The 57,671-nt window shown below is 72.1% G+C and carries 51 protein-coding genes (1 of these 51 running past the window's edge); 12 read left to right on the top strand and 39 right to left on the bottom strand.

What is annotated here, in order from left to right; translation table 11 throughout:
• Positions 1-1,512 carry the 3' portion of a helix-turn-helix domain-containing protein gene (locus NR111_RS14560; RefSeq protein WP_256821221.1) on the top strand. It extends 240 nt beyond the left edge of the window, so the window shows 1,512 of its 1,752 coding nt (coding positions 241-1,752); the start codon falls outside the window, past its left edge; the stop codon is at positions 1,510-1,512.
• Positions 1,513-1,625: 113 nt separating this feature from the next.
• Here the strand turns inward: NR111_RS14560 and NR111_RS14555 are convergent, their stop codons facing one another.
• From NR111_RS14555 to NR111_RS14495, 12 genes are all read right to left on the bottom strand, one after another.
• Entirely contained in the window at positions 1,626-2,330 is a 705-nt protein-coding gene (locus NR111_RS14555; protein WP_256821220.1) for an EcsC family protein, read from the bottom strand.
• Between the two features lie 294 nt (positions 2,331-2,624).
• Positions 2,625-3,326, bottom strand: a complete 702-nt coding sequence (gene urtE, locus NR111_RS14550; protein ID WP_083249765.1) for an urea ABC transporter ATP-binding subunit UrtE — start codon at positions 3,324-3,326, stop codon at positions 2,625-2,627.
• Entirely contained in the window at positions 3,323-4,225 is a 903-nt protein-coding gene (gene urtD, locus NR111_RS14545) for an urea ABC transporter ATP-binding protein UrtD (protein WP_256821219.1), read from the bottom strand. The genes urtE and urtD overlap by 4 nt, the downstream gene beginning before the upstream one ends.
• Positions 4,222-5,376, bottom strand: coding sequence for an urea ABC transporter permease subunit UrtC (gene urtC, locus NR111_RS14540; protein WP_256821261.1), 1,155 nt, complete (start codon positions 5,374-5,376; stop codon positions 4,222-4,224). Before urtC ends, urtD begins: the two co-directional genes overlap by 4 nt.
• Before the next feature lie 146 nt (positions 5,377-5,522).
• Positions 5,523-6,407: an urea ABC transporter permease subunit UrtB gene (gene urtB, locus NR111_RS14535; RefSeq protein ID WP_061228856.1), complete on the bottom strand. Its 885-nt coding sequence runs from the start codon at positions 6,405-6,407 to the stop codon at positions 5,523-5,525.
• A 118-nt stretch (positions 6,408-6,525) separates the two neighbouring features.
• Positions 6,526-7,773, bottom strand: a complete 1,248-nt coding sequence (gene urtA, locus NR111_RS14530) for an urea ABC transporter substrate-binding protein (RefSeq protein ID WP_096907488.1) — start codon at positions 7,771-7,773, stop codon at positions 6,526-6,528.
• 426 nt (positions 7,774-8,199) lie between these two features.
• On the bottom strand, positions 8,200-9,168 hold the full coding sequence (locus NR111_RS14525) for an urease accessory protein UreD (RefSeq protein ID WP_256821218.1): 969 nt from the start codon (positions 9,166-9,168) through the stop codon (positions 8,200-8,202).
• The gene (gene ureG / locus NR111_RS14520) at positions 9,165-9,800 is read right to left on the bottom strand and encodes an urease accessory protein UreG (protein ID WP_256821217.1); all 636 of its coding nucleotides are present in this window, start codon (positions 9,798-9,800) and stop codon (positions 9,165-9,167) included. The genes NR111_RS14525 and ureG overlap by 4 nt, the downstream gene beginning before the upstream one ends.
• A gap of 353 nt (positions 9,801-10,153) precedes the next feature.
• A complete protein-coding gene (locus NR111_RS14515) occupies positions 10,154-11,008 on the bottom strand; it encodes an urease accessory protein UreF (protein WP_256821260.1) in 855 nt (284 codons plus the stop codon).
• Complete coding sequence (gene ureC, locus NR111_RS14510) at positions 11,008-13,206, bottom strand: urease subunit alpha (RefSeq protein WP_306228599.1); 2,199 nt, start codon at positions 13,204-13,206, stop codon at positions 11,008-11,010. The genes NR111_RS14515 and ureC overlap by 1 nt, the downstream gene beginning before the upstream one ends.
• A 57-nt stretch (positions 13,207-13,263) precedes the next feature.
• Complete coding sequence (locus NR111_RS14500; RefSeq protein WP_256821216.1) at positions 13,264-14,106, bottom strand: hypothetical protein; 843 nt, start codon at positions 14,104-14,106, stop codon at positions 13,264-13,266.
• A complete protein-coding gene (locus NR111_RS14495; protein ID WP_154829876.1) occupies positions 14,103-14,423 on the bottom strand; it encodes an urease subunit gamma in 321 nt (106 codons plus the stop codon). The genes NR111_RS14500 and NR111_RS14495 overlap by 4 nt, the downstream gene beginning before the upstream one ends.
• A 309-nt stretch (positions 14,424-14,732) precedes the next feature.
• Here NR111_RS14495 and NR111_RS14490 point away from each other — a divergent pair, with 309 nt between their 5' ends.
• On the top strand, positions 14,733-15,320 hold the full coding sequence (locus NR111_RS14490; protein WP_256821215.1) for a 2-oxo-4-hydroxy-4-carboxy-5-ureidoimidazoline decarboxylase: 588 nt from the start codon (positions 14,733-14,735) through the stop codon (positions 15,318-15,320).
• Positions 15,320-15,643, top strand: coding sequence for a hydroxyisourate hydrolase (gene uraH, locus NR111_RS14485; protein ID WP_067713539.1), 324 nt, complete (start codon positions 15,320-15,322; stop codon positions 15,641-15,643). The genes NR111_RS14490 and uraH overlap by 1 nt, the downstream gene beginning before the upstream one ends.
• A 74-nt stretch (positions 15,644-15,717) precedes the next feature.
• On the opposite strand, the gene NR111_RS14480 is transcribed toward uraH, so the two are convergent.
• The 12 genes from NR111_RS14480 to NR111_RS14425 all read right to left on the bottom strand — a co-directional run bounded on the left by NR111_RS14480 (position 15,718) and on the right by NR111_RS14425 (position 30,604).
• Positions 15,718-17,064 carry an amidohydrolase family protein gene (locus NR111_RS14480; RefSeq protein ID WP_256821214.1) on the bottom strand — a complete coding sequence of 449 codons (1,347 nt, stop codon included), beginning with the start codon at positions 17,062-17,064 and terminating at the stop codon, positions 15,718-15,720.
• The gene (locus tag NR111_RS14475; RefSeq protein WP_256821213.1) at positions 17,061-19,703 is read right to left on the bottom strand and encodes a molybdopterin cofactor-binding domain-containing protein; all 2,643 of its coding nucleotides are present in this window, start codon (positions 19,701-19,703) and stop codon (positions 17,061-17,063) included. The genes NR111_RS14480 and NR111_RS14475 overlap by 4 nt, the downstream gene beginning before the upstream one ends.
• Positions 19,697-20,566, bottom strand: a complete 870-nt coding sequence (locus NR111_RS14470; protein ID WP_256821212.1) for an FAD binding domain-containing protein — start codon at positions 20,564-20,566, stop codon at positions 19,697-19,699. Before NR111_RS14470 ends, NR111_RS14475 begins: the two co-directional genes overlap by 7 nt.
• Before the next feature lie 5 nt (positions 20,567-20,571).
• The gene (locus tag NR111_RS14465; protein ID WP_374210736.1) at positions 20,572-21,966 is read right to left on the bottom strand and encodes an 8-oxoguanine deaminase; all 1,395 of its coding nucleotides are present in this window, start codon (positions 21,964-21,966) and stop codon (positions 20,572-20,574) included.
• On the bottom strand, positions 21,963-23,360 hold the full coding sequence (locus tag NR111_RS14460; RefSeq protein ID WP_154829870.1) for an amidohydrolase family protein: 1,398 nt from the start codon (positions 23,358-23,360) through the stop codon (positions 21,963-21,965). The genes NR111_RS14465 and NR111_RS14460 overlap by 4 nt, the downstream gene beginning before the upstream one ends.
• A gap of 23 nt (positions 23,361-23,383) precedes the next feature.
• Positions 23,384-23,989: a pyridoxamine 5'-phosphate oxidase family protein gene (locus NR111_RS14455; protein ID WP_256821211.1), complete on the bottom strand. Its 606-nt coding sequence runs from the start codon at positions 23,987-23,989 to the stop codon at positions 23,384-23,386.
• Positions 23,986-24,789, bottom strand: a complete 804-nt coding sequence (locus NR111_RS14450; protein ID WP_256821210.1) for a creatininase family protein — start codon at positions 24,787-24,789, stop codon at positions 23,986-23,988. Before NR111_RS14450 ends, NR111_RS14455 begins: the two co-directional genes overlap by 4 nt.
• A complete protein-coding gene (locus NR111_RS14445; RefSeq protein WP_256821209.1) occupies positions 24,786-26,126 on the bottom strand; it encodes an FAD-binding oxidoreductase in 1,341 nt (446 codons plus the stop codon). The genes NR111_RS14450 and NR111_RS14445 overlap by 4 nt, the downstream gene beginning before the upstream one ends.
• A 65-nt stretch (positions 26,127-26,191) precedes the next feature.
• The gene (locus NR111_RS14440) at positions 26,192-27,367 is read right to left on the bottom strand and encodes an ABC transporter substrate-binding protein (protein WP_154829866.1); all 1,176 of its coding nucleotides are present in this window, start codon (positions 27,365-27,367) and stop codon (positions 26,192-26,194) included.
• A gap of 161 nt (positions 27,368-27,528) precedes the next feature.
• Complete coding sequence (locus NR111_RS14435; RefSeq protein WP_256821208.1) at positions 27,529-28,476, bottom strand: ABC transporter permease; 948 nt, start codon at positions 28,474-28,476, stop codon at positions 27,529-27,531.
• Positions 28,476-29,252 (bottom strand): ABC transporter ATP-binding protein, encoded by a 777-nt coding sequence (locus NR111_RS14430; RefSeq protein WP_154829864.1) that lies wholly within the window; start codon positions 29,250-29,252, stop codon positions 28,476-28,478. Before NR111_RS14430 ends, NR111_RS14435 begins: the two co-directional genes overlap by 1 nt.
• Complete coding sequence (locus NR111_RS14425) at positions 29,249-30,604, bottom strand: amidohydrolase family protein (RefSeq protein WP_256821207.1); 1,356 nt, start codon at positions 30,602-30,604, stop codon at positions 29,249-29,251. The genes NR111_RS14430 and NR111_RS14425 overlap by 4 nt, the downstream gene beginning before the upstream one ends.
• Before the next feature lie 335 nt (positions 30,605-30,939).
• Between NR111_RS14425 and NR111_RS14420 the strand changes: the two genes are divergently transcribed.
• Together NR111_RS14420 and NR111_RS14415 are read left to right on the top strand one after the other, a co-directional pair.
• The gene (locus NR111_RS14420; protein WP_067713561.1) at positions 30,940-31,554 is read left to right on the top strand and encodes a helix-turn-helix domain-containing protein; all 615 of its coding nucleotides are present in this window, start codon (positions 30,940-30,942) and stop codon (positions 31,552-31,554) included.
• 432 nt (positions 31,555-31,986) lie between these two features.
• Positions 31,987-33,621 (top strand): HNH endonuclease signature motif containing protein, encoded by a 1,635-nt coding sequence (locus NR111_RS14415; RefSeq protein WP_256821206.1) that lies wholly within the window; start codon positions 31,987-31,989, stop codon positions 33,619-33,621.
• Positions 33,622-33,632: 11 nt separating this feature from the next.
• On the opposite strand, the gene NR111_RS14410 is transcribed toward NR111_RS14415, so the two are convergent.
• The 8 genes from NR111_RS14410 to NR111_RS14375 form a co-directional block, all read right to left on the bottom strand.
• Complete coding sequence (locus NR111_RS14410) at positions 33,633-35,183, bottom strand: SidA/IucD/PvdA family monooxygenase (RefSeq protein ID WP_256821205.1); 1,551 nt, start codon at positions 35,181-35,183, stop codon at positions 33,633-33,635.
• A 173-nt stretch (positions 35,184-35,356) separates the two neighbouring features.
• Positions 35,357-36,151 (bottom strand): alpha/beta fold hydrolase, encoded by a 795-nt coding sequence (locus tag NR111_RS14405; protein WP_061228881.1) that lies wholly within the window; start codon positions 36,149-36,151, stop codon positions 35,357-35,359.
• Complete coding sequence (locus tag NR111_RS14400; protein WP_256821204.1) at positions 36,151-37,215, bottom strand: isopenicillin N synthase family oxygenase; 1,065 nt, start codon at positions 37,213-37,215, stop codon at positions 36,151-36,153. Before NR111_RS14400 ends, NR111_RS14405 begins: the two co-directional genes overlap by 1 nt.
• 154 nt (positions 37,216-37,369) lie before the next feature.
• Entirely contained in the window at positions 37,370-38,425 is a 1,056-nt protein-coding gene (gene alc / locus NR111_RS14395; protein ID WP_256821203.1) for an allantoicase, read from the bottom strand.
• Positions 38,422-39,807, bottom strand: coding sequence for an allantoinase AllB (allB, locus tag NR111_RS14390; protein ID WP_256821202.1), 1,386 nt, complete (start codon positions 39,805-39,807; stop codon positions 38,422-38,424). Before allB ends, alc begins: the two co-directional genes overlap by 4 nt.
• Positions 39,804-41,177, bottom strand: coding sequence for an aldolase (locus NR111_RS14385; RefSeq protein WP_096906807.1), 1,374 nt, complete (start codon positions 41,175-41,177; stop codon positions 39,804-39,806). The genes allB and NR111_RS14385 overlap by 4 nt, the downstream gene beginning before the upstream one ends.
• Positions 41,178-41,305: 128 nt before the next feature.
• The gene (locus tag NR111_RS14380; protein ID WP_096906806.1) at positions 41,306-42,445 is read right to left on the bottom strand and encodes an XdhC family protein; all 1,140 of its coding nucleotides are present in this window, start codon (positions 42,443-42,445) and stop codon (positions 41,306-41,308) included.
• A gap of 47 nt (positions 42,446-42,492) precedes the next feature.
• Positions 42,493-42,780, bottom strand: coding sequence for a helix-turn-helix transcriptional regulator (locus NR111_RS14375; RefSeq protein WP_096906805.1), 288 nt, complete (start codon positions 42,778-42,780; stop codon positions 42,493-42,495).
• A 109-nt stretch (positions 42,781-42,889) separates the two neighbouring features.
• Between NR111_RS14375 and NR111_RS14370 the strand changes: the two genes are divergently transcribed.
• From NR111_RS14370 to NR111_RS14355, 4 genes are read left to right on the top strand one after another with little or no spacing between them, the layout of a single operon-like run.
• Positions 42,890-44,542, top strand: a complete 1,653-nt coding sequence (locus NR111_RS14370) for an ABC transporter substrate-binding protein (RefSeq protein ID WP_256821201.1) — start codon at positions 42,890-42,892, stop codon at positions 44,540-44,542.
• Positions 44,509-45,534, top strand: a complete 1,026-nt coding sequence (locus NR111_RS14365; protein ID WP_256821200.1) for an ABC transporter permease — start codon at positions 44,509-44,511, stop codon at positions 45,532-45,534. Before NR111_RS14370 ends, NR111_RS14365 begins: the two co-directional genes overlap by 34 nt.
• Complete coding sequence (locus NR111_RS14360; protein ID WP_256821199.1) at positions 45,527-47,107, top strand: ATP-binding cassette domain-containing protein; 1,581 nt, start codon at positions 45,527-45,529, stop codon at positions 47,105-47,107. Before NR111_RS14365 ends, NR111_RS14360 begins: the two co-directional genes overlap by 8 nt.
• Entirely contained in the window at positions 47,104-47,775 is a 672-nt protein-coding gene (locus NR111_RS14355; RefSeq protein ID WP_256821198.1) for an ABC transporter ATP-binding protein, read from the top strand. The genes NR111_RS14360 and NR111_RS14355 overlap by 4 nt, the downstream gene beginning before the upstream one ends.
• Here the strand turns inward: NR111_RS14355 and ccsB are convergent.
• The 6 genes from ccsB to NR111_RS14325 form a co-directional block, all read right to left on the bottom strand.
• Complete coding sequence (ccsB, locus tag NR111_RS14350; protein ID WP_256821196.1) at positions 47,772-48,770, bottom strand: c-type cytochrome biogenesis protein CcsB; 999 nt, start codon at positions 48,768-48,770, stop codon at positions 47,772-47,774. The two genes, NR111_RS14355 and ccsB, sit on opposite strands and share 4 nt — an antisense overlap.
• A complete protein-coding gene (locus tag NR111_RS14345) occupies positions 48,767-50,428 on the bottom strand; it encodes a cytochrome c biogenesis protein ResB (protein ID WP_256821195.1) in 1,662 nt (553 codons plus the stop codon). Before NR111_RS14345 ends, ccsB begins: the two co-directional genes overlap by 4 nt.
• 221 nt (positions 50,429-50,649) lie before the next feature.
• On the bottom strand, positions 50,650-51,099 hold the full coding sequence (gene cynS / locus NR111_RS14340) for a cyanase (protein ID WP_256821193.1): 450 nt from the start codon (positions 51,097-51,099) through the stop codon (positions 50,650-50,652).
• Positions 51,100-51,165: 66 nt separating this feature from the next.
• Complete coding sequence (locus tag NR111_RS14335) at positions 51,166-52,098, bottom strand: formate/nitrite transporter family protein (RefSeq protein WP_256821192.1); 933 nt, start codon at positions 52,096-52,098, stop codon at positions 51,166-51,168.
• Between the two features lie 220 nt (positions 52,099-52,318).
• Positions 52,319-54,202, bottom strand: a complete 1,884-nt coding sequence (locus tag NR111_RS14330) for a hypothetical protein (protein ID WP_256821191.1) — start codon at positions 54,200-54,202, stop codon at positions 52,319-52,321.
• Positions 54,199-54,777 (bottom strand): DUF3558 family protein, encoded by a 579-nt coding sequence (locus NR111_RS14325; protein WP_256821189.1) that lies wholly within the window; start codon positions 54,775-54,777, stop codon positions 54,199-54,201. The genes NR111_RS14330 and NR111_RS14325 overlap by 4 nt, the downstream gene beginning before the upstream one ends.
• Before the next feature lie 285 nt (positions 54,778-55,062).
• On the opposite strand from NR111_RS14325, the gene NR111_RS14320 reads away from it, so the two are divergent.
• A complete protein-coding gene (locus tag NR111_RS14320; RefSeq protein ID WP_256821186.1) occupies positions 55,063-56,025 on the top strand; it encodes a WXG100 family type VII secretion target in 963 nt (320 codons plus the stop codon).
• A gap of 14 nt (positions 56,026-56,039) precedes the next feature.
• Positions 56,040-56,225: a hypothetical protein gene (locus NR111_RS14315; protein ID WP_256821185.1), complete on the top strand. Its 186-nt coding sequence runs from the start codon at positions 56,040-56,042 to the stop codon at positions 56,223-56,225.
• A gap of 26 nt (positions 56,226-56,251) precedes the next feature.
• Here the strand turns inward: NR111_RS14315 and NR111_RS14310 are convergent, their stop codons facing one another.
• Entirely contained in the window at positions 56,252-56,869 is a 618-nt protein-coding gene (locus NR111_RS14310) for a hypothetical protein (protein ID WP_256821184.1), read from the bottom strand.
• 204 nt (positions 56,870-57,073) lie between these two features.
• On the opposite strand from NR111_RS14310, the gene NR111_RS14305 reads away from it, so the two are divergent.
• Positions 57,074-57,671 (top strand): DUF222 domain-containing protein (locus NR111_RS14305; RefSeq protein WP_256821182.1); only part of this gene is annotated, 598 nt, incomplete at its 3' end.

The following is a 57,671-nucleotide window of genomic DNA, read 5'->3' as shown; positions in this document are numbered from 1 at the left end:
CTGGGCGGGCAGGTCGCCGAGGCCATGGCACCCCGCTGGACCCGCAACTACCTGGCCGACGAGCAGTACACCCACGTCATCGACCCGATCATCCGCGACGAGGGCGTCAAGGCGATCCTCGGCGTCCCCGTGCGCACCCACGGCCGGCTCACCGGGACACTGTTCACCTCCGACCGGCGCGAACGCGCCTTCTCCCAGGACGAGATCACCCTCGTCGCCCTGCTGGCCGACCAGGTCTCCGCCGCCCTCACCGCCGCCGAGCGCGCCTCCCGCCGCCAACGCGATCTCGACTCCACCCGCGACGCCCTCGACATCGCCCACGCCGAGACCGCGCGCCTGTCCGCCACCGTCGACCTGCACGAACGGCTCACCCGGCTGGTCATCGCCGGCACCACCGTCCCCGAGATCGTCGACCTCGTGGTGGACCTCGAGGGCGGCACCGCCGTCGTGTTCGACCTCGCCCACCGCGAGATCGGCTCTGCCCGCTCCCCCGAGGGACCGCCCGCCGACCTGCTGCGGCAGGTGTTGGCCGAGGTCGGCACGGATTCCGAGCGATCGACCAGTGCGGTCACCCGGTCTGTGGACGGCCACCTCGTCGTCGTCACCCCTGTCGTCACCGGACCCGACCACCTCGGGTACATCACGTTCGCCAGCCGCGGCTCCGTGCCCGCCATCCGGCCCGTCCTGGCGCGCGTGAGCTCGGTGATCGCGCTGATCCTGCTGGGGCACCGCGCGCGCGACGAGGCCGACAACCGCGTCCGCGGCGAGCTACTGGCCGAGGTCCTGGCGCCCGGCGAGCACGACCTCGACGCCATCGCCCGGCGAGCCGCCCTGCTCGGGGTGGACGTGGACGCCGACCTCGTGGCGCTGGTGATCACGCCCGCCGAGGCCCGGATGACGCGGGCGCTGGAAACCGAGTGCCGCTCCCTCGCCCGCGCCGACGACGGGCTGGTCACCACCTACGGCGACCGCGGCGTGATGCTGCTCCCCGGCACCGACGCCGGTGCCACCGCCCGCGACGTCGCCGCCCGACTGGCCGCGCACCGGGCGACCGTCGGCGCGTCCGGGCCCATCGCCGGGTTGGCCGGGCTTGCCGTGGTGGCCGGGGCCGGTGGGCTGGGCGACCACGTCGAGCGGGCCGGACGCGCCGCGCGACTGCTCATCGCGCTCGACCGGGCCGGCGACGGCGCCGCCACCGACGAGCTGGGACTGTACGGGCTGCTGTTTAGCGAAGTCGACCGCGAGACCGTCACGCAGCTCATCGAGCGCAACCTCGGCCCGGTGCGCGACTTCGACCGCACCCGCGGCACCGCGCTACTCGAGACGCTCGAGGCGTGGTTCGGCGCCGACGGCAGCCCCTCCGCCACCGCCGAGCGGCTGTTCGTGCACGTCAACACGGTGTACCAGCGGCTCGACCGGCTGGACCAGGTGCTGGGCACCGGCTGGCGACGCGGCGACCGCGCGCTGGAGCTGCGGCTGGCGCTGCGGTTGGCGGAGTTGCGGGGGGCGTGAGGTGCGGGGGCCCGACCCAGACCTGGGGTGCCCTGAACGGGCCCTGCAGGGCACCGCAGGTCAGCGGTCGTTTCGACGCAACGCGGCAGGGGGCCGGCTGTCAGACGACACGCTCAGACGACGGTGCCCGGCACGACCACCGGCTCGACTGCCGGGAAGTTGCTCTTCGCGTAGCCGGCGATCGATCGGATGCCCGCGATGTTGATTGTCCCGCCCACGGCTGCGCCCGCCACGGGCACGACCTTGACCAGGTTGATGGAACCCGTGGTGCCGAACTTGGTGACCAGACGGAAGCCCACCGCCTTGTTGATCTTGGTCAGGACGGTGCCCGGCACCCTCTTCAGGGCCGCGACGGCCGTCTTGGTGCCGATCTCGACGCCGGCCTTGGACATCGCCTCCACACCGGCGGATCCGATCAGCGACACCGCGATGACACTGCGGACCTCCTCGCTGTGTACGTCATAGCCACGCAGATGCGCAACCGCCGCGATCATGCGGGTGGCTCGCGTGTAGAAGACGGTGACATCCGTGGGAATGGCCACCGCCATCGTGGCCAGACCACCGAGTCCGGACACGAACCCCGACGCGCCCACGACCCTGGTGTGCGTGGCGATGATCCGCTTGATCGCCTTCTCGGCGTCGCCACCGGAGTGCTTGAGCGCCTCGTCGGCGATGGTCTCCGCACCCTTGACTGGCCCGAAGCCGTTCACTCCCGAATCCAGGATGAAGTTGATGGTCGACGTGGCCGCCGATTCCATATCGCCTTCGGAGATCGACTTGGTGATCTCCTTGACACGCTTGGGTTGGGCAATCGCCATGAGGGGGCGCCTTTCGCACAGGCCTGAGGGAACGGTTCGCTCTCACCACGGCCGATCAGTGAGCCCGCGGCGCCGGGGAGAGAGTCTCGGCGCTGAGAAAAGAATAAACACTCTCTGCCCCGAGCTGTTAACGGTGTCGACAATTCGGTGCGGGACGCCCGCCCGCGGCGTGACCGGGCCGAACCCTCTGACCTGGGATGCCCTGAACGGGCTGAGCAGGGCACCCCAGGTCAGGGGCGGTATCGGCGGGCGACCTTCTGGGTGCCGGCGGTGGCGCGGCCGGCCGGCTCGGGCTCAGATCGCCAGCGCCGCCGACACCTCGTGGGCGGCGGTCGCATCAGAGGCGCCTGAGTGCGATATCCGCCCGGACTCGATGACGTAGTAGACGTCGGAGGCCCGCAGCGAGAAGCCCACGTGCTGTTCGACGAGCAGGACCGACAGGTCGCCGCGGGAGGCCAGGTCCACGATGATGCGCTCGATCTCGGCGACGACGTTGGGCTGGATGCCCTCGGTGGGCTCGTCCAGCACCAGCATCCGCGGTTCGGTGATGAGCGTCCGGGCGATCGCCAACTGCTGCCGCTGGCCGCCGGAGAGCAGGCCGGCCTTGCGGTCGAGCAGCTCCTTGAGCGCCGGGAAGAGGTCCAGCGACTCGTCGATCAGCGCCTTGCCGCGCTTGCGCCCATCGGCGACGAGCTGCAGGTTCTCGGCCGTGGTGAGCTGGGTGAACGACTGCTGCCCCTGCGGGACGTAGCCGATCCCGCGGGCCACCCGCGCGTGCGGACGCAGGGAGGTGATGTCCTCGCCGTCGAACTCGATCGTGCCGCCCTTGCACGGCAACAGTCCCACCGCGGTCCGCAGCAGCGTCGTCTTGCCGGCGCCGTTGTGACCGAGGATCGCGGCCACTCCCCCGGCCGGAACCTCGAGGTCGACACCGTGGACGACCTCCGAGCCGCCGTAGCCCGCGCGGACGCCGGTCATCTTGAGCAGTGCGGTCATCGTGGGGACTCCTCGGTCTCGTCTGCCAGCTCGGTGCCGGTCGCGGCGGCGGTGCCCAGGTAGACCTGCTGCACCTTGGGGTCGGCCTGGATCTCGGCGACGGTGCCCTCCGCGAGCACCTTGCCGGCGGCCAGGACGGTGACGGAGGTGGCGAACGCGCGCATGAAGTCCATGTCGTGTTCCACCACCACGACGGTGCGGTCGGCGGCGATGCGCTGCAGCAGCTCGCCGGTGGCCTGACGCTCCTCGGCGCCCATCCCGGCGACGGGCTCGTCGAGCAGCATGACGTCGGAGTCCTGCACCAGCAGCATGCCGATCTCCAGCCACTGTTTCTGCCCGTGCGCCAGCACCCCTGCCTTGGTGCCGGCGAGGTGCCCGAGCCCGATGGTCTCCAGCGCCTCGGTCACCTTGTCCTCCCGGCCGTGGCGGCGCCGCAGCAGGGTGAGCGGGCCGCGGCGGGCGCCGGCGGCGATGTCGAGGTTCTGCTCGACGGTGAGGTCCTCGAACACCGACGCCGTCTGGAACGTGCGGCCGATGCCCATCTTGGCGATCTTGTGCGTCTTGAGCCCCAGCACCGGCTGGCCGGACTTGTCGACGGTGCCGGTGGCGGGCACGAGCCCGGTGATCGCGTCGACGACGGTCGTCTTGCCAGCGCCGTTCGGGCCGATGAGGAAGCGCAGGTCGCCCTGGATCAGGGTGAGGTCGACACCGTCCACGGCCTTGAATCCGTCGAACGTCACCGTCAGGTCGCGGACCTCGAGGTAGGTGCCTGCGCCTCCTTCACCGGAGCGAGTGCGGGCGGACGCGCGGGCGGCGGAGCCGGGCAGGCCGATCTCGGCACCGGTCAGGGTGCCGGCGGACAGCGCGGCACCAATGCCGAAGGCGGTGGACGGGGTCATCGGGACTCCTCGGGGGAAGCGGCGCCGGGCGCCGACGCATCGGGATCAGGTTCGGCGATGCCGGTGGTGGCGGGCCGGTCGGAGGTGGCGAAACTCGTCGTCGTCGTGGTCGTCGTGGTCGGCTCCTGGCCCTTGGCGCGCCGACGTCGCATCACGAACAGCGACGCCAGGCCGCCGGGCAGGAACCCCACCACCACGATGAACAAGATGCCCTGCAGGTAGGTCCACTGCGACGGGTAGGCCTCGGAGAACGCGGTCTGCGCCCAGGCCACACCGATCGCGCCGAGCACCGGGCCGAGCAGGGTCGCGCGGCCGCCGATCGCGACGCCGATGAGGAACGCGATCGAGGGCGCGATGCCGATCGCCGACGGCGAGATGATCCCCACGATCGGCACGAACAGCGCCCCGGCGAGCCCCGCGGCGAACGCGGCCACGGCGTAGGCGAACGACTTGACCATCGCCGGGTCGTAGCCGAGGAACCGCACGCGCTCCTCCTGGTCGCGGACGGCCACGAGCAACTCGCCGAACCGGGAATTCATGAACTGGCGCACCAGCAGCACCACGAGAAGCAGCGCGCCGCCGGCGAGGAAGTACAGCATCCGCCGGTTGGCCGGGTCGGACAGCGCGAACCCGAAGAACCCGGTGAAGCGGTTGAGCCCGTTGGACCCGCCCAGCTCCGGCCGGCTCACGAGGAAGATCGCGGCGGCCGCCGCCAGGGCCTGCGAGAGGATCGCGAAGTAGGCGCCCTTGACCTTGCGGTTGAATACCAGGTAGCCGAACCCGAACGCCAGCAGCGGCGGGACCAGCAGGATCACCGCGAGCGTGAACCCGGGCGAGGCGAACGGCACCCAGTACCCGGGCATCTCGCGCATCCCGGCGATCTGCATGAAGTCGGGCAGCGCGTCGGCGCCTCCGCGGTCGCGGGCGTCGGAGATCTTGAGGAACATCGCCATCGCGTAGGCGCCCACGCCGAAGTACACGCCCTGGCCGAGGGTCAGCATGCCGCCGCGCCCCCACGCCAGACCGATGCCACTGGCGACGATCGCGTAGCAGAAGAATTTGGCCAGCAGGCTCAGCCGGAAGTCGCTCAGCAGCGCGGGCGCGAGAGCGAAGATGATCAGCGCGGCCACCGCGAGCGCGGCCCAGAACATCCACCGTGGCCGCTCGGCGTCGCCGGTGAGCAGGCGTCGGGCGCGGGTGCGCCGGGGCAGCGAGGCTGCGGGATCGGGGGCGGTGGTGGCAGCGGAGTCGGCGGAGTCGGCGCCGCCAGCCGCTCGGGTGACGGAGATGGTCTTGGTCATGCCAGGCTCCTGGTCTTGACGGCGAACAGGCCCTGCGGGCGCACCTGCAGGAAGATGATGATGGCGACAAAGACGAGCACCTTGGCCACCGACGCGGTGGTGGAGTACTCGAAGAACGAGTGCAGGACCCCGAGCGCGAACGCCGCGATCACGGCGCCCCGCAGCTGGCCGAGACCACCCACGACCACCACGAGGAACGCGTCGATGAGATACGACTGGCCGATCGTCGGGCTCGTTGAGCCTATGAGCGTGAGCGCCACCCCGGCGACGCCGGCCAGGCCGGAGCCGATGAAGAACGTGGTGATGTCGGTGCGGCGGGAGCTGATGCCCGACGACTCGGCGAGGTCACGGTTGAGCGTGACCGCCCGGATGCGGCGGCCCATGGGCGTGAACTTCATCGCGGCCATGACCGCGGCGACGCAGGTGATCGCCAGGACGAAGATGAACACGCGAGTCAGAGGCACCGACGCACCGAGCAGTTCGACGCTGCCGCGCAGGAACTCCGGCACCGCCACGTTGACGGCCGGCGCGCCCCAGATGTCTCGGGCGATCTGCTGCAGGACCAGGCCCACACCGAACGTGACGAGCAGGGTGTCCAGTGGACGGGCGTAGAGGCGCCGGATGAGCGTCACCTCGAGCAGCACGCCGAGCAGGCCGCCGACGACGAAACCCAGGGCCAGGGACAACAGCAGGCTCATCCCAGAGGCGGCGGTGATCTGCTGGACGACGTAGGCGGTGTAGCAGCCGGCCATGATGAACTCGCCGTGGGCCATGTTGATGACGCCCATCTGGCCGAACGTCAGGCTCAGGCCGAGGGCGGCGAGCAGGAGGATGGAGCCGATGCTCAATCCGGTCGCGAGTTGTCCGATGAGGATGTCCACATCGGCTCCTTTCTCCGGGTCCCGCCCTCCCCCTCCCCCGCTCCCGACTGACGGGCCGGGAGCGGGGTGGGTCGGGCGGGGTGGGCGGGGCTGGGTGATCCGGGCTGACGGTCGGGCGTCAGTTCCCGGACAGGTCGCCGGCCCAGTCGTAGGACTCGAGGAACGGGTCGGGCTCGATCGCCTCGCCGGAGCTCCACACCTCGTAGATCAGGCCGTCGGGGCGGATCTCGCCGACGATCGCGGTCTTGGAGATGTGGTTGTTCTCGCCGTTGATGGTGACGGTGCCCTCGGGGGCGTCGAAGCTGACGCCGTCGGCGGCGTCCTGGATGGCGTCGACGGCGAAGGAGTCCGCCTTCTCGACCGTGTTCTTCCACAGGTAGACCGAGGTGTACGCGGCTTCCATCGGATCGGAGGTGACGCGGTTCGCGCCGTACTTCGCCTTGAACGCGTCGACGAACGCGGTGTTCTCCGGCGAGTCGATCGTCTGGTAGTAGTTCCACGAGGTCAGCTGGCCGTCAATATTCGCGGCGCCGATGCCCTGGACCTCCTCCTCGGCGATCGACACGCTCACCACCGGGGTGTCCTCGGCGGACAGGCCGGCGTTGGAGTACTCGCGGAAGAACGCCACGTTGGAGTCGCCGTTGAGCGTGTTGAACACGGCGTCCGGGTTGGCGGTGCGCACCTTGTTGACGATGGTCGAGAAGTCGGTCGAGCCGAGCGGGGTGTAGTCCTCGCCGAGGATCTCGACCTCGTTGGCCTCGGCCCACGCCTTGATGACGCGATTGGCGGTCTGCGGGAAGACGTAGTCCGAGCCCACGAGGTACATGGACTCCACGCCCTGCTCCTTGAGGTACTCCAGGGCGGGGACGATCTGCTGGTTGGTGGTGGCGCCGGTGTAGAAGATGTTCTCCGACGCCTCGAGGCCCTCGTACTGCACCGGGTAGTAGAGCAACGCGTTGGCGTCCTCGACCACGGGCAGCATCGCCTTGCGGGAGGACGAGGTCCAGCCGCCGAAGATCGCGGCCACGCAGTCACTGGTGATGAGCTTCTGCGCCTTCTCCGCGAACACGGCCGGGTCGGAGGCGCCGTCCTCCACCACGGGTTCGATCTGCTTGCCCAGCACCCCGCCCTCGGCGTTGATCTGCTCGATCGCCAGCGCCACCGAGTCACGCACGGTCTTCTCGGAGATGGCCATGGTGCCCGACAGCGAATGCAACGAGCCCACCTTGATCGTGTCGCCGGAGGTGTCCACGCAGGACTCGGCGGCGGCCGCGGCGGTGTCGCCGGTCCGGCTTCCGCAGGCGGTGAGCGCACCCGCACCCAGGATCACGAGGCCGGCGGTGGCCAGTGCACGCCGGGTGCGGATCGAGCGCGGCGTCTGGCTCGCGCGAGCTGTCTTCCCAGAGGAGATGGAGGTGGAGTTCACGTGGTTGACCTGACCTTCACTGACCGGCTGTCGAGTGCTCCCGCGGGCTGCGGGGCTCGAAGCGCGATGTGGATAAAGGTAAGGACATGATGTGAGTCAGCTGAGTCGCCGGTGTTTCGCCACCGTTGCCTCTACCTGCGTTGTGTGAACGCTGTGTTTCTCGTCCACCCCGCGATACAAGTGCGCGGGCGCGGCCGGCTGAGCCCGCACGCCGCTCCTGCGCGGGGTTACGCGTCCCCTTCGGCTTGTGATGCCTCTATGTACGCGTACGCGCGGGATGTGCTGGCGGAACGGTCCATAGAGGGCGCATACCTGGGCGTCGGCGGGCTGGGCGGCGGCCGTCGTCTCTCGGGGCCGGCCCGGCTCTCAGCTCTTTCGCAGGTCCGGCGCCGGCGCACCGAGGAGATGGACTCGCGCGGCGGACCAGACCGCGCGCACCGCTGCCTCCACGTTCTCCTGCCCGCGGCCGAGCACCCGCAGCCAGGCGCCGCAGCCGTCGGGCAGGGTGCTCACCCCGCACCGCACCGCCGCATCAAGGCCATCCGAGTTCGGGGTCGCGGACCCGATCGCCTCGGCCGCGTCGCGCATGACCGCCGCGAGCTCCTCCGCCGGGCCGGGCGCCACGACGAACAGGGTCCCGATCGCGTCGGCGTCTCCTGTGACCAGCGGGTGGCCGGCCTCGTCGCGGGTGATGTGGGTGGTGTCCACGGCGAGCAGGGTGCCGTCGGGGCGGGAGATCTCCACGGCCGAGACGTAGGCGTCCACGTCCCAGCTCTCCCCGCGGGCCACGCGTCCGGCGGTGAGGACATCGCCGGCGATGAGCACGGCGTCCTCGGGCACCTCGGCCCGCAGCTGCTGCTGGAACCTGCTGCCGCCGTACGGAATGAGCGGGTCCGGCAGCCACTCGCACACCGCGCCCTCGCCCAGCGTCAGGGAGACGGTCTGCGTGGCGTAACCGACGTCCATCCGGTGCACCCGGTTCGCGGCCTGGGTGGTGACCAGTGCGTGCGCGCCGGCGGACACCCGGACGTCCATGTCGAGCCGGTCGCCGCCGACGATCCCGCCGCCGGTCGACATCACGTACACCGTCGGCATCTCGCGCAGCACCGGGTCGATGTACAGCGGCCGCATCACCTGCAGCGGGGATTTCTGGAACCGCTCGGCCAGTACCGTCCGCCCGTCGGGGTCACAGCCGTCGCGACGGAACGCCAGGTCCAGCACGCCGACCTTGCCGGGCGAGCCGACGGGCAGGGCCCCGGGCCCGGTCTGCGGTCCGTCCGCCACGGCGGGCCATACGAACCCCGGGTCGGCGGCGCGGGTCAGCCGGTCGCTCACCGTACGGGCAGCAGTTCCACCCGGCGGGACTCGAAGTAGTCGAGCACCTCGTCGATGCCGGTCCCGGAGAGGCAGTCGGTGAGCGCGACGGGCTTGCCCGAGCGGACGCGGTCGGCGTCCGAGGACATCACGCCCAGGTCGCAGCGCACGTACTGGGCGATGTCGATCTTGTTGATCACCAGCAGGTCGCATTCGGTGATGCCGGGCCCGCGCTTGCGGGGCATCTTCTCGCCCTCGGCGGTGTCCAGGACAAAGACGAACAGGTCGACCAGCGCCGGCGAGAACGTCAGGGTGAGATTGTCGCCGCCGGACTCGTAGATGAGGGTGTCGACGTCCGGGTGGTCCTCGAGCATCTCCGCCCCCACCGCGAGGTTCATGGTGGGGTCGTCGCGCACGGCGGTGTGCGGGCACGAGCCTGTCTCCACGCCCACCACCCGGGCGGGATCGAGGACTCCGGCCAGGGTGCGGCGGACGTGCTCGGCGTCCTCCTGCGTGTAGATGTCGTTGGTGATGACGGCCGGGGTGCGTCCCCGGGCGATCAACTCTGGGACCAGCGCCTCGATGAGAGCGGTCTTGCCTGAGCCCACCGGCCCACCGATCCCGATCCGCAACACCTGCTGTGCCTCTGCCATGCAACGAACGCTAGTGCAGCCGTGTTTCGGCAGTGTTGCGCGGCGTACGCAGCGCGGCCCTGCCCTCGGCGGGATCCGCCCTGACCTGGGGTGCCCTGCAGCGCACGTTCAGGGCACTCCAGGTCAGAGGGCGATTTCAGGACCGGGCCCATGAATCGGAGCATCACCAGCAGGACGCCCGTGCAGTGCTGCCGCGGCGGCGTCGGCGGCAGCGACGGCGACGGCGACGGCAACTGCCCCACCCCGGCCGGCACGGCCCTGACCTGCGATGCCCTGCACCCGTCCTTCAGGGCACCCCAGGTCAGAGCGCTACCGGGTACGCAGGTACTCCGGTCAGGAGGGTGGAGGCCGGGTCACGAGGCGAACAGCCGGGCGTCGGCGCGTTCGTGGTGGCAGGACGCCAGGTCCAGCACTGGCGCGAACCCGCCGAGTTCCTCCAGCGACCGGCCCACCGCGGCGTCGGCGACCTCGGCGATCACCGGAGCCGCCCCGCGCACCAGCGCCTGCGCGGTGCGGTGATCGGCCAGTCGCAGCCGCAGCGCGGCCCCCGACAGGCTGATGACCAGCGCGGTGAGGTCGGCGGCCACGGCCTCCCGCTGGCTCAGCCCGCCGCGGGCGTAGACCACGCCCATGACCACCGACTGCGATCCCGGCGACCGACGGGCCCGGACGTGGTCGTTCCACGCGGACACCACCGGGTCGTCGAGGAGTTCGGCGGCGAGGTCGAGGACCTGCTTTCCGGTGCGGGTGGCGCCGTCGCGGAACTCGCGGGTCAACCGGGTGGCGTGCAGCCGCCGGTCGATGCGGGTGAGCGCCGCGAGCAGGGCCTCGGTGCCGGAGAGAGCAGGGTCGCCGGCGTGCTCGCGGGTGGCCTCCCAGGCGAGGGCCAGCGCGGTCGCCTCGGCCGGGCCGGCCGAGTGGCGCAGGATCCCGTGCACGGCCTCGGCCACGGAGTGCGCGCCAGTGGCCGGAGGCCCTGCAGTACCCGCCCGGCCAGAGGCTGCAGCCTCCACAGCGCCCAACTGCCGGAGCCCCTCGAGCCCGTGCGAGAGCGTGTACATGCCCGACGGGAACGAGGAGTCGGTGAACTGAAGCGCCAGCAGCAACGTCGACAGTTCGGCACGACCCGCGCCCGGCACAGGGCCCGCAGGGCAGCCGCCGGCCGCGTTGTCGTCGTGGTCGTCGTCGTGGTCGTCGTGGTCGGACATCACGCGAGGTAGTGCAGCTGGGCCAGCGGCAACGTGGTGGCGGGGGCGATGGTGGCGGGCTCGCCGTCGACGGTCACCACGTAGGTCTCGGGATCCACCTCGATGACCGGGCAGCGGTCGTTGCGGACCATGTCCTTCTTGCCGATCCCCCGGCAGCCACGCACGGGCAGGCACGGCGAGGTCAGGCCCAGCTGTTCGGGCACGCTGGCCTCGATCGCGGCGGCGGACAGGAACGTCACCCGCGTGGACTGCAGCGCCCCGCCGTACGCGCCGAACATCGGGCGGTAGATCACCGGCTGCGGCGTGGGCAGCGACGCGTTGGGATCGCCCATCGGCGCCCACACGATCATCCCGCCCTTGATGATCAACGACGGCTTGGCGGCAAACGAGTCGACCGGCCACACCACGAGATCGGCGAGCTTGCCGGGTTCGATCGAGCCGAGGTGGTCGGCGATGCCCGCCGCGATGGCGGGGTTGATGGTCATCTTGGCGACGTAGCGCAGGACGCGCTCGTTGTCGTTGCGGTCACTGTCCTCGGGCAGCGGGCCCCGCTCGACGCGGCAGTGGTGGGCGGTCTGGAACGCGCGTTGCCACGACTCGCCGATCCGGCCCATGGCCTGCGAGTCCGAGGAGAAGATCGAGATGATCCCCTCGTCGTGCAGGACGGTCTCGGCGGCGATCGTCTCGGCGCGCACCCGGGAATCGGCGAAGCTCACGTCCTCCGGGATGTCGTGCGACAGGTGGTGGCACACCATCACCATGTCCAGCAGTTCGTCGACCGAGTTCACGGTGTACGGCAGCGTCGGGTTGGTGGAGGCGGGCAGGACGTTGGGCTCGCCGCACACCCGCAGGATGTCGGGGGCGTGGCCGCCGCCGGCGCCCTCCGAATGGAAGGTGTGGATGGTGGAGTCGCCGAACGCGGCGCGGGTGTCCTCGTAGAAGCCCGACTCGTTGAGGGTGTCGGTGTGGATCGCGACCTGCACGTCGTACTCGTCCGCCACCTCCTGCACGCAGCGGATCGCCGCGGGCGTGGTGCCCCAGTCCTCGTGGATCTTCAGCCCCGCCGCGCCGGCGACGATCTGCTCGACCGCCGACTCCGGCTGCGACGTGTTGCCCTTGCCCAGCACCCCGATGTTCACCGGCAGCCCGTCGGCGGCCTGCAGCATCCGCCCGATGTTCCACGCGCCGGGCGTGCAGGTGGTGCCCTTGGTTCCTTCGGCAGGGCCGGTGCCGCCGCCGAACAGGGTGGTCACACCGTTGGACAGGGCTTCCTCGACCTGCTGCGGCGCGATGTAGTGGATGTGGGTGTCCACGCCGCCGGCGGTGACGATCTTGTGCTCGCCCGCGACCACCTCGGTGCCGGGCCCGATCACCAGTTCCGGGTGCACCCCGTCCTGCAGGTGCGGGTTGCCGGCCTTGCCCACGGCCACGATCCGCCCGTCGCGCACCCCGATGTCGCCCTTGACCACACCCAGCACCGCGTCGACGATCGTCGCGCCCGTGATCACCAGGTCCAGCGCGCCCGAGGCGCGGGTGCCCGCCGGGTCCTGGGCCATGCCGTCGCGGATCGCCTTGCCGCCGCCGTAGACGGCCTCGTCGCCGTAGCCACTGCTGCCGTCGGTGGTGACCGCGTTGTGGTCGGTGGCGATCTCGATCACCAGGTCGGTGTCGGCCAGCTGCAGTCGGTCGCCGACCGTGGGTCCGTAGATGTCGGTGTAGGTGGCACGCGGGAGCACGGTCGGCGGGCCCTCGGCGGCGGGCACACGGTCCGGGACGGGCGCGACCTCGTCGTCGTCGTCGTTGTTGTCGGGGCTGTCGTCGTCACCGCCGCTGTGCAGGAACCCCCCGGCGACCATCCGCTCCAGCGCGCGCTCGCGGACGGCCGGGTCGTCGAGCGGGCCGTCGACCAGCCCGGAGAACCCGTGGCACACGCGCTCGCCCGCGAAGTCGACCAGCCGCACCGTCCGCGTCTGGCCGGGCTCGAAGCGCACCGCCAGGCCCGCGCCGATCGCCAGGTGCCGCCCGTACGCCGCGAGCCGGTTGAAGCGCAGCTCCCGGTTGGCCTCGAAGAAGTGATAGTGCGAACCCACCTGGACGGCGCGGTCGCCGGTGTTGGTCACGCGCACCTCGATGGTCGCGCGACCGGCGCCCAGCTCGATGTCCCCGTCGCCGTAGAGGTAGTGCACCGAACCGGACATGTGTGGCTCCTGGGGTCGTCGGGGTGGGGTGAGGTCGGGGTGTAGTGGCTGGGGTGGCTAGTGGGAGTGGGTGTAGACGGTGCCGTCGGCGGCGACGTGCGAGTGGGCGTAGCCGTGGCCGTCTTCGGCGTCGAGGGCGGCGTCGATGCCGTCGTCGCCGTGGTCGAGCCGGTGCACGGCCTCGCGGACGCGGGTGTCGATCACGCTGCGCAGCACGGCCGGGCCGAACAGGTACTCGCCCTCGCCGGGCAGGTCGAGTCCGGTGACCGGCGCGGGGGCGAGGGTCGCCGAGACCACCACCGGCCGTCGGCCACCGAGGGCGCGGACGCGCTCGAGCCCCTCGGGGAGGTCGGGGTCGGGTTCGTCGCCGCCGTGGAACGCCACCTCGACCAGCCCGGGCTGCCCGTACTGCCGCGCGAGCCGGGCGAGGCGGTACAGCTCGGCGTCGGCGAACGGGTCGATCGCGCGGCTCACCACGAGCGCCGAGCACACCGCGCCGTGCCGCCTGATCACCGCGCGCAGCCGGGTGATGAGCATCGTCGCGTCGCCCAGCGGTGCGGCCAACGCCACGCTGCCCGGGGCGAGCCGCACGCGGTCGGTGCTGCCCCGGACGTCGCGTAACGTCCGGGAGCAGTCGGCGACCATCGCGGGCGCGCGGCCGAACGTCATGGGGACGACGACGACGACACCGGCACCCTCCCCCGCCGCATCCGGTCCCCCGGGCCTTCGCGCCTGCGCTTCCACCAGGTCGGCGAGATCGCGGCCCGGCCGAGCAGCGGGGATGCCCAGGTCCGGCATCTGCTCGGACTCCGGGCCCAACGCGAGGACGACCCGGGCGGTCGCCGGGTCGGTGTGGGCGTGGCCGTGCGCGTGAGCGTGCCCGTTCGCGTGGCCGCTCACGCGCTCTGCTCCACCGGCCCGATGGGGTCGTGCACGGTGACGAGCTTGGTCCCGTCGCGGAACGTGGCCTCGACCTGGATCATCGCCAGCCGCTCGACCACCCCGTCCATCACCTCGCCGGCGTCGAGCACCTGCCGGCCCAGGTGCATGCACTCGGCGACGGTGCGGCCGTCGCGGGCGTGCTCGACGATCTCCCACGAGATGAGCGCGGTGGCCTCGGGGACGTTGAGCAGCACCCCGCGCTCGAGCCTGCGGCGCGCGACCTCGGCCGCGGTGAACAGGGTGAGCTTGTCCAACTCGCGGGGGGTGAGCTTCATCCTGGGGTCCTCTCGTGCTCGGGCAGCGGCGCATCCGGGGACCGGCATGCGCGTCTGCGCGCGTCGACGCTTCTGAACGCTAGCGACGTTGTGTGTCGGTAGTGTTACTTGCCTCCGGTCCGGCCCTTCCTCCCGCCGCACCCTCGCCGCGCCCTCGCCGCGCCCTCGCCGCGCGAGCCCCTGACCTGCGGTGCCCTGCGGGCGGCGTGCAGGGCACCGCAGGTCAGGGCGCCGGGGCCGATTGTTACGCCGTGTTACGACTGCCGCGTCGGCGGTGTTCCGGGCCCCTGCCGCTGCGATGATGAGCCCGTGCCCGAGACCACCACACCCCCCGTTTCCTCTGATTCTGCCGAGACCGTCGATCCCGCCGTGGGCGGATTCGATGCCGCGCGCGCAGGGGAACTGATGCCGGTCCTGACCGAACTCTCCGCGTCGCAGGCCTGGGCCCGCGCGGTGCTGGAGGGGCGGCCGTACCGTTCCCGCGACGCGCTGCACGCACGGGCCCGGCGAGTGCTCGCCGAGCAGAGCGACGCCGAGGTACTGGCCGCGGTCGACGCGCACCCGCCGATCGGCGCGGGCTCGGGCGGCGCGGGCGGCAGCGCAGCCACGGGCGCGCCCCGGGAGGTCGGGCAGGCCTCGGCTCGGGAGCAGAGCGCAGCCGCCACCGCGGACGCCGAACTCGCGCGCCGGCTCGCCGAGGGGCAACGTCGGCACGCCGAGCACTTCGGCCACGCGTTCCTCGTGTGCGCGACCGGGCTGTCGGCGCGGGACATCGTGGCCGAACTCGACCGGCGGATCGACCTCACCGCCGCGGAGGAACTCGCGACCACCCGTGACCACCTGGCCGCCATCAACGCCCTGCGGCTGGACCGACTGCTCGAGACCGGAACCCTCTGATGTCGCTGAGCACCCACGCCCTGGACACCGCCACCGGCACCCCGGCGGTCGGCCTGGGCTACCGGCTCACCGACTCCGCTGGCACTGACCTCGCCTCCGGGGTCACCGACGTCGACGGCCGGGGCCCCGATCTGGCGCAGGTCGAGGTCGGGGCCGGGGTGTACCGACTGGCCTTCGACACGGGCGGCTATCACCGGGCCGCCGGAGTGAGCGGCTTCTACCCGGAGGCGGTGGTGTGCTTCGAGGTGACGGACCCGGCCGCGCACCACCACGTGCCGCTGATCCTGTCGCCGTTCGGGTACAGCACCTACCGCGGATCCTGAGGCGCGGGGCTCTCCGACGCTCTGACCTGCGGCGCCCTGCACCGGGCCTGCAGGGCACCCCAGGTCAGCGCCGGTCAGCGTCCGATGCCCCGCCGGGCGCACTGCTCGCGCAGATCCGCGGCCAGGGCCCGCTCGTCGGCGGTGACGAGCTCGAAGTCCCGCACCACCACCTGGCCGCCCACCACCACGTGGCGGGGCCGGCGCCCGGGTGCGGCCCACAACAGTCCTCGGATCGGATCCGCGACGCCGGCGTCCGCGACCCCGCTGACGTCCCACACCACCAGATCCGCCGCCGACCCCGGGGTGAGCCGGCCCAATTCGGGGCGCCCCAGGCCGTCGGCGCCGCCGGCGGTGATCATCTCCAGCACCTCGAGCGCGTCCAGAGGCCTACCGGCGAGCGGGGCGACCTGTATCGCCAGGCGCGCGTCGGCCAGGAGGTGTCCGGCGTCGTTGCTGCCACCGCCCGAGGTCCCGAGTCCCACGGTCACCCCGGCGTCGCGCAGTCGGGCCACCGGCGCCACGCCCCACCCCATCGGAAGATCGCAGGCCGGGGCATGGGTCGCGGTGACCCCGCTCCCGGCGATCGACGCGATCTCGGGGTCGGTGATGTCGCAGAGGTGGGCGAGGGTGACGTCGGGGGCGAGCCAGCCCCACTCCTCCAGCAGGTCCAGGGGGCGACGGCCGTACAGTTCGGTGGCCCGGGCCACGTCGACCTGCTCGTTGGCCTGGGTGCGCCGCCGCAGACCGAGCCGGCGCGCGACCTCCCCCATGGCGGCGAAGGTCGCGGGCCCGTCCGCGTGCACTCCCGACGGCCCCACGGCCAACTGGCGCATACCGTCGCCGGTGACCCCGCCGGTCGCGCCGGGCAGGTGCGCAGCGTGGATCGCCTCGACCGACGCCACTGCGGCATCCGGGTCGTCCCCGGCGGTGCCGCGAACGAAGGCCAGTCGCGATCCCAGCGCCTGCGCACCGGCGTACGCAGCACCGGCGATCTGCACGGGTTCCGGGCCCGCCGGCCAGGTGAGGTGGTGATCGGCCACGGTCGTGACGCCGCACAGCAGTGACTCGGCCAGCGCCACGCGGGCGGACAGTTCGACCAGCTCATCGTCGACCCGCGCGGCGACGTAGGCCTCGCGCATCCGGGCCAGCCACACGGCCATCTCCACCCCGCGGGTCCCGGGCAGGGTGCGGAACGCGCTCTGCAGCAGGTGATGGTGGGCGTTGACCAGGCCCGGGGTGACGACGCCGCCGTCGGCGTCGAGGGTCTCGACCACGGCAGCGCCGTCGGGCGCGGCGGCAGCATCGTCCGGCGCGGCGGCGATCCGCCCGTCCACGCACTCCACCGTGGAGACGTCCGCCGACTCGAGCCCCGGCGACCAGACCGCCGAGGCACCGGTCACCCGCAACACCCGCGCGCTCACGCCTGGCCCGTCGCCGTGAGAGCCCGGCCGTCGCGACGCGCGAACGACCTCATCCACACCAGGTCCGGGGTCAGGGGGATGAGGTCCTGCCGGACTCCGGTGGCCCGCCGGACGGCGATCCCCACGGCCGCGGCGACCGGGCAGTACGGGGCCTCGGACATGGACTTGGCGCCCAGGACGCCCTCGGGCTCGACGGTGTCGGCGAAGAACACCTCGGTGCGCGGGACGTCGCCCATGCGGGGTGGGTGGTAGTGCCGCAGGGTCGCGTTGGTGACCGCGCCGGTCTCGTCGAGCATCACCTGCTCGTACAGCGCCGCCCCGAGGGCCTGGGCGACGCCGCCCTCCACCTGTCCCCGCAGTTGCTGCGGGTTGAGGACCCGCCCGGCGTCGACGGCGTGGACGCTGTGCAGGACCTTCACCGTCCCGGTGTCGGGGCACACGGCCACCCGCACGCCCTGCACGGTGAACGCGGCCTGCCGACCCAGCCCGTCGGCGCACCCCTCGGCGGACACAGGCAGGTGGGCTCCGGCGCGGAGCAGCTCGGCGACCCGGGTTGCCGCGCGGTGCAGGGCGCGCCCACCGACCACGGTGCCGGCGGAGCCGAACGCGCCCGTGTCGTGGGTGAGCAGGGCGGTGTCGGACGCGTGCAGGACCACCGAGTCGGACGGCACGCCCAGCGCCTCGGCGACGATCTGGGTGTGCACGGTCGCTGTGCCGTTGCCGAATTCGGCCGTGCCCACGTAGGCGTGCACGGTGCCGTCGGCGGTGATCTCGACGCGGGCCGAACCGTGGTGGCCCCCGGGCGGATTGGTGGCGATCATGCACAGCGCGATCCCGGTCCCCTCCGCCCACCCGGGCGGCGCGGTCTCCCCGCGACCGGAGGCCAGGGCCCCTGCCACCAGGTCCAGGCAGTGGTCGAGTCCGTAGGAGGACAGGGCCAGCTCGTCGTCGTCGCCCGCGGAGCTCACCAACGCGTCACCCGGGCGCACCACGTTGCGCCGCCGCAGCTCCACGGGGTCCAGCCCGGCGGCGTCGGCGAGTTCGTCCAGCGCGCTCTCCAGGGCGAACCCCACCTCCCCCAGCCCGTACCCGCGGAACGCCCCCGACGGCACGGTGGTCGTGTAGACGGCCTCGGCGGTCACCCGCTTGGCCGGGCAGCGGTACAGCTCCACGGACTCGGTGATGGAGTGGAACATCACGCCCGCGGAGTGGCCCCCGTAGGCGCCGGCGTCGGACAGCACGTCCAGCTCGAGAGCGGTGAGCCGGCCGTCGTCGTCGCAGGCCACGGTGACGGTGGTGCGGTACGGGTGGCGCACGGTGGCGGAGGTGAACTGCTCCGCGCGCGAGTACTCCCACACCACGTCGCGGCCGGTGCGCAGGGCCGCGAGCACGGCCAGGTCCTCGACGATCATCTCCTGCTTGGCGCCGAACCCGCCGCCCACCCGCGCGGCGTGGACGCGCAGCTCATCGCGGTCGAGGCCGAAGATCCACGCCAACTCGTCGCGCACGAGAAACGGCACCTGGGTAGAGGAGCGGATGTCGAGCGACCCACCGACCCGGGGCCCGCCGTCGACGTGCCGCACGATCACCGCGTGGGTCTCCAGGTGCGTGTGCTGGACCCGCGAGGTGCTCCACGTGCCGGTCACCGTGTGCGCCGCGCGGGCGATCCCGGCGTCGACGTCGCCCACCTCGCCGAACCAGTCGGCCACCACGTTGCGCGCGGGGTCGGCGATCCGGGACTCCGGACCCTTGTCGCCGTGGATCGCTGGCGCTCCGGGGGCACGCGCGGCCTCGGGATCGAGGACCGACGGCAACACCTCGTAGCGCACCTCGATCAGCTGGCAGGCCCGCCGGGCGAGTGCCTCCGACTCGGCCACCACCGCCGCCACGCGCTGACCGTGGTAGCGCACGACCGGGTCGAGCACGCGGGTGTCGTCGGGATCGTCGGTACGCCGCTGGTGGCGGGCGGTGGAGAACAGGACGTCGGGGTCGTCGTGGTGGGTGAGCACGGCGACCACGCCGTCCATCGCGAGGGCGCGGGAGGCGTCGATCGACACGATGCGGACGTGCGCGTGCGGGGAGCGGAGCACCGCGAGATGCGCGCAGCCCGTCAGGTCGGTGTCCAGGGTGAAGGGTTCGGCGCCGCGCACCACGCGCTCGGTGGCCGGGGCGGCGACCGGGCTCCCGATCCCCCCGGCGGCGCACGCATTCCGGGCGCCGTCGAGGGCGTCCTCGACCGCCCGGTAGCCCGTGCAACGGCACAGGTTGCCCTTCATGGCGGCGATCCTCGGCGCCGGCCCGCCGTCCCGGGCGCACGGCGCGTGCCCCAGCCCGGTGACCGTGGTGACCATCCCCGCCGTGCAGAACCCGCACTGGAACCCGGCGGCGCGGGCGAACGCGGCCGGCACCTCGTCGGGCACCCCGGCGGCGGTGCGGACGTCGGCGCCCTCGGCGCGGTGCGCGGGCAGCACACAGGAATGGGTGGGCACGCCGTCGACCAGCACGGAACACGCACCGCAGTCGCCGGTGTCGCAGCCCTTCTTCACCGCGTGCACCCCCGACTCGCGCAGCAGCGTCCGCAGGCACTGCCCGGGGCGCGGGTCCAGGTCGTGGGCGCGTCCGTCGACGGTGATCAGCATGGTGCCTCCCGGTAGATGGGGTGGGTGAGTTCGGCGACGACGGCGAGGGCCGCGATCCCCGCCACGTGACGCCGCCAGCTCGGATCGCCCTGGGGGTCGTCGTGCCAGCGGGGCAGGTCGCGCACGGCGGCCTCGGCCTCACCGGCCGTGGGGGGCCGGTCCCAGGTGAGCACCTCCGGGGCGGGCACTGCGGCGGTCACGACGAGCGTGCAGCGGCCGCCGGGGTCCAGTCGCCCGGTGACCAGGGATCCGGAGCGGCCGCTGGGCACCAGCGAGTGCCGCCGGACCGCGTAGCGCGCCCGGCTCGCCGACGCGGGGATGACGAGCGCGCGCAGGATCTCGCCCGGGGCCAGACAGGTGCGGCCCGGGCCCAGCACCACCTCGGCGGCGGGGACGGTGCGGGTGCCGCCGGCCGGGGTCCAGATCTCGGCGGTCGCGCCGAGCGTGCAGGCGGCGGCGGTCCCGGCGCCGGCGGGCAGGGCGGCGCAGAGGTTGCCTCCCCAGGTGCCGCGGCCCCAGATCTTCCACGAGGCGAGCAGGCAGGAGAAGGCGTCGTGGAGGAACGGGCGCAGGGGCGCGGTGAGCGGGTGGTCCAACACTGTGCGCAGCGAGGCGGTCGCTGCCACCCGCAGGCCACCGTCGGGCAGCGGTTCGACGTCGGGCCATCGCAGGTCGAGCAGGTCCACGAGCGCGGTGACCGGTGTGGTCTCCCCCGGCGGGGCCGCGGCGCCGGCCGGGTGCAGGTGCGCCTCCCCGTGCAGGGCGGTCCCGCCGGCCAGGGCCGTGGCGCCGGCGAGCAGGGCCGCGTGCGCCTCGTCCCGGCTGCGCGGTCGGTGCAGTGCGGTGACGCTGACCAGGTCCACCGCCCTCACCCTGCCCGGGCGAGCAGCCGCCGGCGGGCGGCCACCACGTCGCGAGCCACGGCGTCGGTGTCCACGGTGAGGACCTGCCCGTCGACCACTACCCGGCGCCCCTGCACCCACACCCCGGCCATCGGCGGGCGGGACCCCAGGACGAGCGCAGCCACCGGGTCGTCGATCCCCGCGTGGGCCGGGGTGTCCAGGCGCCACAGTGCGACATCGGCCTGGTATCCGACAGCCAGCCGCCCGATCTCGCCCTCCCGCCCGAGCGCACGGGCACCGTCCACGGTGGCCATCCGCAGCGCCGTGCGCACGTCCATCGCCCGGGGCCCGCGGGTGGCGCGGGCCAGCAGGAGCGCGGTGTGCATCTCCTCCCACAGCACGCCCGACTCGTTGCTCGCCGAACCGTCCACGCCCAGCCCGACCGGGATCCCCGCGGCGAGCATGTCGGGCACGCGGGCGATGCCGGCGCCCAGACGACCGTTGGAGACGGGGCAGTGGGCGGCCGCCATCCCGCCGGCGGCCATCGCGGCGATCGCCGGGTCGTCGAGGTGCACGGTGTGGGCGAACCACACGTCCGGGCCCACCCAGCCCACCGACTCCATGTACTCCATCGGCGTGCTGCCGAAGCGTTCGCGGCAGAACTCCTCTTCGTCGTCGGTCTCGGCCAGATGGGTGTGCAGGCGCACGCCCCGCTCGCGGGCGAGCTCGGCGCTGGTGCGCAGCAGGTCGCCGGTCACGGAGAACGGTGAGCACGGCGCCACGGCGATGCGGCACATCGAGTCGGGGCCCGCGTCGTGGAAGCGGTCGATCACGTCGGAGGTGCCGGCGAGGATCGCGTCGATGCCCTCGACCACGGAGTCCGGCGGCAGCCCGCCCGAGCTGCGGCCCAGGTCCATCGACCCGCGGCTGGGGTGGAAGCGCAGCCCCACCGTCGCGGCCGCGTCGATCTCGGCGGCGAACACGTCCCCGGCGTCGGCGGGCACCACGTAGTGGTGGTCCGTGGTGGTGGTGCAGCCGCCCAGGGCCAGGTGCGCGAGCCCACCGAGGGCGGCGGTGCGGACGTCGTCGGCGTCGATGCCCGCCCATACCGGGTACGAGGCGGTGAGCCACTCGAAGAGCGTCGCGTCGGCCGCGAGCCCCCGGGTGAGCCACTGGTACAGGTGGTGATGGGTGTTGACCAGGCCCGGGGTGGCCAGACAACCCGTACCGTCGACGCGGTCCGCGCCGTCCGGGACGAGCGCCGGTTCGCACGGCCCCTCCCCCACCGCGGTGATCCGGCCACCTTCGAGCAGTACGTGGCCGGCGGTGTACTCGGCGCCGTTCCCGTCCCCAACCCCGGCCCCGTCCATGGTCGCGACCGCGCAGTTCTCGACGAGCACCACCGCGGCTCCGGAGCTCACGACCGCACCAGGCCCGGTGCGAACGCCGGGGTGAACCCCCGCGCCCGGGCCGAGCGGATCATGCGCTCGGTGAGCTGGGCGTCGGCCTCGTCGGCGAGCGGGTGCAGGCTGCGCGCGCCCTCCGCGACCAACCGGCCGCCCACGTAGACGTGGGTGAGATTGCGCAGCGAGCACGCCAGGACGTACGTGGCGACGGGGTCCCAGATCGGCCCGGTCGCAGGCCTGGTGGGGTCGACGACGACGAGGTCCGCATGCTTCCCCACCTCCACGCTGCCCACCCTGCCGGACAGGCCGAGGGCCTCCGCGGCCCCCAGGGTGTGCATCCGCAGGACCTCGCGGGCGGCCAGCACCGCGGCGTCGGAGTGGACGGCGCGCTGGGTGTACAGGCCGATCCGCATGTTCTGGAACGGGTCGGACACGTCGGTGCAGGACTGGTCGTCCAGGCCCATCCCCACGCGGATGCCCGCGTCCCGGAACCGGGTGATGTCGGCGATGCCCGAGCCCAGCCGGCCGTTGGAGGTGGCCTGCCAGATGACGGCCGAGTCGGTCTCCGCGACCCGGCGGACCATGTGGTCGGTGGGGTGAACGAAGTGGCCGAAGGAGAAGTCGGGGCCCAGCACCCCGGCCCGGTCGTACCAGTCGAACTTGGCCCGCTGTACCTCGAGATGCTCGGCTGTCTCGACGAAGTGCGCCTGGTTGCCCACGCCGTGGGTGGCCATGGCGTGGCGCTCGCGCTCGGCGGTGACCGGCGACGACGACCACTGCACCGACCCGAACACCGACCCACCCAGGTCCAGTTCCCGGGGGACGGTGCGCAGCCGGTGCTCGGTGACGTGGGCGAACGCGTCGAAGCACTCGGCCTCGGGCAGCTGCTCGTCGTCGAGGCGGGTGGAGGTGACGCAACGGAGTCCGGAGTCGGCCTGGGCGTCGATCTGCCGGGTGAGGAAGTCGACGTCGTGGACCCGCTCGGCGACCAGGGTCGAGGTGGCGTGGTCGAACACCGCCACCACCCGGCTCTGGGTGAAGTTGTAGGCGCTGGTCACGCCGTTACGCAGGAAATCCAGGCAGCCGGCGAGGGTGAACCAGTACAGGTCCTCGGCCTCCGCGCCGACCATCATCTCGCCCATCGTCGACACCCAGCCGTAGAGCGTGTCGTCCGGGGCGGTACCGCGCATCCCGGCGGTGAACAGGTGACTGTGCGCGGAGACGAACCCGGGCGCGAGGATCGCGCCGCCCAGGTCGTGGACGGTGCCCGGCAGGCCCGGCGGCGGGTCGCCGGGTCCGAGCGCGGCGATGAGGCCGGCGTCGTCCACGTGGACCCAGCCGTGGAACCAGGCGGGCGCGGCCGGGTCCGCGGACACGGGCAGGACCAGCGCGTCGGTGAAGGTGATCATGGGATCTCTCGTTCTCTCGTGTGTCAGCCCGGAAGTTCCTCGGCCCGCCACCGCTGTCCGTCCGTCACGAACCGGCGGCGGTGGGACGGCTCGTCGCGTCCGGCGGCCCAGAAGGTCACGGACCCGGGCCGCAGTCGCATGCCCAGCCAGGTCTCGGGCGGCTGCGCCGGCGACGGGCCGAACCGCTCCACCGCGGCGGCCCACACCCGGCGTCTGCCCGGCGGCGCGAGTTCCGCCGTCGCGAGGTCGTTGGTCCAGGCCAGGAGCTTGAGGTACTCGCTGCGGGAGTGATAGCTCGCCAGGTGCTCGTCCCGATCGGTCGGCTCGGCCACCCCGGTGACCGTGAGTTGCCGCGTCCGGTCCGCGGAGACCACGACCAGCGTCGCGCGGGGGTCGGCGGCCAGGTCCAGTGCCTTCTGGGACCGCGAGTCGGTGTGGAACGTGGGGCCCTCGGTGGTGGCCCCGGAGACCAGCAGGTGCCGACAGTGCGGGGTGCCGTGCGGGCCGACCGTGGCCAGGACCCCCAGTGGCGGATCCGCCGGGTCGATCGCCAGCCACGCGACCATCGCCTCCAGCGGGTCATCGGCGGGGCCGGGCATGGTGACCACGGGGATCTCGATGGCGGTCACAGTGCACCTCCCGTTACGGTGGCCGCGGCGGACACCCCGCGCGCCGGGTCGAACTCGGCGATCTCGGCCAGCGCCCCGGCCACGGCGTCCACGTGATCGGCCACCAACCGCCGCCCGGTCTCGGGGTCGGCCCCGGTGGGGTCTCCGATCACCCCGGTGTCGGACAGGTCGTCGGCCAGCCAGCCGAACCTCACGGGGCCGGTGAACCCGATGTGCTGACACTCCGCGATCCCGGCCGGGACCCTCGCCTCGGCCGCCGACATGTCGACGAGCTCGGGGTGCAGGTGCAGCATCATTGACGTCTCCGCCCACCCGGCGTGGATTCCCATGCCCAGCTCGGTGGGACCCGGGACCGCACGCCCGGCGTAGAGGAAAGTGCGCAGCCCGAAGCGGCGGCGCAGTTCGCGCAGCGCCACCTCGAGCAGCGCCGAGTTGCCGCCGTGGCAGTTGACGAACAGCACCCGGGTGAACCCGCTGGCCCGCAGTGCCGAGCCGAGCTCGATCACCTCGCGCATCAGCGTCTCCCCGGAGATCCACAGCGCCCCGGTGAGGTTGGCGTGTTCGTCGCTCTTCGTATATCCCAGCGCCGGCATGAGCCAGGCGTCGACGCCCGCTTCCGCCGCGGCGGCCACCGCGTGGGCGGCCACGTGCTCGGCCACGAGGAGGTCGGTGGCCAGCGGCAGATGCGGACCGTGGGGTTCGATCGCCCCGGCCGGGATGACGGCGACGGGGTCACAGGATCCGACCCGGCCCGCCTCGACGGTCGTGAGTTCGGCGTAGCGCCGCTGCGGCCCGATCATGCCTCCCACCGCCCGGGGTTGAGCAGGCCGAACGGGTCGGTGCGGGCCGCCAGCGCGCGGACGGCCTCGGTGCCGTGGTCCACGCGGTACTGATGCGGCGAGTGCACGCGCACCCCCAGCTCCTCCAGCACCGGCACACCCGCGTACGCGGCCTCGGGCGAGGTGTAGTGACCGTTGAGCATCCCGAACATCCGCCCGTGTCCCGCCTCCAGGTGCAGGGTCCCGCCCGGGTAGACGGCCTCCACCTCGTCGAGGCGTTCCACCAGGGCGTCACCCTGGCACTCCATGTGGAACCAGGTGTCCGGCTCGGCCTTCTGCAGCCAGTGGGTGGGGTGGTTGTAGGACAGGGTCGAGACCTTGATCGTCTCGTTGACGCCCGTGCGGACCGCCTCGACCACTCCCCCTGCGGCGTCGATGATCGCCCGGACCTCGTCCACCGCGGCGGCGTCGACGATCGCCCGCAGGCTCGCCCGGCCGGCGGGGATGGCCTCGTCGGCGGGCAGGCACGAGGAGACGTGGGCGCCGTCCGCCGAGCACAGGCGCGGCGCGGGCTCGACGAGGTGGACCCGCCGTACCGCGGCGAACGCGTCGTGGTGGTCGTCGAAACTGGCGTACACGCACCGCCAGTCCTGCAGCGGTTCGATCCGCACCGTGGCGCGCACGATGATCCCGGCGACCCCGTAGGTGTGGACGAACGGCTGGGCGTCGGCACCCTCCAGGTGCACGATCTCGGCGTCCTCGTGGGCGAAGACCACGTCGAGCGCCTCGACGAACCCCTGGTGGTTGCGGCCGTGCACGATCGTGCCGGTGCCCGCCGACCCGCCGGCGAGGAACCCGCCGAGGGTCGACTGCACGGTGGACGGGTACATCCACAGCTGACTGCCGTGGTGGGAGGCCAGCCGCTTCTCGAGGGTCAGCATGCGGACCCCGGCCTCCGCGGTGACCACACCCGCCTCCGTGTCCACGTGGTCGACGCCTCGCAGCGCGGTCAGGTCCAGGACCAGCCCGCCGTGCAGCGGGACCACCTGGCCGTAGTTGCCGGTGCCCTTGCCCCGGGAGGTGATGGGCACCCGTCGGCGGACGGCCGCGCGGACCACGGCGGGCACCTGCTCCACGTCCGTCGGCCGGCACACCACCTCGGGCCGGCCGATCGGCCACTGCGCCCGCAGGATCGGGCTGAGGTAGGACCCGTCCACCGATGCCTTGTCCAGGGAGCGGTCGTCGGTGTGCACGGCATCGGGACCGAGCAGGTCGAGCAGGTCGTCGACCAGGCCGGCGACATCTGCGGTGGGTCCGGGCGATCCGGTGGGCGGGGTGGGTGTGGAGGTCGCGGTCACGAGGGGCTCCGATCGGGTGCGGGGGCGGCGGGAATTGAAGGGGTGAACCGGGCTGAGGAGCCGGATCAGTTCATCCCGATGGCCGGGTCGATGAACTGGTTGGTGGCGACGGTCTCGGGCGAGACGTCCTCGGCGATCGCGACGTCGGCGGCCTCGTAGACGCCCTTGACCTTGGCCACCATGTCGGCGAGTCGCGCGTCGTCGAAGTCACCGATCGTGGCGTTGGGTCCGTTGCCCACCAGTTCGCGCTCGAGCATGGCCTCGACGGCGAAGTCGGCCAGCTCAGCGCTGTAGACCCAGCCGGTGTTGAACTGCTCGACGGCGTCCACGATCACGGCGTTGGTGCGGGCCGGATCCTCGAAGTACTCGACCTCGGCCTGCTGCAGTACGGGCACCAGCTTCTCCAGGCACGCCGCGCTGTCCTCGAGCTCGGCGCTGCGCACGGCCATCATCGACTTGTAGATCGGGTAGCCCAGGTCGTGGAGCAGCTGGTACTTCACCGGCTTGCCCCATTCGGCGACCTCGTTCTCGTAGATGAACGGCTCGGCGCTGGCGAAGCCCTGCTGGGCGACCGCACCTCCGGAGGCGACGAAGTTCGAGGGCGAACCGTCGTAGCTGCCGTCGACCTGGGCGGGGTCGAGGATGCCCTCGCCGAGGAGGTAGTCCATGTAGGCGTTGCCCTCGAAGTACAGGACCCGCGTGTTCTCGTCCTTGAGGTCGCTGACGGTCTCGACGTCCGGGTAGGTCTCGGGGTCCCACATGATCATCTGCGGGTTGATGTCCAGCGGTGCGAAGACGCCGATGGTGGGGTTGTTCAGCGAGTTCTGGACCGCCTGGTCGGCGTCCACGTAGCCGAGCATGATGTCAGTGTCCTGGTACATCTGCGCGGTGACCTGCTGGAACCCGATCGCGGGGCCGCCGGCCCGGACCTCCACGTCCACTCCGGTGTACTCACCGGAGGCGAACAGCGGCCCGGAGACCGACTTGGCGCCGGCGTCGATGGTCGGATCCGGCCCGAGGAGTTCGTAGACGTGACCGTGCTCGGCCTCGGGGTTCCAGTCCGTCTGGACCACGACCTTCTCGGGGCAGACCTCGCTGAGGTCGACCGCGCCGATCTCCCCGCTGTACCCGGAGGAGGCCTCCGCGGACTCGGAGCCGCCGCAGGCGGTGAGCGTGACGGCGCCTAGCGTGCAGAGCGCGGCCACGGAGACGGCGGTACGGGGGGCGGTGGTGCGTCGCATGGGTACTCCTGGGTGTGGGTGACGGAAGGGAAGAGGTGAGGTGCGGTGAGACTGAATTGCCGTATTGATGTGATCAATAAAGAAGAGTGAACCGCTGCCGTGTTTCAGTGGTGTTGCGGGTTCGCTCGGGAGTCGTTACGGCTGGTCGCCGGGCGTTACGACTAGCGGTCGGCGTCCGGGTTGTACCAGCGCCCCACGACCCGGCGGGACAGCAGACCGAAGAACAGGAACACGGCCACACCGAGCAGGGAGGCCAGGATGATCGAGGCGAACAGTTCCGGCGACTGCAGGCGGGCGCGGAAGGTGTCGATGAGGATGCCGATGCCCGGGTCGCCCTGCTTGAAGAAGAAGTCGCCGACGATCGCACCGACCACCGACAGGCCGGCCGCCACGCGCAGGCCCTCGAACAGGGCGGGCAGTGCCGCCGGGGCCTCGAGCTTGCGCAGCACCGTCAGACGCCCGGCGTGGTGGAGCTTGAACAGCCGGCGCAGGCCCGGGTCCACGGATTTGAGACCGAACAGCGTGTTGGACACGATCGGGAACAGCGCGATCAACACGCACACGAACACCCGGGCGGTGAACCCGAACCCGAACCAGAAGCCGATCAGCGGCACCAGCGCGAGGATCGGGATGCACTGCAGCACCACCGCGTAGGGGAACAGCGAGCGCTCGGCCCACTTCTCCTGGCTCATGATGATCGCCCACGCGACGCCGATCACGAACGCGATCGCCAACCCCGTCAGCGCGACGGTCGCGGTGCGCCCGAGCGCCTCGAGCATGCCCGAGATACTGGGCCCGAACAGCCCGTCGGTGACCACCACGTGCGGCGCCGGCAGCAGGAACCGCCGCGACGGCTCGAGCACCCCGTAGCTCACGAAGTACCACAGGCCCAGCACCGCGGCCAGGACCGCCAACGGGCCGCCGTAGCGGACCACGGGCCCGTCGGCCGAGAGGCGAAACCGGGGGCGGGCGGGGCCGGCGGCGGGGGCTCCCCCGGCCGGTTCGGCCACCGGGCCGCGGCCCACGTCGGCGGCGGTGACCTTGTCGTCGTCGTCGTCGCTCTTCACGGTCGCGCGGGCGGTGATTCCGTTCATCAGTGTGCCTCTCATCAGTGCGCCTCCTCGAGTGCCTGGGAAACCTCGCCGACGAGGTTCATGTAGTCCGTCGTGTAGCGGATCTCGGGGTCGCGCTCCGGACCGAACGGCACGTCCACCGAATGTGTGATGCGCCCCGGCCGGCCGGACATCACCACCACGCGCGTGGACAGATACACCGCCTCGGCGACCGAGTGCGTGATGAACAGCCCGGCGAACCGCTTGGCCGCGAACAGCCCGAGCAGCTCGTCGCCGAGGCGCTGCCGGGTGATCTCGTCCAGCGCGCCGAACGGCTCGTCGAACAGGAACAACTCCGGGTCGAGGGTCAGCGAGCGGGCCAGCGAGACACGCATCTTCATGCCGCCCGACAGCTCCCGCGGCAGCGACTTCTCGAACCCGGCCAGGCCCACCAGTTCGATCGCCGCCGCCGCGCGGTCACGGCGTTCGGTGCGGCCGATGCCGTCGAGCTCGGCGAGCATCTCCACGTTCTGCTCGACCGTCCGCCACGGCAGCAGGGTGGCGTCCTGGAAGACGTAGCCGATGCGGTCGGTGCCGGTCTGCATGTAGCCGTCGGTGTGGGTGGCGAGCCCGGACGCGAGGCTGAGCAGCGTGGACTTGCCGCAGCCGGACGGGCCCACGACGCTGACGAACTCGCCGGCGCGGATCCGCAGGTCCACGCCGTCGAGAGCGCGGGTACCGTTGGGGTAGGTCACGCCGACGCCGTCGAATCCGAGGATCTCGCTGCCGGGCCGGGCGGCCTGCGCCGCCCGCATGTCGGTGGGTGTGGTCATCGGGTCTCCTCGTAGGTGGGTGTCCGTGGGTGGGTGGTGGCGGCTTGGTCGTCGAGCAGCGCGACACCGGGGTCGACGACGACGAGGACCTCCCTCGCCGCCACCACGCAGCCCGCGCGCAACACGATCCGGTCGGGTGGCGCGTCGGCGATCACGTCGTCGAGCCCGCCCGCCCGGACCAGCAGCAGGTCGGCCCGGAGGCCGGGCGAGGGGCCGGCGGGCGGCAGACCCATGACCTCGCGGGCGCCGCCCGTGACGAGCTGCCAGGCGGTGTCCATGTCGAGGTGGGCGGCCACGATCAGCAGCATCGCCGTCTCGGTGGCGTCGGAGCGGCCGACCGGGTTGAACGGGTCGCGCACGTTGTCGGCGCCGGCGGCGACGGTCACGTCGGTCTCGAGCAGGGCCCGCACCGGGGGCAGGCCGCGCGGGACCGAGGTGCAGCCGGTGCGGCCCTGCAGGTACAGGTTGGTGATCGGCAGCGTCACCACCCCGACGTCCGCCCTGCTCAGCGCGCCGGCCGCGCGGGATTGGCCCGCCGCGTCGAGCGAGCCGATCCGGCAGCAGTGCCCGGCCGTGCGGATCTGCCCCGCGGGCCAGGACGCGACGCGCTCGGTGAACACCTCGAGCATGGCGTGGTCGCCGTCGAGGAACTCGTCCACGTGCAGGTCGATGCCGGTGCCCAGCTCCTCGGCGAGGTCCACCAGCCGGTGCGTCTCGGAGACCGGGTCGGTGGAGATGTGCGGGGCCCCGCCGATGAGGTCGGCGCCGGCCGCGATCGCGGCGCGCGCCCGGTCCGCCGGGTCGACCTCGTTGACCATCACCGAGATCTGCAGGTCCATCACGCCGGCCAGCTCGTCGCGGACGCGGACGAGAGCGCGGACGCCGCGCAGCGGGTCGTGGTCGTCGTGCAGGTCCACGTGGCTGCGCACCGCGGTCGTCCCGTTGGCCACGAGCTTGCGCGCCGCGGCCAGGGCGCGGGCGTGGATCTCGTCCTCGTCGACCGTCGCGGCGTAGGCCCGCCACGCGTCGATCGCGGCGCCCAGATCGCAGCCCGGCGGCCGCGTGGCGCCCCAGCTCAGGGCCTTGTCGAGGTGGGCGTGCGGCTCCGCGGGCGCGGTGAGCACCATGTAGCCGCGGGCGTCGATCACCGATTCGCCCCCGGTAGGACCACCGCGCGTCGGGGTGGCCCCCGCGTCCGTCACGGCCACGACCACCCCGTCGACGATGTCCACGTCGACCACCCGACCGCCCTGCAGTCGCGCCCCCGCGATGCGGTCCACGTGGCGCGCCGCGGCTCGCTCGGCCCCGGCTCCGCGCTGTGCATCGCGCTGTGCCGCTCGTCGTGGTTCCATCGTTCCCCTCCTCTGCCGACTCGTGCGTTCCCCGCCGACCCTCCGACCCGGCCCCTCTCGGCAGCCCGGGCTTTCTGATCGGGTGCGGCACTTGTGCATCCGACCCCGGAGCGGGATAGTGACCCCGGGTATTGATCGGATCAATAATGATGAGTGTGGTGGCCCCGTGTTTCGGCGGCATTACCCCGCTGTTCCGGCGCGGTTCCGGTGTCCGCCGATTCCGCGCCAACGCGACTACCTGCACGAATACCGACCCCGGCAGACCGCGTCCCACCAGATCCCGCCCCGCCAGACCCCGACCCGCCCCAACCCGCCCCGACCGCAAGGGAGGCCCCATGACCACCGCACGAGGCGACTCGCTGGACCGTCTCGGCGCGCGCATCCGGCACCACCGCCGCCAACTCGGACTGACGCTCGTCGAGGTGGCCGACCAGGCCGGGATCTCGCAGCCCTTCCTCAGTCAGATCGAGCGCGGCAAGGCGGCGCCCAGCATGTCCACGCTCGAGGGTCTCGCCCACGCCCTGGGCACGACCCAGGCCCACCTCCTCGACGCGGTCACCGCCGGCGGGGCCTCCGACACCGGCGGACCCGGAGACTCCGGCCGGGACCCGGCCCATTCCGACCGGGTCGACGTCCAGCGCTCCACCGAGGGCGCCACCCTGACCCGGGCGGAGGGCACGGTCGGCGGTCACACCCGACTCCTGCCCGGAGGCCCGGGGGGCACGCAGTTCCTCGAGTTCGTGGAGACCAACCACGTCCCGGGCCGGTTCTTCGAACACCCCGGCCAGGAATGGCTCTACATCACCCGGGGCACCGTCCTGCTCGAGGTCGGCGATTCGCTCACCCGACTCGAGGCGGGCGACGTCGCGAGGTACAACGGCACCCTCCCCCACCGGTGGTACGTCCCCGACGGCGGCGAGGCGTGCCTCATCGTCGCCCGACCGGGTTGACCGCGACCGGGCCGCCCGACCTGCGCCTGACCAGCACGACCACCACGACCACCCACCTCACTGCCCTGGGACATCCCCGCCCCGGCGCCCTCCCTCGCGCGCCGACCTGGGGCGCCCTGCGGGGGCCGAGCAGGGCACCCCAGGTCAGAGCACCCAAGACCGTGCACCGCCCACGGCGCCACACCCTTCACCGAACCAGAAGCCGGACCCGGACCCGGACCCACCACCCCTCCGAGACCGCCCGCACCACGCATGCCCTCTACCTGCGGTGCCCTGCGGAGGGTGCGCAGGGCACCGCAGGTCAGCGGGCGCCGCGGTGATCAGCGACGACGACGAGGCCGGGCATCTCCTCCGTAATGAGATGACACTCGCTCGCGTGTTCGATCCAGTCTCCCTGCCCGCAATGTCAGACCTAGAACATATGGTCGAACCATGACGAGCACCTCCAAGTCCGACGCCCATGATTCCGCCTCCCATGCGGCGATCGTCCCCGATGCCCCCGGCCCGTTCGTGCCGCCTAAGGGGTTCACCACAGCGACGGGTCCCGCCGTCGACGTGATCGTCCCGGAGGCCTACGCCCGGTGGGATCCACATCAACAGCGCGGATATCTCGCCCAACGCCTGATCAACGCGGCCGAAGGACGCACCGTCGCCTTCGCCTACGATTGCGTCCGGGTCGCGGGACAGCGCGACCGCCACCGGGACCCGTGGGAGACCGCCGCCTCGATCGTCAGCGCCTCGATGGCGTTGTCCCGGCACGGCGCCTCGCGTCTGGTCACCACCGCGGTCGAGTTGACCGAGCGGCTCCCCCGTACCGCGGCCCTGCTCGCGACCGGATGGATCGGCATCCTCGCCGCCCACACGATCGCCGAGGAGACCGCGATGGTCTCCGATGAGCTCATGCCCGAACTCGACAGGCGGATCAGTGCGGCACTGGCTCCCACAAGGCGCCGCACACACCCGCCGAGACTCGGCCCGCTACGAAAGATGCTCACCAAGACCGTCTCGGCGTGCGACCCGGTCGGGGCCGACGCCAGGGCGAGGGAGGCGCGGCGGGACCAGGACGTCGAGATGGTGCCGCTGGCCGACGACAGGGCCCTCATCACAGCGCACCTCACCGCGGAGACCGCCGTGGAGATCGCCGACCGTATCGAGGCCCTCGCGCGCACCGCCTCCGAGGACGACCCGCGTTCTCTCGGTGAGTTGCGTGCCGCGGGCCTACTAGCGCTGAGTCGCGGGTGGGCCTGCCTGCCCGACGTCGACGGCGAACACCCCGGTGACCCGGACGGACAGGCGGCCGCTCGGCGGGTGACCATCTACGCCTACGACGACGGCAGTCCGGACAACCGTGGCCTCACGCTGGCCGGCTACGGGCCGATCACCGGTCACACCGCCGACCAGCTGGAGCGCAGCGCTCGTCGCCGGATCGACTCACTGGCAGATCTCGCGGACCCCGACTGCTACGCGGCCCGGCGGTACACGCCCTCCGAGGCGTTGGCACGCTTCTGCAAGGGCCGCGACGGCACCTGTGTCTTCCCCGGGTGCCACACGCCGGCCGAGAAGACCGACCTCGACCACATCATCCCGTTCGACCATGACAACCCGGAGTGCGGCGGGCACACCACGTCCGATGATCTCGGCTCCCTCTGCCGCTTCCACCACCGACTCAAGACCGAGGGAATCTGGGCTTACTACCGGGACATCGACGGAACCTACGTCTGGCTCCACGGCCCCAATCACCCGAAGGCCGATCCGGGAACGCGCATCACGACGGCCCCCGGTGGACCGCTGGCCGCGCTCGCCCCGCCGCGGCATCCGGAGTCCAGCCGACGGCAGCAGAACGCGGCCGAAGCCGGCAGGACCGGCAGCGGCTCACCGGCGTCGAGGAGGCGCCCCCACCTGCGTCACCGCCGCGCGGCGGAGCGCAGCAGACTGCGAGCCCAGGCGCACCATCGTCAACAGGAACCCCGGTCAGGGCGCCCGCCGCGCTCAGCTCCCCCGCAGGATGACCGGCCCCAGCAGGACCAGCCGCGGTCCTCGGCGTTCGACGATGAGCCGCCGTTCTGATGGCGGGGCCGTCAGTAGCGGGGTCTCGTCGGGTACCAGCCGTCGTCGGGGCGGTGCGGGCCGATCGACCGGACCTCGCGGAACTCGAAGCCCGCGAAGTCGTCCGCGAGGCGGTCCCAGTTCTCGCGAGTGATCGCGGTGGTGACCGCCCCCGCGATGCGACCGACACCTCCGTAGATGCCGGACAGCTGGTTTCCGGTGACGCCCATGGACGTGCGCGCGCCGGTCGAGAAGTGGTGCAGCCTGGTCACCCAGGGCGCGGAGCCCGGTCGGCGTTCGGTGAACTCGAAACCCGGTCCGAGGTAGGGGTTGCGTCCTGCCGGGTGGTCGGCGGCGAAGTCGTGCACGTCGGCCCACAGGGCGATGTCGTCGACGAACTCCGCGAGCTCCGGGCGCAGTCGCAGGTCGACCTCGTACCCGGTCGCTGCGATCACCACATCGGCGTGGAACCGGCCGGCGGGGGTGTCGATGGCGAGCTCGGTCCCGCCCGCGCCGTCGTCGACCACCGCGACCGAGTCCCAGGCACAGCCTGTGCGCAGTGCGAAGTCGGGATGGGCGAAGCACCGCCACACCGTGTGCTGGGTCGGCGGCTGCGGCAAGCCCCCGCTGAACAGGGTGAAGTCCCACTTCGCGCGATCGTCGAGGTCGTAGAAGCGTTCCTGCATGCCGGGGAACTCCATCCACCGCAGCGGGTTGGAGTCCGGGACGGTGTCCCGCCGCATGAACACCTCCGCTCGCGCGGCGCCGTGGTCGAGCGCGGTGGCGGCGTTGTCGAACCCGGAGGCTCCGCCGCCCAGGACGGCGACCCGCCGGCCGCGCAGGGCCTCGAAGTCGATCGGGTCCTCGGTGTGGAACCAGCGCTCGCGCGGCAGCGCACGGACCATCTCCGGCACCCGCTGTCCGCCGCCGCCGCTGAGGCCGAGGGCGAACACGATCCGCCGGGCGGTCACGGTCTGGGTGGCACCGCCGGCGGCGGCCACCTCCACGACGAACGGGCCATCCGCCGTGGAGGGTCGGTGCACGGCGGTCACCTGCGTCACGTGGCGGACCTCGATCCCCGCTGCTTCGCGATACCAGCGCAGGTAGTCGTTCCAGTCCAGGCGCGGAACGAGGTCGATCTCCTGCCACGCCTGCTCGCCGTAGACCGCCTCGAACCAGCGGCGTACGTGCAGCGACGGAACGTCGAACTCGATGCCGCGCATGTGTTTGGGGCTGCGCAGAGTGTGCATGCGTGCGTAGCGGTCCCAGCAGCCCGCCCGGTCGGCGGGCCCGTCGTCCACCACCAGGACCCGGTCGATCCGTTGACGTCCGAGGGCGAAGGCGGCGCCGAGTCCGGCCTGACCGCCTCCGACGACGAGCACATCGAGTTGCGCGCATCCGGGTTCGCGCGGGATCCAGTCGCGAGCATGGCTCGTGGTGGCGATGTCCTCGCGGACGCGCGCGGTCAGCGCGGCCAGCCTGGCGTCGGCGTCTGCGAGACGACGGGGGCTGCGGCCCGCGGTGGCGGGGCTGGTGTCGCCCGGAGTGGGCAGCGTGGGCGCGTCGGGCATCACGGAGGTCATGGACGTCTCCTGCGGCATCGGGACCCGGGTCCTGTGCCCGGGCGGACACCGCGCCGCTGCCTGACTGATGACTCGGCCGCCGGGGCGTCGGTCGCCCGGCGGCCGGGTCGGCTGGGCCGACCGCACCGCCGCGGTGTCGCCTCCGAGTCTGACACCAGCGCTTTTCCGCCGTGTTACGCCGACGTGAGGGCGATGTGGCGCGCCGGCCGATCCGCGTCGCCGGCGGCGACGTCCCGCGTGAAGCTCGCCAGCGCCGCGCACAGTGGGCCTGGTGCGGACAGCTGCGGGACGTGGCCCGTGTGGAGCGTGACCACCCGGGCACCAGGGGTGAGCTGCTGCATGCGTCGCTGCGCGATGATCGGCACGGTGCGATCCCCGGTGGCTTCGACGTACAACCGCGGCAGGGCGCCGAAGCGCGCAGGGGTCCAGGCGGCGGAGATCAGCCGGGCGCTCTCCCGCTGCGGACGCAACCGTCGCGCGGCAGCGATCGCCTCCCCCTCCAGGGCATCGTGGAAGAACACCGCCGCCGCGGCCTCGGGCGGGACCGAGGTCTCGCGCCCATCGGCGCTCGACTCGAGCCACCGGGAGATCCCCACATCCGTGGGCAGGCCGATCCCGGCGCAGAGCTGCGCGAAGTCCACCCCCGAAGGCAGCATCATCCCGGCGACGAAGGCGACCCCGGCGACCCGGTCCGGAATCAGTTCGGCGACCCGGGTCACCACGACCCCGCCGCCGGAGTGCCCCACGAGAACGGCGGGTCGTTCGAGAAGCCGCACGAGTGCTGAGACATGGTCGGCCAGGGTGTCGAGGTCGACCACCTCGTCGTCGTCGCCGCCAACGCCCGGTAGGTCGACCACATGGGGGCGGAGGCCGGCCGCACGGAGCGGACCGGTGACGGTGTCCCACACCCAGCCGCCGGCCCACGCGCCGTGGACCAACACCACGTCCGTCACGGTGTCGACCTCCATTACCGGGCCGACGCCGCCAGGACCCGGGCCGCCTCGCGAACCGCCGCGGTATTGGCCTTGCCGTGCCGGGACCCGGCGAGCTTGGCGGCGATGTGTTCGCGGACGGTGACGGACTCGTAGGCGTCGCCGTCGGTGCCCACGAACTCGGGCAGGGTGGCCACCACGGCGTCGACGTTGCCGTCGTGAAAGAACGCGGCAGAGCGGCGGCGGACGATGCGGCCGTCGACGATCGGTGGCGCCACGCGGTGCAGGGTCGACATCCACCGGTCGTTGGTCAGCCGCGCGGTGAGGTCGCCGAGGTTGACCAGCAGGCCGTCCTCCACGGGCTGGACGTCGTGCCAGCCTCCGTCGGTGCCGAGGACCTGGAGACCGGCAACCCGGTCGGCCCACAGGACCGTGACCAGACCGAAGTCGGTGTGCTCGCCCATTCCCTTGAGTTCGCCGTCGAGCGAGACGGGCCCCTCGTCGAGGGCGTAGTTGACCATGCGGAGAACGTCGATCGAGTGGTCGGTGAGCTGCTCGAAATACCCCGCGGGCTGGCCGAGGGCGTCGGCGAAGACGCGGGTGAGCGTGCGCGCGACACGGGAGGCCTCGGCGAAGTAGGCATCGACCCGCTCGCGGAAACCGGGCCGCCGGCCACCGGGGAGATCGGGCCACACGTTGATCCCGTAGTCGTCCTCCGACAGGTCCAGACCGATGAACGAGCGTGCCTCGACCCCCACGTTGAACGCCTCGAAGAAGTCGTTCATCCGCCCCGCGGACTCCACCCCGAGGCTCAAACTGAGCGACTCGCTCCTGGGCGGGCTGTACCCGCGGTTCGCATCGGCCACGCGGTAGGCCTTCTTGGCCTCGAGGGGCAGTGCGAAGAAGTCGTCGATCGCGCCGGCCAGACCGTCGATGACCGCGGGTGCCACGCCGTGTCCGACGATCTGCATGAACCCGACGGTCGAGCAGGCCTCGTCGATCTCGCGGGCGACCCGCGCGCGGTCGTCGGAGGACCCGCCGACGACGTAGGGAGACAGGTCCACCGTGGGGACGTGGAAACCGGGGTGATCAGTGGTCATGAGCTTCTCCTGTGGCGGAGTGGCCGGCCGAGGTGACGGGGGCCGGTGTGCCGGGCCGCGGCGCCCACCACGCGGGGTGGGGGCCGGTGCACGACCATGTCTACCGAGGGCGGGTTCCGTCGCCGTCACCCGCGTGTGACCACCGCATTAACGGTCAGCTCCGCGGGAGCCGGGCGGCCATCGCCTCGAGCGCGTCCGCCGTGAGCCGCCCGTGCACCCGGAGTCGCGCGATGCCGCCGTCGGGGAAGACGTCGATGCGGACGAACCGGACGGGGTCGGGGTCTGTGCCGGGAGTGTCGGGGCCGGCGGGGGCCCCGACGAGGAACCGGTGGCGGCAATCGGGCTGCAGCGGGGTGCGGGGCACCAACTCGACCCAGGTCTCGGGGCGGTCGAGGTCCTCGGCCCTGCGGATGCCGTGCAGGGACGCCGATCCGGGGGCGTTGCCGACGTAATAGGAGGTGTCGATCTCCACGTGATCGACCGTGCCCGGGCCGGCCAGGGCGATGGTGACGTGGTCGTTGCCGTCGTCGCGGCGGCGGGCGTTCTCCCAGCCCTCGCCCATGTGGCGGGAGCGGCCGGAGGCGATGATGTTGGCCGGTGACGAGTAGAACAGGTCGGAGCAGTCGACGATCCGCCCGCCGTTCTCCGCCGCCGCCAGGTCGACTGTGCCCGCCAGGAACCGGGGGTCCGGCGCGGGGTCGCCGTGCACCCGCAGCCTGGCGATGCCCCCGTCGGGGATCATCCGCAGCCGCACGTGGGTCACGGGCGTCTCGTCGGCCACATCGTAGGCGTTGCGGGTGTCGCCCTGCGCGGGGGACGGCGGGACCAGCGGCCGCCACGATGCCGCGGCGAGCTGCTCGGCGTCCGGGTAGCCCTCGACCCACGCACCGTCGAGGGCGACCTGCGGCGGGTAGTTGCCGCGGAAGAAGGCGGTGTCCACCACGACGCCGCGGACCACGCCCGGCACCCCGAGCCGGATGATCGCCTCGTCCTCGCCCGGGGTGCGGCGGCGGCGCGTCTCCCAGCCGTCGTAGACCTTGCCCTTGTGCCCGAACAGGGTCGGGTCGAAGGCCGGCTCACCGGGCAGGAGCAGGTTCTCCTTCTCGGCGAAGAACTCGTCGTCGGCGTGGACGACCGCGCCCGCGAGGGTGCGGGAGGCCAGATCCGGCAGTGTGAGGAAGTCAGGCGTGGTGGACGGGGTCGCGGTCATGCGGGGGTCTCCATTCTGGACGAGGCCAGGGAAGGGATGGGGCGGAGCACCGGGTGGCCCGCGGCCGGGCGGTCCAGGTCCACGCGGTGGCCGGCGAGGTAGACCTCGCGCACGACGCCGGCCAGGGCCCGTTCGGCGTAGGCGGTCACGGGGTTCTTGTGCTCCAGCCGCTCGGGCAGGACCACGAAGGCGTCGTCGGGGGCCAGGACCACCAGGTCCGCGCGGGCGCCGGGACGGATAGCCCCCCGGTCGGGAAGGCCGACGAACGCGGCGGGCCCGGAGGCCATCCACCGCACCACGTCGGGCAGCCCCATCCCCCGGCGCCGGGCCTCGGACCACATGATCGGCAGGCCCAGTTGGACGGAGGCGATCCCGCCCCACGCCTCACCGAAGTCGCCGGTGTCGAATCGCTTGAGCTCGGGCACGCACGGGGAGTGGTCGGAGACCACCAGATCGATGGTCCCGTCGCGCAGCCCCTCCCACAGTCCCTCGCGGTTGCCGGCCTCCCGGATCGGCGGGCAACACTTGTAGTGGGTGGCACCGGGTTGGATCTCCTCGGCGAAGAGCGACAGGTAGTGCGGGCACGTCTCCACGGTGATCGGCAGCCCCTCGGCCTTGGCGGCGCGGATCAGCGGCAGTGCGTCGGCGGCGGACAGGTGCAGGATGTGCGCGCGGCACCCGGTGCGCCGGACGCCGTCGATCACCTGCGCCACCGCGCGGACCTCCGCCGACACGGGCCGCGAGTCGAGGAACCCGGCGTATGCCGGCCCGTCGGGCGGGGTCTGGGCGTCGATGGTCCCGGCGTCCTCGGCGTGGACGATCAACAGGCCGTCGAACGACGCGATCTCCGCCATGGCCGCGAGCATCTGCGCCGGGTCCAGCGGCGGGAACTCGTCGATCCCGGAGTGCAGCAGGAAGCACTTGAACCCGAACACGCCGCGGTCCCACAGTTCACGCAGCCGGCCGAGGTTCTCCGGCACCGCGCCGCCCCAGAAGCCGGTGTCGACGTGCAGTTTGCCCACCGTGCTGCCGAGTTTGGCGTCGAGCGCAGCGGGGCCGGTGGTGACGGGGCTGGAGTTGAGGGGCATGTCGATCAGGGTCGTCACGCCGCCGCGGGCCGCGGCGCGCGTGGCGCTGGCGAAGCCCTCCCAGTCGGTGCGTCCGGGTTCGTTGACGTGCACGTGGGTGTCGACCAGGCCGGGCAGCAGGACCACGTCGCGGGCCAGGGTCACCGTGTGGGCGCCGGTGGGTGCCCGGTCGAGTGCGCCCGGGGCCACGTCGATGGTGGTGATGGTGCCGTCGGCGACGACGACGAGGGCCTCCCGCTCGGCACCGTCGACGATCGCCCGGTGGGCCCGGATCACCAGGTCGGGGTGGGTCATCTGCTCTCCTCATGGTCGGTTCCCGGGCGTGTCAGCGCGGCCAGGTCGGCGCGATCGACGCCGGCGCGGGTGGTGATCTCGTCCGCGGTGACGGCCCCGCAGTCCAGTGCGCGGACGCAGAAGTCGGCCAGGGCGCGGGCGGTGGCGGGTTCGTCGAGGTATCCGGCGTCCGGGCCCGTGCCGAGGTAGGCGGCGATCCTCGCGCACGCGGCCGGCACCGAACGCCGGTAGAAGGCGTAGGTGGCCACGTACCGGGACACCAGCTGCGCGGGATGCAGGTCCCAGCCCTGGTAGAAGCCGCGGCGCAGTGACCGGTCGATCAGCCGCGCGTGCAGACGCCACCCCGCGCGCACCGCCTCCGCGTCGCCGACGGGCAGCCGGTTGGTGGAGCCGTCGGACAGCGCCACCCCGGTGCCGGCGGCCGCGACCTGCATGACGGCTTTGGCGTGGTCGGCGGCCGGGTGGTCCATGGCCTGGTACTCGGCGGCGATCCCGCAGGCGGCCGAGTAGTCGTAGGTGCCGTAGTGCACACCGATGCAGCGCCCGTCGGCGGCGTGGATCAGCCGGGCGACCAGTGCCGAACCGTCGGGGGCGCAGATCGACTGCGGGGTCTCGATCTGGATCTCGAACCGCAAGGCGCGCTCCGGCAGGCTGCACGCCGCTTCGAGGTCGCGGCAGATCCCGACCATCGCGCGCACCTGGTCGACGGACGTCACCTTGGGCAGGGTGGGCCGGAACCCCGCCAACAGCGCGTCGCGATCCGGTGCGGCGGCCAGCCCGGCGACCACGCGGGTGAACGTGAGGACACCCCGGCGGCGGGTGGCCGGGTCGAGGGACCCGAACCGCACGCCCCAGAACGGCGGCGACGACGACCGCCCTGACCAGCGGGTGATCACCTCGGCCAGCACCCGGTCCACGTGCCCGTCCTCGTCGCGGTCCCGCCTCCCGGGGGGCACATCCCGCTGGGTGAAGCCGTCCTCGAAGTCGATGCGCAGGTCCTCGACCGGCTCGACCTCGAGCTTTGCCCGGACCAACGCGTGAATCGCGGGGGCGTCCGCCGGGGCCACCAGATCGCCGCCGCCGGAATCACCGCTGACCTGGGCTGCCCTGAACACCCTCTGCAGGGCAGCGGGGTCCGGCAGGTGTTCGTCGAACGCGGCGAGAGCGACCGCGCCCACTTCGCTGACAATCCCGGCGTGCACGCGATCCGCGGGCAGGTACAGGGTGTGGACGGGTTGGCGACCGGTGGGCGGCCCGGGGAACAGCTCGGCTTGCTCGGCGTCGTGGGCCGCGAGGCGGGCGTCGACGCCGGCGAGGACGACGTCCGTGTCCGGGCCGACGACCGGGTCCGGTGTGGGGAGTGGGTTCACGCGTACTCCTGGGAACGAGGGGGTGGGCGCGACCCGCCCGCTACACCTGTCTATCGACGCACGGTTCCGCCATGGTCACCCACGCGTGTCCCCCGTGTTACGCCGCGAATGGATGCGCCCGACGGCGCTCACCGGTGGATCGCGGCATCCATCCCCACCAGCGGTGCCCCGGTCCCGCCCCGGCGATGGGCGACGAGCTCGGCCGCGATCGACAGCGCGGTCTCCGCGGCAGTTCGCGCGCCCAGGTCCAGCCCGATCGGCGAGTGCACGCGCTGCAGCCCCGCCTCGGGGACCCCCTCCGCGCGCAGATCCGTCATCCGCTGGGTGTGGGTGCGTCGGCTGCCCATCGCGCCGATGTACCCGGCGCGGGTCCGCAGCGCCTCGACCAGCAGCGGGATGTCGAACCTGGGATCGTGGGTGAGGACGCAGATCGCGGTGGAGGCGTCGACGCGGGTCCCGGCGAGGTACTGGTGCGGCCACCGCCGCACCACCTCGGCGGCCGCCGGGAAGCGCTCGGCGGCCGCGAACACCGGTCGGGCATCGCACACCGTCACCCGGTACCCGAGCTGCGCACCCATCGGTACGAGGGCCTCGGCGAACGCGGTCGCGCCGAACACCAGCAACCGCGGCGGGTCGAGCCGGTGCAGGAAGACGCGGGCCGGCAGGGCGGCGCCGTCTGCAGCGCTGTCGGCGGCAGGGTCGGCGGCAGGGGCGGCGAAGACGACGCCGGTTCCGCGCCCCTCGGCGATCGCCGCGGCCACCGGCCCGCCGGCCCAGGGCGGGGCCTCGTCGTCGTCGACCCCTGTGCCGCCGTCTCCCCCCGCCACCATCCACTGCCCGGCGCACGGGCCGTCAAGGACGGTGGCCGCGACCACGGCGTGGCCCTCGCGCGCGGCGGCGAGCAGTCGGTCAACGGGGTGCGCGAGGCCCGGCGGTGGCGCGGGGGCGAGGGGTTCGACGAACACCTCGAGCGATCCGCCGCAGGTCGGGCCCACGTCGAGGAGTCGGTCGGGGAGTTCGTCGCCGTCGGGGCCGAAGCGCGCGAGGGCGGGGCCGCCGTCGACGATGACCTGCTCGCACAGCGTGTACACCGCCGCGTCCACGCAGCCGCCGGAGACGCCACCGACCACCTCGCCGGTCGCGGAGACCGCCATCGCGGTGCCCGGGGCCAGCGGCGCCGACCCGCCCGTCGCGACGACCCGGGCCAGCGCAGACGCGACGCCGGCAGCGCGCCAGCGGGCCAGGGTCTCGGCGACGGGGATGTCCATGCGCTCAGGATGGCGAGGTCACATTGCCGAGGTGTTACCGCCGGGCTTCAGTCGTGGCGCGCGCCCATGAGGTGCAGGATCCGGTGCACGGTGTCGTCGACGAGCGTGTAGCGCACGATGCGGCCGTCGGCGTCGTCGCGGGTCGCGCTGACCCAGCCCTCGTCGCGCAGGATCCGCAGCGCCTGGGACGCCGCGTTGCGGGTGATGCCCACGGATTCCGCCAGGTCGGAGACCGTCGCGACACCCGGCCCGGCGTGGTGCATGTGCGCCAAGAGACCGAGGCGGGTGGGGTCGGCGAGCAGGTCGAAGCGCGCGGCCCAGTCGTTCACGTCCATCGGTTCACGTCCATCGGTTCCTCCGTAACAGCCGCGACACATTCCGCCTCTACGCTCGAGCGCACTAGGTGTCCGACCGGACACGTATCTCCCGTGGGTAGGAGACGCCTTGAGACCGTTCTACGCCGTCACCGGTGTGGGCCTCGCAGTGGCCCTGGCAGCGTCGGGATGCGCGATGCCGTCCGCCGCTGGTGACGGCGGGGAGGGTGGTCACAGCGGCGGGACCGGCAGCCGAGTCGTGCTGGCCGACTCCACACCGTTGGACGAGTTCAACCCGGTCTCCGGCTACGGCTCCACCGGAGTCTCGCCGCTGTACGAGGGGCTGCTGCGCCCGTCGGCCACGGACGACGAGTCGCTACCCGACCTCGTGCCCGCGCTCGCCGCGGCCGACCCGGTGGTCAGCGACGACGGGCTCACGTGGACCGTTCGGCTGCGCGAGGGCGTGCGGTTCCACGACGGCACCGCGCTGGATTCGGGGGACGTCGCGGCCACCTACCGGGCGGTGGCCGATCCGGTGTCGGGCTCGCCGATCGCGTCGGACTACACGTCGATCGCCCGGATCGGGACGCCGGACCCGCTCACCGTGGAGTTCGGGCTCGACGCGGCGGACCCGGGGATGCCCGCGCGACTTCTGCTGGGCATCGCCCCGTCCGAGCTGCTCGCGCCGGGGCCGGCCGCGGAATCGACGCTCAACACCGCACCCGTCGGCACCGGCCCCTACCGGCTGGAGCGCCTCTCCCCCGGCGAGGCCGTGCTGGTGGGCGATCCCGACCACCGCGACGGCGCCCCCGATGTCGACACCCTTGTCCTGCGGTCGGTGCCCGATGAGAACGCCCGCGCCCAGATGATCGTCACCGGCGAGGTCGACGGCACCGTCCTGCCGCCCGCCCTGGCTGCCGGGCTGGCCGACCGCGACGGGCTGGAGCTGGTGTCGGTCAACACCGCGGACTGGCGGGCCGTGGCCCTGCCCACCGCGCACCCCTTCACCGGCGACCCCGCGGTCCGGCGCGCGCTGACGCTGGCCGTGGACCGCGAGTCGCTGGTCGAGCACGTCCTCGCCGGGCACGGCCGGCCCGCCACCTCCCCGATCACCGACGCCTACCCGGAGTTCGAACCGGTGGGCGTAGCCGGCGTGCAGCCCGACGCGGACCCGGCCGCGCGCCGGGCCGTCGCGCGGGGCCGGCTCGCCGAGGCCGGGTGGCGGCCGGGGCCTGACGGGGTGCTGGTCCGCGGAGGCTCCGCCGACAGGGCAGAGTTCGTGCTGGCCTATCCCGTCGCCGACTCGCTGCGCCGCGAACTCGCCTCGGCGGTGGCCGACCAACTGCGCGAGGTGGGCGTGGCCGTGGAACTGTGGGGCGGGACGTGGGACGAGATCGAGGCCCGCGCCGGCGAGGTGGCGGTCCTGCTCGGCGGCGGCGACAACCCGTACACCGTCGACACCCAGGCCTACCGCACCCTGCATTCGCGGACCCCGCTGTCCGGGCCGCTGGACAACCCCGGTGGCTACGGCAACGCGGACGTCGACCGCGCCCTCGACGCCGCCCGCCGCGCCGCCGACCCGGCCGAACGGACCCGCCTCTACCGGCGGGCCCCGCGGGCGTACCTCCAGAACCCCGGGCACCTGTTCCTCGTGACTCTCGACCACACCTATCTCGTCCGCGACACCGGCCACACCGGGCCCGCCCCGATCCTCGAACCGCACTCCCACGGCGCGACCTGGGGACCGTGGTGGGCGGTCGCGCACTGGACGGCCCGCCCGTGATCCGGCGACTGCGTGAACGACGAGCCGAACTCGCACGCGTCACGGTCCGCCGGGCGCTCGCCGCGCCGATCGTCGTGCTCGCCGTGACGCTGGCGGCGTTCATCATGGCCGACGCCTCACCGCTCGACCCGCTGGCCGCCCACCTCGGCGACGGCTACGAACGCCTGACCGCCGCCGAACGCTCGGCCTCCGCCACCGCCCTCGGCACCGATCGGCCCTGGTGGCAGGCCTGGACACAGTGGATCGCGGGACTGGCGACCGGCGATATCGGCTACTCCCCCACCTTCCGCCAACCGGTGCTCGACGTGCTCACCGAGCGGCTTCCGTGGACCGTGGGACTGTCGGCGGTGGGGCTGGGGATCGCCCTCGTCGTCGTCGTCCTCTCCGGCCTCATCGCGGCGGCGCGCCCCCACGGCGCGGTCGACCGGGCGCTCGCCGGGGCGGCGGTCACGCTGAGTTCGATCCCGACGTTCGCGCTGGCCCTGGGCTCGGTGGCGGTGTTCTCGGTGGCGTTGGGGTGGCTGCCCGTCTCCGGCGCGGCCCCGCCCGGGCAGGCGGCCACGGTGGGCGGCGTGGTGCGGTACGGCATGCTGCCCGCGCTCGTGCTGGCCGCCGGGCAGGTGCCGTGGATGTTGCTCGCGTTCCGGCGGGCGGTGCTCGACGCCGGGGCCTCGCCGGCCGTCGCCGAGGCGCGGGCCCGCGGACTGGGCGAATGGACCGTTCTGACCAGGCACGTCGCGCCCGTCGCGTGGGCTCCGCTCGTCGCGCTGCTCGGCTCGCGGGTGCCCGAGGTAATGGTCGGATCGCTGGTCGTGGAGACCGTCTTCGCGTGGCCCGGGGTGGCGGCCGCAACCGTCGACGCCGCGCTCGGGGCCGACTTCGCGCTGCTCGCCGCGGTGACGGTCGCCGCGTCGCTCACCGTCCTGGTCGGCACGTGGCTCGCCGACTGCCTGCTGCTCGTCGCCGACCCGAGGGTGCGGATCGATGCGTGATCGGGCGGTGGGGCGGGTGGCTGGCCTGCGGGCGGCGGGCGGGGTGATGCTCGTGGCCGTGGTGGCGTTCGCCCTGGTGTGGCCCGTGATCGCGCCCGCGGGCATGGTGTCGTCGGGGTACCTGTCGGCCGACCTGCCGCCGACGTGGGCGCACCCGATGGGCACCGACGGGCTCGGGCACGACCTGTCCGTGCGGGTGGCGCAGGCGCTGCGGGTGTCCCTGGCGGTCGCCGCGGGCGCTGCGGTGCTCGCCGGGGTGCTCGGCGTGGCGGTGGGCGCCGGAGCGGCGGCGTGCGGTGGCCGGGTCGACGCGGCACTCATGCGGTGCACCGACGCCGTCGCCGCCGTGCCGCACCTGCTCGCCACGGTGGTGGTGGTGGCCCTGTTCCGGGGGTCGCTCGCCGCCATCGTGGTGGCCCTGGCGCTGACCCACTGGCCTGCGGTCGCGCGGGTGGTGCGGGCCGAGGCGCAGACGATCATGGCGTCGCGGTACGTCGCCGCGTCCCGCGTCGCCGGGGCGTCCCCGCTGCAGCTCGCGCGGTGGCACGTCCTGCCGGCCGTGGTCGGGCAGGCCGGCCTCGCGACGGTGCTCATGGTCCCGCACGCCGTGTGGCACGAGTCGACCCTGTCGTTCCTCGGCATCGGCATGCCGCCCGAACGGCCGAGCCTCGGCACACTCGTCGCGCTGTCCCAGCCCGGCCTCCTGCTCGGCCGGTGGTGGCCGCTGGCCTTCCCCACCGCCGCGCTCATCGCGGTGACCGTGGCGGTGGCGCTGCTGGGGCCCGGGACGCCGGGGCGCAGGGCGGCACGACGCGGGGCGGTGCGACGCGGGGTCCCCGTAGGTGACCACAACCCCGGCGACCACCACCGCGACGACGACGAGGTGGGCGCCAGCCGGGCGGGCCTGACGGTGGACGATCTCGTGGTGGCCCACCGGGGCCCGGGCTCGGAGCGGGCGGTCAACGGGGTGACCCTGCGGATCGAGACGGGCCGGGTCGTGGCGATCGTCGGGCCGTCGGGCGCCGGCAAGTCCAGTCTGCTCGACGCCTGCGCCGGGCTGACCCCGGCGGGAGCGATCACCGCAGGCCGGGTGGACGTGCGCCCCGGTGGGTCGACCGGGCACGTCCCCCAGTCCGCGGCGGACGCGTTCACCCCGACCCGGCACCTGCGGGGCCAGCTCGAGGAGGGGCTCGCTGTCGGGCGCCGTGGCCGCGGTGACCGCTGCACCCTCCGGGACGTCGACGCCCTCTGCCGGCTCGCGGGGGTCGATCCCGCCCTGGCCGACCGCTACCCGAGCCAACTCTCCGGCGGGCAGCTGGGCCGGATGGCGATCGCGGCCGCGCTGAGCACGAACCCCACCGTCCTGCTCGCCGACGAACCCACCACCGGCCTGGACGCCGACCTGGCCCGGACCGTCCTGACGACGCTCCGCCGACTGGCCGACGAGACCGGGCTCGCAGTGCTGCTCGTGACCCACGACCACGCCGCGATCGCGGAGAGTGGCGTCGCCGACGAGGTACTCGAGATGCGTGGCGGGCGGCTCCGGCCGGTCGCGGAATTGGTGTCGTCATGACGCTGTCCGCACGCGGGGTCGCCTACCGGCACGCCGGACCCGACGGATTCACGTTGCCCCCGACCGATCTGACCGTGCGCGGGGGCCGGATCACCGCGCTCGTGGGCCCCTCCGGAAGCGGCAAGACCACCCTCGCGCACCTGCTCGCCGGGCTGCTGACCCCCACCGCCGGGACGGTGACGGTGACCGACGAACCCGCCGCGCCGACCGACGGCCCGGGTGTGCGGGAGGTGCGGCGCCGGCGCGGCCGACTGCCCGGGCACACGGCGCTGCTGGATCAGGACCCGATGGCGTCGGCGGACCCCCGGATGACGCTCCGCCGGATCATCGCGCTCCCCGGACGGTTGCGCGTGAGCCCGGTGGACGTGGACGCGCTCGCCCGGGAGGTCGGACTGGACCCCGGGCTACTCGACCGCCGGCCCGGACAGGTCTCGGGCGGACAGCTCCAGCGCGCCTGCCTCGCCCGGGCGCTGGCCCAGCGGCCGCGTTACCTGATCGCCGACGAGGCCACCGCGCATCTGGACCCCGAGAGCACGAACGCGATCGCGGGCGTCCTGCGGGCCCGCGCCGACGGGGGGCTCGGCGTCCTCGCGATCACCCATGATCAGCGGCTCGCGGCCGACTGGGCCGACGTCGTCCACACGATGGGCGACGCCGCCGGGAGTTAGTTCAGCCCGGCGTAGGAGTGCAGGCCCGAGACCACGATGTTGATGAAGAACAGGTTGAACACCAGCACAGCGAAGCCGGCGATGTTGATCCACGCCGCCTTCTTGGGGCCCCAGCCGCTGGTCGCACGGGCGTGCAGGTAGCCCGCGTAGAGCACCCACGAGATGAACGACACCGTCTCCTTGGGGTCCCAGCCCCAGAAGCGGCCCCACGCGCTCTCCGCCCACACGGCGCCGAGCAGGATGCCCACGCCGAACACCGGAAAGCCGATGACCGTGGTGCGGTACGCGAGGCGGTCGAGGGTCTCGGCGGCCGGCAGTGGACGGGCCAGGCGGGCGCCCCAGCCAGCCTCCTGCCCCTGCGGCTGCCACACGCGGATGAGGTACATGATCGACACGACACCGGGGATGAGCAGGATGCCCGAGCCCAGCGCGATGATCGACACGTGGATCGGCAGCCAGTACGAGCGCAGCGCCGGCACCACCGGGGCGGCATCCGAGTACAGGTGGGTCCCGCCGAAGAACAGCAGCACCAGGATCGGCACCAGCAGATACGGCCACACCACCTGCAGTGCGGGCTTGCGCAGCCAGATCAGCCCCGCCGCCACCGCCAACAGCGTGGAACCGAGGATGAACTCGTACATGTTGCCCCACGGGAAGCGCTCCGTGGACAGCCCCCGCAGGACGAGGGACGCGGCGTGGAACACGAACCCGAGCACCACGAACAGCTGCGCGATCCGCGCCCAGCGCACGTTGCCGGCCGAGGCCCGCTCCTCATCGCCGGTGTCGGTGAGGGACCGCGACTCCGTCAGCCCGGTCCCACCGGCCGTGACCAGCTCCTTCTCCGAGACCTTGGCCACGCGGAAACCCGCGTAGTAGATCAGCGACGCGATCAGCGCCAGTACGTAGATCCCGAACGCCGTCCGGAACGCCAGGTCCGAGTAGGTGGCCAGCGTCTCGTCGATGGGCAGGCCCTGTGCGAGGGTCGAAGTGATCACCGGGTGTCGTCCTTCCGCGCAGCGTCGGCGGCGGTACCGCGACTAGTTGAAGTGTGGCCCGTGTCGGCCTCACCCGGCAACACGGGTGTGGCAGCCGCCGCCGAGACCAGCCGGTCCCGGAGCTCGTCGAACTCGCTCCCCCAGCCCGATCGGTCCGTCTTGGCCAGGCCACCCAGATCGACACGGGTGACCTCGTCGTCGTCGACACTCACCCGCGCCCAGATCCTCCGGCGCCGCACCATCAGGCTGAGCACCAACCCCGCCATCATCACGGCGGCCGACACCCCCACCCAAATCTGCGTGGGGTCGGAGGAGACCTGGATGTTGACGAACTCCTCGGCGCCGTCGAAGCGGACCTCCGTGCCGTCGGGCAGGGTCGTGGATTCGCCGGGCTTGAGGTTGACGCGCGCCTCGCGGTTGAGCGCGCCGGACTCGATGAGGTCCGGCTCGAGCGAGAAGACCGACTGCGGGCGGCCCGTGTCCAGGCCGGCGTCGCCGCGGTAGACGTCGATCGCCACCGCCGGGTCGTCCATGCGCGGGAACCGCGAGCTCAGCAGGGTGCCGTCGAACTGGGCGGTCGGCGCGAACAGGCCCTGGATGGCGATCTGCTGCGTGCGCCGCTCGGCCAGATCGGGGTACATGCCGGCCGGCGGGTCGAAGCGCATGATGCCCGAGGACAGGAACGTCTGCAGCTCGGTCGGTGACCAGTGCTGGGTGTCCGTGCGGGTCTCGCCGTTCGGGAACGTCACCGTGAACGTCGGCGCGAAGCCGTGACCCTGCAGGTAGACGCGCGTGGAGCCGATGCGCAGCGGGTGGTTGACCCGCATCTCGAACGGCTTCCACGTGTCGGGGTCGGTCGTGGCGACCTCCTCCGTGTAGCGCACGTTGGAGGTGAACATCTCGGCCTGGCCGTTGGGCAGGTAGTCGGCGCGGAAGTCCTCCACTTTGATGCAGAACTGTTCGAGGTCGGTGCCGTCGACCAGCAGTCCGGCGCGGAACGAGTCGTACGCGCTGGGCGTGGTGTTGCAGAACGCCGGGGACTCGGAGTTGGCGACGATGACGCGCATGCCCTCGGCGTAGACGAACTTGCCGGCCGCGAACATGACGAGCAGCGCGAGCAGGCCGAAGTGAAAGACGATGTTGCCGACCTCGCGCGAGTAGCCGCGCTCGGTGGACAGCTCGATGGTGCCGGGGACGCGGCCGTCGCCGTCGTTGCGGCGGACCCGGCCCTTGAGCTCGCGGCGGATCTGGTCCGCGGCCTGCTCCGGCGTGGCCGTGGTCCGGTACGCGGCGTGGTGCGGCAGGCGGGACAGGTTGCGCGGGGTCAGCGGCGGGGGCGTGCGCAGCTGGCGGACCAGCTCGAAGCAACGCGGGGTGAGGCAGCCGACCAGCGAGACGAACAGCAGGACGTAGATGGCGGTGAACCACCAGCTGCTGAAGACGTCGAACAGTTGGAGCTTGTCGTAGGTCTCGCCCAGCCAGCCGTTCTCGGCGATGTATTCGTTGACGTTGCCCTCGTTGAGGCTGCGCTGTGGCAGGAGCGCGCCCGGGATGGCGGCGACGGCCAACAGGAACAGCAGGATCAGCGCCGTGCGCATGGCGGTGAGGGTGCGCCACGCGTTGCGGAGGAACGCGGTGACGGCAGCGGTTCTGGGCATGGGGTCCATCTGCGGGTCGCGGCGCGCCGAGGCGGCTCGGGGCGTGGCTCGGCGCCGGTCGCACCCAGGCTAGTGGGGCGAACCTGAGCGGATCCTGGCAGGGTATGGCCAACTGCGGGGAGGTCGCGCCGGGTGTGGCGGGGGTCTCGGGCCGGCCGCCGGGGTCTCCCCCGCCGCGGGGGTTCCTGGCCGGTCGGGGGGCTCCTGGTCGGTCGGGGCCGTCACCACCGATAGTCGAGGAACTTCCCGTCCAGCGTGATCACGACGCGGTCGCCGTCGGGGTCAGGGCGACGGTTGATGTCGACCGTGAAGTTGATCGCGCTCATGATCCCGTCTCCGAACTCCTCGTGGATCAGCGCCTTGAGCGCCGGCCCGTACACCGACACCGCCTCGGTCAACCGATAGATCGTCGGATCGGCCATCACCTCCGCCGGTGTGCCGCGGCTCGGCTGCAGGGCGAGGCTCTCCGCCACGGTGTCATCGAGGCCGAGGAGGTCGCACACCGACCGCGCCTTCTCGGTCGACAGCGGGTGCTGGCCGAGTAGCGCCGCGGTGGTCCATACCAGCGGGGTCCCCAGATGCTCGGCCAGGTCGGCCCAGGTGCGGCCCTGTCGGATGCGGGCGGAGTCCACGAGCGCCGCGGCCTCGTGCCTGGACATGATGGGGGTCATCGAACGGATCCTCTCGGTGGGCGAGTCGGTGGGCGGGCTGGCTGGCGGTCGGGCGTGCCCGCGGGGTCAGACCGCGGCCGGCTCTGTGGTCGGGCGCTCGGTGGTCGCGCGCTCGGTGGCGGCTCGCTCGGTCGTCGCGCGCTCGGTGGCGGTGTCCGGAGCACCGACCGTTGCCGTGTCCGTGTCCGGGGACGACGTCCGCCGGGCCTTGGTGCGCGCGTGGGTGACGTAGAGGGTCAGGCCCACGAACAGCAGCCCGCCCACGAGGTTGCCGGCGACGGTCGGGATCTCGTTCCACACGAGGTAGTCGCCGAGGGAGAAGTCGCCGCCCAGCATCAGGCCGGTCGGGAACAGGAACATGTTGACCACGGAGTGCTCGAAGCCCATGTAGAAGAACAGCATCACGGGCATCCACATGGTCAGTGCCTTGCCGCTGACGCTGGTGGACATCATGGCGGCGACCACGCCGGTGGAGACCATCCAGTTGCACAGCACGCCGCGGAAGAACAGTGTCAGCATCCCGGCCGCACCGTGTTCGGCGTAGCCCAGCGTCCGGGATTCACCGATCTCGCCGAGCCGCTGGCCCACCTCGTCCGGGGCGACGTTGAATCCGTAGGTGGTGATGAACGCGATGAGGAACGCCACGGTGAGAGCGCCGGCGAAGTTGCCGACGAAGACCAGTCCCCAGTTGCGCAGCATGCCGCCGACCGTGACTCCGCGGCGCTTGTCGAGCAGGGCCAGTGGCACGAGGGTGAACACGCCTGTGAGCAGATCGAAGCCCAGCAGGTACAGGAGGATGAAGCCGACCGGGAACAGCACTGCTCCGAGGAGTGCACTGCCGGTCTGGACGGTGACGGTGACGGCGAAGGCCGCCGCGAGCGCGAGGATCGCGCCGGCCATGAATCCGCGGATGAGTGTGTCGCGGGTGGACATGTGGACCTTCTTCGCCCCGGCGTCGATCATCGCGCGGGTGAAGTCCTGGGGTTGGACGTAGGACACGGGTGCCTCCAGCTGTGCGGCGGTGGTGGTCGTACCGTGCCAAGTCTGAGAGGTCTGTGTGTCTGGCCAGTGACCTCACTGTGTGGGCTGGTTACCCTTTGCTCACCGCGCGGGGGATCTCCCGTGAGGCCGGCGCTGCTCGGGCGGACACGCGGGCCGGCAGCGCCGGTGTTCCCAGGTCGGCGCCTTGGGTCGCATCCTCGCCTGCCGCTCGCGTTGCTTAGTGCCGGTCCGCACCCCCGCCGGTGTAGTCGCGGCCGATCACGCGCCCCCGGAACGGTTCGGGCTGGTCCCACCGCACGGCCGAGGTTGCGTCTTCCACGGGTGCGCGGCCCAGCACCGCAGGCGCGACCTTGACCGGATCGCCGATGATCGCCGTGGTGTTGGTGGCGTTGGTCAGGTAGCTCGCGGGGGTGTGGCCGCGGCGGTCGTTGTTCTGCCCGGCCCCTGCCGCGCCCATCACTCCACCCATCGGCATTGCCCCAGCTCGCCCGGCGTGTGCCGAACTTGGTGACGACGACGAAAACGCCCCTGCACCCGGTCCCGCAGCACCTGCGCCTGCCGAACCGGCCCCGGGAGCTCCTGCGGCCGGGCCGCCGCCACCGAATCCGGCCAGGGTGCCGGCGCCACCCATGCGTGAGGCTCCTGCACCTGCGGCCGCAGCCCCGCCGCCGCCGACCAGCCCGGCTGTCGAGCCGAACCCGCGATCCCGATTGCGGTTGCTGTCGCCGACGGTTCCGCCTCGGATCCCACGGATCCCGGCCGCGCCGCCGGCTCCGGCGCCAGCGCCGGTCTGCTGACCGTGTGCGCCCGGTATCGGCGCGAACGGCGCCCCCGCTGCGGTCGTCGTGGCGTTGACACCACTTCCCGCCCCTGCCTGTCCCGCTGACGGCGCTGCCGCTCCTCCCCCGTCGGCGGCGCCTGCCCTCGCAGCCAGGAGAGCTTGCTCAGTGGCGGCATCCACGGCTGCGGTGGGAGTGCTCGTCGTCGTCCCCGCCCCGGCGCCGCCCGCGGTCCCGGCGGCCACCTGCGCCTCGTTGCCCGCTCCGCTCGCACCACCCGTGAGGGCGGCGATTGCGGCAGCGCTCGGCGCCGCCGGCTGGGCCGGCCGCGGGATGCCCTCGGTGTTCCAGACGCGCGCCATGTCGATACCGCTGGGCCCGCCCAGCGCCGAGGTCGACACCACCCGGTACGCGGCGGTGAAGTCGAGGTCATCGAGGTTGGCGTCCATGACTGCGGGGCTGTACTCGGTGTTGACGATCGCCCTGGCCTGCTCCTCCGCCGCCGCCATTCGGGCCCGCGACTCCGCAGCGGCGCTCAGCCCCGCAGGTCCGTGCTCCTGGCCGGAGAGCTGCGCGATCTTGGCTTGCGCTGCCTGCTCGGCGACGTTGGTGCGAGTGGTGACGAACCCGTCGTGCGCGCGCCTGGCCTTGGCTGCGACCTGCTCCAACTCCCCCGACAGGGCGAGCGCCGAGTTCACCAGGCCCGTCACCGAATCCTGCGCACTCGACGCGAACTCCCCCTGCCAGCTGCTACCGAGGATGTTGTTGAGGTCGCTGTTGAGCTGTTCCGCAGCTGAGTTCAGTGCCTCCGAGACTCTGGTGGCCCGCTCATCGATGTCGCTGAACTGGCTCGGCTGCAGCCCTTCGGCACATTGTGCGATGCGCTCCAGCGGCGAATCCGACACATCCTCCGGCCCCACTCGCCCGTAGGCGCCCATGACGCACATGTCCTGGAGTGCGAAGACGTCCGATTCGCTTGCATGTATCAAGCCGAGGCTCTGCAACCCTGCCGGCTCCTCAGCCGCCTTCGACAACGCCCCCGCCAACGCTTCATCCTGCGCCTCGATAAGGCCTCCGGCGGCGGCGAAGAGCATCGACATCGCCCGAGCTTGCGAAACGAACCCATTCAATAGTGTTCGCAGGTCTTCGTCGACAAAGAGGGAATAAACCGTCCCAATTTGACGAGCAGTGGGGAAAGCTCGCAGGTTGGCCTTCTGATTGTCTACTGCCTGTGACACCGCCAACTCAGTGACAGATTCGGCAAAACGGTTGCTCGCGTCCACGCACCGATTCGCGGCATACTCATCAAGATTCAGAATCACTTGAAGTCCCCTTTCGGGACAAACGGCAACACCGATTCGGTCGCGGCGTCCAACGCATCACATGCGTTTACTAACTCTTTCCCCTTGAACCTGCCGAGCCCATCTGTCGAATCCAATCTCAGCCACACTGTTCCAGCACTGGTGAAGAACAGCTGGAGGCAAGTCCCTCCCAGAGTGTCACCCTTCTCTACTAATCGGAGGCTCGTCCTTCCAGACTTTCGATACTCACGATCGCGAACTACGAACGTTCGATCGGCGAGGTAGTCCTCACGGGCTTTCCAGGTGGACAATGCCGAAAAGTGAACCTCCGGGCTCTTCCAGCCGCAGGACATTAGGGTTCTAGGTTCGTGACGGGTGAGACTTTCGATGGGCTGGACGGCTTTTCCGACCCCCTCTTCAATAGCTTCGATCGGAATCTCAGCACACGGGTCGAACAGCGCGGGCCTCTGCTCGATCGGCAGATCCCAGGGATTGCCCGGCTCCTCGGCAGCGGCTGGGCTCGTCGTCGTCGTCGACTTATCTTCTCCCCCGTCAGCCGACGCGCACCCGGACAGCACCACACCGGCGGCCACCACCGCGGCTACGAACGCTCTACTTTTCCCCACAACCTGTACGACGGGCCGAGCCGCCGAACGGTTCCCCCGACCTGAGGTTCGCGGCACCAAATCGCGTCGCCGCAGGTCGGAAGGGGCGTCGTCAGGTCGGTAGGCGCTCACGATCAGAGATCATCGCAGTCGTCGCCAGCCGACGGGTGGGTCATCACAGTGCCGGGCCCAGAGATTTCTGTGCCGGGTGCGGAACCGGACGGTGGGCTCGCGACGTCGTACCTGGTGACGGACAAGCTGCAGAAAGGGCGAGGCGTGAGTTACACGATCGGGCTGATCAGTCGTTGGGACACCACCGCGCTGACCGCCGCCGGGGACGCCATTGCCACCCGTCGTGCCACTGCAGAAGGGTTACGGACATCCTTGGCCGACGGGCGGGACACACTTTCCGAGGGCTGGTCCGGCGTCGCAGCAGACGCGGTCCTCGACGCGGCAGAGACCGAGAAGTCGCACGTCACAAAGCTCGTGGGCGGGCTCGAGGACCTCACCGACGCCCTGACCCGAGCCGAAGCAGCGCTGCAACCCGCAGTCCAATCGGTACGCGACCGAGTCCGGGACGCCGTCCGAGCCGGTCTGGTGGTGGGCCAAGACTCCGTCGGCCCTGGGCCCGGCCGCGACGACATCACCCAGGACACCGTCAACGCCCATGCCGAAACGATCCGCATGGCCCTGGACACCGTGCAGTCGCTCGACGAGCACTACGGCCGCGAGATCGATCTCGTGGCCACCCGGCTCCACGATGCGATCCCGCCAGAAGTCGACCGGCGACCGATACCGGGGCCAGAGCATTCATGGTTTGCAGCAGTCGACGCCGTGACCGGCGCGGCCGGCTACGGGTTCCCCATATCGGCCGACGAGCTGGACCCCGAAACTCGTGGAAAACACAAGCTCAACCCTGTTGCGGACGCCCCCGGGAAGGCGTGGGCTGGCGTCCTACGCGGCCTCGGCAGAGCGGCCGGCCCTGCCGGCGCAGCCGTCACCGTCTACGACGGCGTCGAGGGATACGCGACAGGCGAAACCACTGCTGGAGAAGCGTCCATGGAGACGGCGGGCGCTCTCATCGGTGGCACCACCAGCGGCATGGGGCTCGGGGCCATGGCCGGCGGTGCCATCGGTCCACTCGGCGCGATTCTGGGCGCTGGGATCGGCGCAGCGGTCGGCAGCTACTTGGGAAAGAAGGGGGGAAGTGCGGTGTTCGACCGTTACTTCACCCCGTGACTAGGAGGAACCGAATGGACGACGACAAACCTGACGATGGCCGCAAAATTCGCTGGATCTGGTTAAGTCCGCCGACCTGGGCTGCATTCACTCACAACATCCGCCTAATAGTGGCTAACGACCCCTCGGTCGTCGTTCGAATTTTCGGAGGCCTGGCGGTTATCGGCGGGGTGATCATCTGGGGCGAGTTCTTCGCCTGACTGGGGGCCAGCGGCGCAGGCTCGTATCACCCGTCGAGAAGATCTCTGCATTCCTCTTCGGTCGATTGCTCGAGGCACTCCATCCACCGAACCTGGTCGTCAACCCAGGGATGCCGCGGTTCCTGTCCGACATCCTGACGCCACGCGTAGTTGTCGCACAGGATCGCAACGCCACTGGCGTCGACCGCCCTGCGGCCGATATCCGCTCCCATGCACTCCGCACCGAGGCGTGGCCCCGCCTGCCGCATCGCCTCCTCGACTGCCGGATTCGGCGCCAACTGCGGGTCACGCGACCACGCGGCACCGTCGGTGTACTGCAAACGGGCGCAGAAGGCGGTCACGCCGTCAGCGAAGACGGCCAACGCACCGCGGGGCCCGCACTCAGCACCCTCGGCCACGATCGCCGGGGTCGGCGCGGCAGGACTGTGGGGTGTCTCGTAGAGCGTTGTGGAGGTCGGTGTTGCGATCTCCTGCGAAGTGGCCTTTTCGGCTGTGGTCACAGTAAATGCCGACGAAGTGGCGGAGGTGGGCGCCGGCCCCGGCGCATCATCAGCACCTCTTCCGAAGTCGCCGCACCCGGACACAACGGTGAGCACTGCCGTCAGCACACCGGTCACCCTCGCTCGCTCCGCGGCCACGTTCATGTGATCAGTATTGACACCGTCATCGTGGTGGGAGGCCTATTACACAAACCAGTTCGCACAGTCCCCCGCAAGGCCAGCTGAGTCCGGGCGCAATCGGGCGAGTAGTCCGCGAGCACGCGGCGGTGATGGCACCGGCGTTCCTCTTTCACTGACGCGAACTGGGACGACGCGTTCGTGTCGTACCCAGGTGATCTAATCGAACACATGAGCGACACCGGGATGCGAGCCACGGCCAGCAGGGAGCTGACCGCCGCGCTGTCCGCGCTCGATGCCCACCTTGAGCGCGACTGGGCAGAGGTGTCGCCGGCGGAACTGCATGCCGAACTGGTCGCCCTCGAACAGGCCCAACGCCGCATCCGCGCCTCCCAGGCCCGCGTTTTGGCCACCGCCCGCACCTCGGGTACCGCGCGGCAGATGGGATTCGTCAACGAGCGACAGATGCTCACCGGCGGCCTGGGCCTGGCCCCCGGGGAGGCGCGCGGCCGACTCGACGACTCCGCCATCGCCGACTCCGCCCGCATGCGCGCCACTGCCGAGGGCACCCTGTCCGCCGGGCACCTCAGGATCATCAACGCCGCCCTGGCAGCCCTGCCCGACGACTACGACGACGAGGCGCGCGCACACCTGGAAGCGCAGCTGATCGCCCTGGCCGCCGACCAGTGCACGACCCGCCGCCTCCAGGAACACGCGCACCTACTCCTGGACGCTGTCGATCCGGGGCGCACCGAGCGCGGCGCAGCAGAGCGGGCCCGCCGCCGCTCGGTCACGTGCGGCGGCCAGGGACTGGACCTGATGGCCCGCG

Origin of the sequence: Dietzia sp. Die43, from assembly GCF_024519835.1 — a bacterium.
In the GTDB taxonomy this organism is placed as follows: domain Bacteria; phylum Actinomycetota; class Actinomycetes; order Mycobacteriales; family Mycobacteriaceae; genus Dietzia; species Dietzia kunjamensis.
The sequence above is the reverse complement of the archived record's forward strand: the minus strand, read 5'-3'. Positions and strand labels throughout refer to the sequence as shown.

What these genes read in the sequence shown, in the direction of transcription:
- NR111_RS14555 (WP_256821220.1), bottom strand. Translation starts at nt 2,330, where the DNA reads ATGGCGATTGCCCAACCCAAGCGTGTCAAGGAGATCACCAAGTCGATC.
- urtE (WP_083249765.1), bottom strand. Translation starts at nt 3,326, where the DNA reads ATGACCGCACTGCTCAAGATGACCGGCGTCCGCGCGGGCTACGGCGGC.
- urtD (WP_256821219.1), bottom strand. Translation starts at nt 4,225, where the DNA reads ATGACCCCGTCCACCGCCTTCGGCATTGGTGCCGCGCTGTCCGCCGGC.
- urtC (WP_256821261.1), bottom strand. Translation starts at nt 5,376, where the DNA reads ATGTTCTGGGCCGCGCTCGCGGTGGCCGCGCTGATCATCTTCGCTCTC.
- ureG (WP_256821217.1), bottom strand. Translation starts at nt 9,800, where the DNA reads ATGGCAGAGGCACAGCAGGTGTTGCGGATCGGGATCGGTGGGCCGGTG.
- NR111_RS14515 (WP_256821260.1), bottom strand. Translation starts at nt 11,008, where the DNA reads ATGTCCGACCACGACGACCACGACGACGACCACGACGACAACGCGGCC.
- ureC (WP_306228599.1), bottom strand. Translation starts at nt 13,206, where the DNA reads ATGTCCGGTTCGGTGCACTACCTCTACGGCGACGGGGACATCGAGCTG.
- NR111_RS14495 (WP_154829876.1), bottom strand. Translation starts at nt 14,423, where the DNA reads ATGAAGCTCACCCCCCGCGAGTTGGACAAGCTCACCCTGTTCACCGCG.
- uraH (WP_067713539.1), top strand. Translation starts at nt 15,320, where the DNA reads ATGTCGCTGAGCACCCACGCCCTGGACACCGCCACCGGCACCCCGGCG.
- NR111_RS14475 (WP_256821213.1), bottom strand. Translation starts at nt 19,703, where the DNA reads ATGCTGATCACCGTCGACGGACGCGCCCACGACCTGGACCCGCGCCCC.
- NR111_RS14460 (WP_154829870.1), bottom strand. Translation starts at nt 23,360, where the DNA reads ATGATCACCTTCACCGACGCGCTGGTCCTGCCCGTGTCCGCGGACCCG.
- NR111_RS14450 (WP_256821210.1), bottom strand. Translation starts at nt 24,789, where the DNA reads ATGATCGGGCCGCAGCGGCGCTACGCCGAACTCACGACCGTCGAGGCG.
- NR111_RS14440 (WP_154829866.1), bottom strand. Translation starts at nt 27,367, where the DNA reads ATGCGACGCACCACCGCCCCCCGTACCGCCGTCTCCGTGGCCGCGCTC.
- NR111_RS14435 (WP_256821208.1), bottom strand. Translation starts at nt 28,476, where the DNA reads ATGAGAGGCACACTGATGAACGGAATCACCGCCCGCGCGACCGTGAAG.
- NR111_RS14430 (WP_154829864.1), bottom strand. Translation starts at nt 29,252, where the DNA reads ATGACCACACCCACCGACATGCGGGCGGCGCAGGCCGCCCGGCCCGGC.
- NR111_RS14425 (WP_256821207.1), bottom strand. Translation starts at nt 30,604, where the DNA reads ATGGAACCACGACGAGCGGCACAGCGCGATGCACAGCGCGGAGCCGGG.
- NR111_RS14420 (WP_067713561.1), top strand. Translation starts at nt 30,940, where the DNA reads ATGACCACCGCACGAGGCGACTCGCTGGACCGTCTCGGCGCGCGCATC.
- NR111_RS14415 (WP_256821206.1), top strand. Translation starts at nt 31,987, where the DNA reads ATGACGAGCACCTCCAAGTCCGACGCCCATGATTCCGCCTCCCATGCG.
- NR111_RS14410 (WP_256821205.1), bottom strand. Translation starts at nt 35,183, where the DNA reads ATGACCTCCGTGATGCCCGACGCGCCCACGCTGCCCACTCCGGGCGAC.
- NR111_RS14405 (WP_061228881.1), bottom strand. Translation starts at nt 36,151, where the DNA reads ATGGAGGTCGACACCGTGACGGACGTGGTGTTGGTCCACGGCGCGTGG.
- NR111_RS14400 (WP_256821204.1), bottom strand. Translation starts at nt 37,215, where the DNA reads ATGACCACTGATCACCCCGGTTTCCACGTCCCCACGGTGGACCTGTCT.
- alc (WP_256821203.1), bottom strand. Translation starts at nt 38,425, where the DNA reads ATGACCGCGACCCCGTCCACCACGCCTGACTTCCTCACACTGCCGGAT.
- allB (WP_256821202.1), bottom strand. Translation starts at nt 39,807, where the DNA reads ATGACCCACCCCGACCTGGTGATCCGGGCCCACCGGGCGATCGTCGAC.
- NR111_RS14380 (WP_096906806.1), bottom strand. Translation starts at nt 42,445, where the DNA reads ATGGACATCCCCGTCGCCGAGACCCTGGCCCGCTGGCGCGCTGCCGGC.
- NR111_RS14375 (WP_096906805.1), bottom strand. Translation starts at nt 42,780, where the DNA reads ATGGACGTGAACGACTGGGCCGCGCGCTTCGACCTGCTCGCCGACCCC.
- NR111_RS14360 (WP_256821199.1), top strand. Translation starts at nt 45,527, where the DNA reads ATGCGTGATCGGGCGGTGGGGCGGGTGGCTGGCCTGCGGGCGGCGGGC.
- NR111_RS14355 (WP_256821198.1), top strand. Translation starts at nt 47,104, where the DNA reads ATGACGCTGTCCGCACGCGGGGTCGCCTACCGGCACGCCGGACCCGAC.
- NR111_RS14345 (WP_256821195.1), bottom strand. Translation starts at nt 50,428, where the DNA reads ATGCCCAGAACCGCTGCCGTCACCGCGTTCCTCCGCAACGCGTGGCGC.
- cynS (WP_256821193.1), bottom strand. Translation starts at nt 51,099, where the DNA reads ATGACCCCCATCATGTCCAGGCACGAGGCCGCGGCGCTCGTGGACTCC.
- NR111_RS14315 (WP_256821185.1), top strand. Translation starts at nt 56,040, where the DNA reads ATGGACGACGACAAACCTGACGATGGCCGCAAAATTCGCTGGATCTGG.
- NR111_RS14310 (WP_256821184.1), bottom strand. Translation starts at nt 56,869, where the DNA reads ATGAACGTGGCCGCGGAGCGAGCGAGGGTGACCGGTGTGCTGACGGCA.